Consider the following 41,466-nt stretch of genomic DNA (forward strand, 5'->3'; position numbering starts at 1 on the left):
CGAGGTGCGAGGCAACTACGTTTTTGTACCTGGCAGGCCGGACCGCTTCTCCGTGCTGCTGCCTGCAGGCCGCGTTGATGTCGTTCGATCGTCTGTTCTCGCAGCGGCAGGGTCCGACTCCGACCACATACCCGTCCAAAGCCCACCAACCGCCTCTGGCGACGAGGGCGACGGCGACGAAGTTGAATCCAACCTCGACTGGAGTGCTTCGGAGGTTCAAAACGGCGCTGCAGCTCCGGTCCTACAACAAGGCGGGCCAGTGCCAGCGCGGCCTGTCGGCTATAACGATCTCCGGCTGGGGCCACTGCCGCCCACAGGTGAACAACCTCGATGAAGGAACTCGCAATGAACATTATTTCTCCCTGGGCAAGCAAGTGCCGTGCTGGAACTCAGGCAAGACACGAACGTCTTGGTGACGTGTCAATCCTCGCTGAATGTGGGGATAGCCGAGAAGTCGAAACAGTGACGCTGGACAGCGAAGGGTGCGAAGTGCGCGCTGTCGAAACGGTGCCGGCGGCGGAACTGACGTCGGTCGACCCGTGCCGAGACTTGCTGCCGCGCCGAGCTCCCGCGACCATACTTTCCTTTAAGGCTCCGAGTCCGGAGTGAGGGACTTTCCTCTCTCTCGAAAATTGGTGTGGTGCTGCAGGAAATTCCATTGATTTCTTCATCGCCGAAACGTAAGATGTCGGCTAGAAAGCCGTCCGACAGCTTATGTCGGAATCTTTTGTAGCACTGCGGTTTGGCTCCACCATTCGGTGACCGCAGGTCCTAGCGACCAGGAGTGTCTTTTCAGCCCATCGGGGAACTTTCCTCCCCGAATGGGGCGGCGGTTCCCCTTTTCTTTAGGAGATCCGTCATGGCTCAAGCAAACACCCCCAAGTACTTCGATGCTCATCTTCGTGGCCTCGGCTATGTTCGTCGTGTTCGCGAAGTTAAGCCCAAGAAAGGTGCTCCGTTCCTTGCGTGCAGCATCAGCATCTTTCACGGTGAGGCGCAGGAAGGCAGTGCGGATTCACTCACCTGGCTCAATTGCGACGTAAAGGTCGTCGGCAAAGACGCCATCAAGGTCATGAGCGAAAAGCTTCAAGAAGCCGCGAACGACTCCAGCCGCAAGGTCCTGGCGTCCGTGACCATCGGCGATCCGTACATCGACACCTACAAGATCACGAGCGGCACCCGTGCCGGTCAAACAGGGGTGGTCCTCAAGGGCCGCTTACTGAAGATCCACATGGCGAAAGTTGATGGCGTGATGGTTTATCAGTACGTTGAACCCGAGGCTTCGGCCGATGGCGTTCGAACTGGCACGGATGACAACTGAGTCCTAGCCAACCCCGGAAACTCCACACACGTGGAGTTTTCTTCAATGTGCGCCGGTGGTGCATATTGAAGAAGACTTCGCAGGTTGTTCAGTGCGCGCCGCACTCAAAAAGGCGCATCCCGAATATCTGGTTAGGCTGCTGAACAGGCCAGATGAAAAAAGCAGTGTCCTCCACCCTCAGTCGATTCGGTGAATTGGCGTTCCTCGATCGAAATTGAGCTACCCGTCGCGGCCCTGAACCGGCCGCGGCTCTCTCTTCCGATCCCGGCTCTGTCCAGGGCAGGGCACACTTGGCCCGAGTAGGCTTGCCAGAGGCGACTTCGTCGTCTGTGGCAAGCCTATAGTCAAGCTTACTCGGGCGCCAACCCTATCCGCTATCCCAGGCCAGCAGCGGCCCGTAACGCTCGCAACCTTAGCGCATGAAGCGCTCCAACCCCCGCCCGGCACCGCCGGACGGGGGTTTTTGTTGGCCTTGCGGTTAAAGGACGTACACAATCGCCCCGTCGGGCACACCGGGCGGCAACGAAAGGACTGCCGCCCCGCCAGAAGGCGAGCTCAGAATACCGCTCCTGGCGACGCCAAAGAGAATCGGCAGGCCATCCTCGTCGTCCGGGAACATCCGGTATAGATCTACCGCGCGTCCGCCTGGAAGAAAGTAGATGTAGGCGGTGCCACCCACAACGACATTGCCCGTGCCGAACTGTGGGCTGAACCAGGTCGGAAGGTCGAGCGCCGTGGACGGGGCTGATCCAGAAAACGTTGGGTTAGATTTTGCAAACCTGGCTACTGAATTCGCGTAGATGCGCAGACTGCCTCCGGACACGACCGCCTCGTGCTGCTGCTGCATATCCAACGTAGTCTGCTCCGACGTGGAGGCCAGAGATGCAATTAGGATGAACAGCGCCAGCAGCGGAATCATCAGTATGCTCATAGCTGTGCGTCCTTTGGGACGGGGTCGCCGCCGGAGGTGGTCAAGAGATCCCGCAGCACGTGTAGCCGTGCCCGACGTTGCCCGCGTACAGGCTCTTTCCCATGACGTTGTAGAAATTCTGGTTCCTGCCTGCGCTGGTTACGCTGGTTACGATCATGCCGGCCGGGCACCAAGAGTTGTCCGTAGGGAGGTAATTATCGGCACGTCCCGCGAAGTAGTACTCGCAGCGAAATTGTCCTCCGCCAGACTTTCGCCACACTCCGGCCTGGCAGGATAGGGGTTCACCGATTCCCGTCCTGGCCACCAGGCCGTTTGCTTCGCATGCCCAGCCTTCGTTGGCGACCCCGCCGACGTACACGTATTCGTAGGCGTTGAGGCGTCCGTGAGAATAGGTTTGGCCCATCGAACGTAGTGCCCCGCCGCGGACTTCGCCTGCAGTGACCACATGATTGTCATTTAGAACGCGAAGCCAGCCATCGTTGCCTGCTGTATACCAGCCGCTACGGGTAGATCCGTCAGCGTTCTGTATTACCAGTGCGCTCTTAGTATTGATATTGCCGGAGGCCTCCACGGTCTGAGTGCGAACGGTGCGTGTGTTATTGAGGTCATTGCCATTCATGTCGATACTCGTGTTCATCCGGTTGACCTCTGGCCTCCCAGCGACCGAATTTCGATAGAGATAGTCCGTAACCTGGCCGGCGCTGTTGAAGAACAGCGCGGTGGCCAAGTTGCCGCCGGGCAATGCCAGTCCGAAGCCGGAAACCGGCACCTGCCAGCTTCCCATTGAGCCTTGAGCTATGGCGGGCTGGCGCGCGAGAACGAACCCGCCTCCCTCCAGCAATGCAGCGGTACGACGCAGGTCTTGTTCCGGAATGTCGCCGCCACCTGTCACCAGGAGTGCTTCGAGAATGTTCTGGCCACCCTGCGTTACGCGGCGTACTGCGAGCGTATAGGCCTGGCCGTAAGGATTGAGCGCGGGCAGGGCGGCGGGCAGGTTCCCAGCGTTGCGGATCGTGTCCAGTGAGATCGTGACAGGACCGCCGGCGGTAGCAGCCAGAAGAGATGCATAGTTGTTTTTGACGTATGCCGCAGCGGCGTTGCCCACCTGTTTTTGATGAAATGCCGCTTGGCGGCTTGTGAGCGTGGCCATGTAGTCGGTCTGGTTCCAGAGCCATGCTCCCAGGCCTATCGCGAAGAGAAGGAGCACCAGCATGCCCTCGACCATTGTGAAGCCCGCCTGCTTTCGCCTTGAAGCGGTCAATTGGTAGCGTCGGTTCATAATCTGTTCCCGAAGATGGCAGCGGCTTTCTGCGCTGCAATTTCTGTGTTCAGTCCGGCGAAGTCGCCTTTGCGGATCTTGGCCCGGATGGCAGTGTCCTCTTTGCCATCCAACACCAGCCAGTTGATTTGCAGGCGCTTGGCAATCCCAGTGCCTGTTTTGACTGTTTCAAGCTGTTGGTGAATCACCGCGCTGATGTTGTCAGCCAGCATGGCGTTGAACGACTCAACCGATGCGCCCGAGCCAGCGCATAGCGATTGCAGTTTGGTGAAAGTGAGCTCCGGACTGTCTGCGTGCAGTGTGGTGAGGACGGGCCATCCGTTGCCGCTTACACGGACGACCTCGATTGCGGAGGACGGGTCGCGGGTCTCCCCAAGATAGAAGATGTTCGCGCGAGAACGCAGCCCTCGCATAAGCTGCTCTTGGTAACCGCCATGCTCGCGTGCCACCTCGATTTGAATCGCGCGGCCCCTCCCGTGCATGCCATTCAACGATGTTTCAGGCGGATCAGCCAACGCGATGCCAAGCCCACCATGCCGTTCAAGCCGGTCGATGAAGATCGCATCAGCGGTGGACGTCTTTCCGTGGCGCATTCCTCCCGACACGACGACTAGGCCACTCAGCTTCGGCTGTATCAAATGGTTGAATAGCCGGTCCGCCATACCGAGCGATCTCAGCGGTCGTGTCTTCACATCCGCGCGGGCCAGGATGAATATGTCCTGCGAGTCCACGTCGAAGAGCTGCGTCACCCTGAACTTCTCCTCGCCTAGGGTGGCGGTGAACTCCGACTTCGTCAGTGTCCGCAGTGCCTGCCTGCATTGCTGACGCAGCAGATTGACGTCCGCCTGCAGGTGGCCCGGGACCTTGTCTGAGAGCGATTGACTTCCCTCCAGTTCACGAAGCTCGGCGTAGTCGGGCCCGATGATCATATCGACGAATCTCAGGTCGAGGAGGCTGGTTGCCTCCTCCAAGGTAACGGGTGTGTTGTCCATCAGCGTGCAGTCATTACAAGGTCAACATTGCCGGTGGTTGGGCAATTGGTCATGCTGACGAACTGAGCCGTCCGGGAGAGGTTGGCGCGCAGAGGGATGCAATTGCTGCTGGGGACAGCCCGGTAGGTAATCACGAACTGGGTGGCCGATCCAACGACAGTCACCTCGCCATCCCAACTGTGATACAGCGTGCCCGTCGTCGCGCCGACCATGTTGCTCGGAATCGCGCCGGCGGCTTGTAGCGCCGCAGTTGTGACATTGGCGTACCCATTCATGTCCCGGAGGAGCTTGGCCCCCTTGACGAGCTGGGCGATGTTCTGAGCTTCCGTGTTGTTCTCGGTGTCCTTATTGAGGACGTAGTAGCCTCCAAAGATGGCGCTGGCCACGATAACGGCAAGCAGCATCCACGCCAGGAAATCGGCGACGGAGGCTCCTGCTTGGCGAGCTACCGGCGTGCCGGCGTGAGGAAGCGCATAGCCAGTGACCTTCTGCGAAGCGCCGTCGGATAGCGACTCGCGATCGGCTGGTGCAGCGGTGCAGGAAGGGTCGATGTTAAGGGTCATGTGATGCTCCAATAAACGGGAGTAGTTGTGCAACGCGCCTTCGGCGCGCAGTTAGAAAACTCGATCGCCCATCGCGGCGGTCTGAAGTCCGAATAGTCCGAAGAAAATCACGGCGGCGAGTGCGGTTACGCCAATCAAGCCCAGGAAGAAGATGACCTTGCCCGACGCCTCAAGCCGCAGCGCGGCGTTCTCTGCCGAGTTGGCAGCAAACTCAGACAGCGCATAGGCGAATCCCTCGCGCGAGGCGATTGTGGTGATGTACGCGATCGATTCTTCGTCCGGGAACTTGTGACCTGCCAGGTCTAGCGCGACGCCAAGGTTTTTGCCCATACTGAGGCCATACATAGTGTCTTGCAGGCGCTGTTGCAGCCAGGGGCTCGCGTGCTTATGGATATGCACCATGGTTTGCAGCAAATCCGCACCGGCATTAAGCAGGATTGCGAGATTGGAAAAAAAAACCGCGCCCTGCATGGTCTTGTACGTGGACCATGGGGGAATGCGTTCGAACGCCAGCCTCATTGATCCGGTCCAGTTGGGCAGCGACCAACGGATCGCAAAGCCAACCGCGACAAGGCCGGCCAGGATGAAAATGCCGAAATGCCGGATGGTTTCGCTCATCCAGTAGACAAAGGCGGTGTACCCCGTCCAAGTTGTTGGATCCGAGCCTCTGGCGAAAACTGGGACCACCTTGAAGGAGACAAAAGCCAGTAGCACGGCGGCCATAGTTAGAATCACTGCCGGGTACGCGACAGCGCTAATAATTGCGGCGCGGACACGTGCCTGGCGCTTGATGTGCTTTATGGCGTCTTCGCACCCGGTGGCGATGTCCCCCGCTTTCTGGGCTGAAGCGAGCATAGAGATCTCGGTGCCCGGAAGCCAACCTTCGAGTGCCTCGGAAAACCGATCGCCGCTCATCCCGCTGGAAAGGCGCACTAGCACCTCGTGTGCGAAGACCGCGATAGTCGCCTTCGGGCGGCGACCATTGCGGCTATGCGCCTTCTGAATGTCGACAAGGGCGTCGAAGACCGGAACCTTCGATCGCGCCATGGCGTAGAGGGTTCGGTAGATCACTATGCGGCGACGCGAGCTAAGCTTTGCCATGACGAGAGCTCCGGCGGTTGAAGAGTGTCCGCTGGGCGCGGCGCGTGCGCCTGGCCTTGCGCGGCCCTATGCCTTCAGCGAGCCAGTCGTCGCTGTCTAGCGGCCGAACCATAAGCTCGCCGAGATCCGGATCCACGCGGCCTGCTTCGATCAATCGGATCAGATGCCCGCACTGGGTTACGCCACCCATCTCCTGCACCCAATATTTCTGCGCAGCGAACGTCCCGTTCTTACGGTAGACCGACATCAGTGAGGGGGTCGGGGACACCACTTCGGCGCAGACGGTACGTCCGACCAGGCCGCGGCGGCAATGCGAGCAGCCCTCGCCTCGAATCCGAACACCCGATACGTCGCAGACTCGCCTAACCCGGTCGCGAAGCCCCGGCTCAAGTTCGCCCTCCGCTTTGGCGAACGGCTTGCTGCAATGCCGACATAGGACCGGAACTAGGGCCTGGTTGATGATGCCGATGAACAGGGTTGGATCGGTGAGCAAATTGCGTGGCACGCCGGAATCTTCGAGCCTGTCAAAAGCGCTCATAGCATCCTTGACGTGCAGCGTTGCAAGGGTAGGGTGGCCGGTTAGCGCTGCGCGGATAGCAGCTCTCACCGAGGCCTTCCCACGAATCTCGCCGATCAGAATCGAGTCCGGATCTGACCTCAGCATGTGATCGATGGCATCGACCCACGCTGCTTCAACGTCTTCTTCGCTGGTGCCTGCCGGGATAATCGGTTCCTGAACTGCCACGTAGACGGCCTCGGCGCCATTGCGGACGGTGACCACCCGAATGGGCTGCTCGACGGGGTCTTCGGCCGTCGCGACGATGAGCTCCCCTTCTGCTTGCAGCAACGCTTGCTTCAGGTAGTGGTTCAGTGTGGTGGACTTGCCCGAGCCAGTGGTCCCTGTCACCAATACGATTCCGGACGTCTTGCGGCCGAATGATCGAATTTGGGCACATTGTTCGGGCAGGTAGCCGAGCTCCGCCATGGACTTCGGCGAGTCTCCGGTATCGGGATAGAGACGGATGACGAGCTTTCGACCGCGTGCCGCTGGGCCAGTCGCAATCCGGCAAACAAACAATCCCGACTGGCGGGCGTAGCGCTCCATGAGTCGAGCGTTCTGCTTTCGGGACGGCTCGTAGTTGTCGGGCTTCTCGCACATCGACGTGTAGAGCGTGGAGATTAGGTCCTCCGCCACGGCGCGGTCCAGGGTGAATCGACTCTCCGGAATGCCGTTGATTCGGTATTTCACATACGTCTTATCGACGTCGGGAAGAAAGTGAATGTCGCTCGCGCCCAGGCTCGCTGCCTCGGAGATCATTCGATTGATCTGTTCTTGCTGGGCGGTCTTGGTGTTTCCGAGGCCTTCGGCCATGGAGAGCGCAGCGCCGTCCTTCGCGGACTGCTGTAGGCGTTTGATCTCGGTGTGACTGACCGTCCGCAGTTCGAAACTTACTCGGTTGAGGCGAAGGCGCGATATGTATGACATCACACGCATATCGTCGCTGTGCTCTTCGTCCACGTACAGGACGCCGTCGTCGGCCAGCACGACGCGGTCGATTACGTACTCAGGCGCCTGCCAGTCCCCGCCGACAGCGCTGAGATTCTGAACTCGGCGTGCAGGCGCCATGGGCGGGGCGAGTGTCTCGTTCTGGCCTTCGGGCGAGTTGGGGGCATGGATGGTGGTGTCCATTTATGTTTACCTTCCAGGCTGGAATGGAACCGCGGCCCCGGGGAAGGGAGACGTCAGGCGAACAGAGCCCTCGGTAACGCTTTGGGGGGCTTCCGCCGAGAAGCCCAGGCGTAGGTCTTGACCGTTCCGCGTAAGGACCACCCTGTCTACGGAAATTGATTTCACGCGATAGCCTCCGGGGATGTCCTCGCCTGCGCGAGCTGTGGCCTGCGCGCCGCCCGCGTACACCAAAATGGCGGATAGCTTCCCTCCAATCCCTTGTACAGACCGAACCGTAGGAACGCCGGTCGCACTGCGATCTTCGACGCGAGACGTCTTTTCGTAGGCCAGTTTTGCTTCATTCATTCCGGTCAGCGCTTCATAAGTGAGCCTGCGTAGCTGGATTTCGGCGAGGTCTGCGAGGGTGCTCGCGGTTGCGGGGCCAGAGTCGGGCGAGCGCGCGACTTGCCCGACCGCGTGGGAGACAGGTCCGAGCATCAGAGCGACGAACGCCGCTAGGCCAAATACGTTCTTACTTTCCATAGATCTCTCCTTTAAGCGTGTAGGAGAGCTTTCTCTCCTTGAGGGACGTAGACTGCTCCAGCAGCCGCACGCCGCGCGTGTCAAAACCGGCGAAGACGGAGGCGGCAGGCCAATCACTGACGATTTCGAAGGTCGCAGTGCTCCAGTCCGGGGCGGGCTCGCCTACCTGCTCGTTGGGGGTGCTGTGAGTAGGCGGAGCCTTTGGCGCGACCTTGATCGGAATAAGCTGCTTCTGGAGGTGGGAGACAAGGCTATCCACCCTGTGTCCGATCTCCAGCATCTCGTCGTCGCCTCCCGCAGGCGCTTTGGACATGACGCGCACTGTCGCTTGGTCGGCGTCCGCCTGGATCGACACGGCGTATCCCGGGGGAAACACCGCTGCCGCTGCTGCTCTGAACTCCATGACCGTGGCGCCGGGCCGCCGCGCATATGCCGCCTCGTATGAACTCGGCGTGCAGTTTTGCGCGCGGAGTTCCCATGCAGCGACATCCAGTGGTGTCGATCTCGCGGCTGCTATGCAGTGCGAAATCATCGCGGGCACGGAGGGCGTAGTCGTCCATGGATGTACCAAAGCGGCAGGCCGAACGTCCTGGCCACTATCTTTCCGAACGCGCTCCAGCTCGGCCTGGCGGAGCCGTTCAAGGCGTTCTTCGCGCTCGCGTTCGTGCTGGCGCCAGACCATATAGACGATGGTGAGCGCGATGATCGCCGCCACCGAAAGGGCCAGGAGAAGCCATTCGCGGCGACTCAGCCCGAAGCGAAGCGGCTTTAGCTTGTGATCGCGCGTGGCAGCTCGGGCGAGTACCTCCAGCGTGACAGATGCATCACCGCCAAAGTCGAGCTCGGATGGGGCGTAGACGGTGACTTCCTTCCCCTTGGAAGAGAGCAGCGCGTAAAGAGCGCGCACTGCGTCCTGTGCCTGAGCCAGAGTGTCGAAAACAACGTCCGAGTCAGGCACCACGCCGCCATCCTTGAACGCGACAATGGCGAATCGCCCATCTCCGACCGCGAAGGCCGCAATAAGGGGGTCGAGCGTGGACTGCCCCTCTTTACGCAGCAGCAGGTCCGCCACGATCGAGGCGAGGCTGAACATGCCTTTCTGAACTCCCGCTTGCTTGCGCACAAAGCCGGCCTGGATGATTGTGGGCAGTCGGCGAATAGCGACGATGTCCATACCGTCTCGCTTGCCGATCTCGCGCGCCTCTTTCATGACCTTTTGGGGTTGCGAAAGTGTCTGCCAGTACAGACCGGAAACGAGGGACTTTCCGCCGGCCGAGATCACTATCACCCGGCCGGGTTCTGGTTGTTTCGGACCCATAGGCTCAGCTCGCTGTTGCTCTGTAGTCGCCAGCGCTGCCGCCAGACTCGTGAATCTCGGAGTCATCATCCAAGACGATAGGGGTGATTAGAATCACGACCACCTCGCGTCGATTGTTCGTGGAGCCCCCACCGCCCGTGAGCCAGTTTGATGGGCTGAACATCCCGCTCCTGTTCCCGCGGTCGACGTTCTGCTCGAAGCCGGAGAGAATCAGCGTCTGACCTGATCGGAGGCGTACACGTTGGGAGAAGATTCGGCTGTCCACCTCCGGGACTTCAATGGAGTTGTCGCCGCTCGTGACCGTGCGCAGGCGAGGATCTGTTGAGAGGTTCATCGTGAACTGCAGCAGCATCTGGTCGCTGTCGATCATGAACGGGAGAAGATCCATGGAGAAGCCGGTCGTGACGGTCCCCGGTGTGAGCGCCGAGGTTGAGCCAACTTGAGCCGTGGCGGTGTTGGATACTGCAGCAAGATAGCTGGTCTGCTTTGCTACCTGGACTGGGACAGGCTGATAGTTGAGGGTCGTGACCGAGGGCTGTGTCACGATCGATACGCGACCTTGGCTCGACAGCGCGCGGAGAATGGCTTTTGAGCCAGCGAACTGGCCGGCTGTGCCGGTTGCGGTGTCCAAGATTCCGATTGAGGCCGAGCCCGCGCTAGAGGCTGCGGTGAAGGCATTGGCGACAGTGATTCCGTAGTTGCCGTTCAGCGACTTGTACACAGCAGTCAAGTCGAGGCCTTGGTCATCTGTCTCTGTCCGCTGCACGACTGCCACGGTGATGTTGAAAAGGGCCTGTCGCGTGATGTTTCGGTTCTCTGTTTTGAGATAGGCCGCGATGCGGCTGAGCACGTCCGGCGTGTCCGTGACCGCCACGGTCCCAGTGCTGACGGACAAGCTCGATTGGCCCAGACCTGGAGTGAGCATGCTTTTGATCATCCGGTCCACATCCTCCGCCAAGTTCGATTCAATCGAAACCATCGTCGTCTGTGTGGAGCCGCCTGACACGGTGCTCCCGCCTGAGCCTGAGGAAGACGTGGCGCCGGCGGCACCCTGACCGCTAGTGCCGGATGATGCAAGCTGGGTGCCAGATTGCACGACAGACTGCATGTTGGTCTTGGACTGGATTGCGTATATGCGAAAGACTCGGGTGTCCAGGTAGTGGATCTGGACGGCGCCATCACGGAAAGTCCAGCTCAAGCCCAGTCGTGAGGTCACGGCATCGAGCAGCCCCGGTAGGGGCTTGCCGTCCCAACGAATGCCGGAGATCGTTGTGTCTCGTGCGGACATCGAGGGCAGCGATGAGCCTGCGCTGAGGGCGCCGACCCCGCCTGGGGGGATCGGCCCCCCGGATCCCGTCGGTGGGGTCATATCAGGCGTCCTGGCGGCGGTGCGTGCACCACCGCTCAGCGCTGTGATGGCATCAGGGGTGATCCTGACGGGCACTCCGCACAACGCCGTCACCGTTTGTCCAAACTCAAATACGCTGATCGGAGCGGCAGGGACAAATGTGATTGGGCATTGAAGGGGTGCGGGATATGCGGCCGCAGACGGCCGCGTAATTGGCGTCTTCGATACCCACGGGCGATCGATTACCTCCACTGCGCGATCTCGGGTCTTTCGCATGCTGGCTGCGCTGGCGGCGTGCTCGCCGTAGGCATCGTCCACGCGCGCCTCGGTATCCTTAATGCGCTGCAGAGCGCAGCCAGACAGGGTCGTCGCGAATGCGATCGCGATCACAATTGCTTTTCTCATCATTTCCTCTCCATCACTTCCAGTACTTTGTTGTCCCGATAGGCGAGGCCATTGAATTTCCTTTTGGCGACGTCATACGCAGCTAGCAGGTCATTGGCCGCATCCCAAAATTCGCCTCGGAGCGTGACCGGGACTTCGATGATGTAGTCGAAATCGGGGTGCCACTTGACGGGCTGCCACCCTGCCGCTTGGGCCCAGCCGTCGAGCGTCTGTTGAACGGTCTTACCCGTCTCGGCGTGCCACTCCTGGACGGGGGGTGGCGGCGGAACGGGCGGAGCGGTGCTTGTGGCCGCGGTGACATCGACGGTCGTGACGGGTGCGAGAGTGGCGCCACCTGGCGCAATGACGTCAGCTCCGGAGCGGCTGTCTCCCGTTTTTGGCTCCGCGATGGGTCCGCCTAAGGCGACTCCCATGAACGCGGCCAGACTGGAGCCGTCTGGCATCGAGGCGACGAGGGGCTGTGCGGTCGCCTGCAACGCAGGGGCGGGTGCAACGATTGGCTTGTACGACGGGTCAGGCCCGGCAGCGGCGTCAGCGGCAGTGCGACGAAATGCCAACTGCTCTCTCGTGGCAGGGACCGCGGCGCTGCCCGTCTGTCGAGCCGGCGTGGCCAGTCCCGTGTAGCTGCCTTCAGGCGGAATCCCAGCGCGCCACGCTACCGCTTCTCGCTTACCGAGTCTGAAAGCGAGGCGGGCTTCCATATGAGGCACGACAATGTATGGAGACTGCGCCTCCCAAGCGAGCAGAATTCGCCCGCCAGGTGCGTCGGCGAAAATGGCCGGGATCTCGGTTCCGGGTGCGAACTGCAGATACACCCTCTTGCCGTTGTCAAAAATCTGCACAGGAGAGATACCGCTGTCGCCGGCCTGCTTCCAGTTGAATTCATACACGGCCGGCACGGGGGCCGAGAACTCGGGCTGGGCGGCGGTGGCGATGGGCGGCATCAGCGCAGCCCATGCAATGACTATTAGATGGGTGAGGCGATTCTGCATTCAGTAGCTCCTGACTATGTTGGGGTCAAGCACGAGATCTCGCGCGACGACGATGTTTATCTTGTCCGCAGGTTCGAGCGTGAGGGTCCTCTTGATCGACTGATTCCGTTGGAGAATCTGACGGACGGTGTCGCTTAGTGCTTGACCCGCGGTGCCTGTCAGCGTCGAAGTGGCGTTGCCGCTGTTCGAGCCGCCACTTCCCACGTTTATGGTGACGTTCTGGCTCTTGTCGTAATGGCCTGCCAGCGCCGCCACTGCAGCTACGCCGAAGGCGCTTCCAAAGCGCTGCCAGAAGTGGTCGTCAACCTGTGCAGCAATGCCTGCGGCGCCCGTCCGATCGGAAATGTCCCAGCCGCCTAGAGCCACCCGGCCGCCGCTCGGGAAGTCCATCCGGTTGACAGACATGAGGATGCGGCTTTGGCCTTCAGCGATGTCCGTGCTCACCTCGCCAGTGAGCGCGGTGCCTCTCTCTATGAGGAGGTGCTCGCCACGTAGGCTGTCGTAGACGTCCGACGTCACCATGGCGCGGAACGTGCCCGGGGCATCTGTATTCAGGGACTGCTGGATCACAGCAGGGATGATCCAACCTTCGCGGATGTAGTATGGGGATGGCGCTGCGGAGGCGAACAACGGCGGCTTTATGTTGCCAGGAGTGCCGGCCTGTCGGCCGGCACTGGCCTGCGGTCCAACGACCTGGCCAACCGTGTTGGCGGGGCCACCGGCCGGCTGCGCACCAGGTATACCCCCGGCGGAAAAGCCGGAGGTGTCGATGCCGGCTGCTGTAGCGACGGTAGACACGTCACGAAGTGCTGCTTCCGCGCCGGCTGGGTCGCGATGCGATGATCGCCCGATCGTGGTTTGAGGTTCGTCGGCGTCCTGCGATTCCCAGAAACCGATCTCCACTGCGGAGAGATCCTCCTGTTGCGCGATTGTCACTGTGTTGCGGTGGTCCTCTATCCGCCTGGCATCGGCCTCGGTGCGAGTTGGCTCCGTAGTCGGAGCTTGATCAGCGATCTGCGGCGCATTAGACGGCTTGGGCGCGGCCTCTTCGTTCCGACTGAGACGGTCGCGTAGCTGGTCGGCAATCAGCCGCTGCACTGCGAATGGATTTCCTGCTTCCTTGGCGGCGCGCTCCTGCTCTTCCTTCCTAGCGCGGGCGTCGGCGGCGGATTCCGGCGCTATTCCAGCGAGCCGTCGCACGAGAACGAAGCCGAGAACGACGGCGATGAACGTGATTAGGACGATCTTGATCAGTCCTCGCGACACCGCAGTACGGCGTTGGGGCGAAGGACTGCTGGAAGGGGAGGGAGCGGCACTCATGGGTATGTCGCGCTGTTGAGATTCTTGACACCAGACACGCCGCAGCCGAAGAGCCCGCACGCTTTGCCGCGCCGGTTAAAGATGCGGACCTCATCTTTTCGAAGCTTCAGCAGTGCCCCATCGGGGAAAAGTCGCTGGACCACAAAGTAATTGCGGCGAACCGTAAAGTTGACTAGCTCTGCCGTTCCGTCCGCTCCCAGCGCGAAGATGGCGGGAATCTCCTGTACGTCGGCTGGGAGCTGTATCCAGGTGAACTTCCCATCATCGAAAACCATGGCGGGCTTGAACGGCGCGCTACCTTCCACCCGGTAATCAAAGTTCGCCTTCGAAATGTCGACGATGTCGGCCGGGCGCCCACCCTGGTGGGCACGCGACGATGAGCCAGAGCGGACGGCTGGGGCCGGAGCGTCCCATTCTGCGCTGCCCATTGGACCGTTCGGGCTGGCGGGCATCGGACCATTGCCTCCGAAGGTGTCCAGGCCGGCTACTGCGGAATCCTGATCGGGGTCCGCAGCCCAGTTGACGCGCTTGTAATACGAGCCTTTGGATGCTGAGACGAAGGTGACTTGATAGGTGCGGAGGTTCGTAATGATCGTCGCGGTGTTGAGCAGGTTGTCGCCCTTCGACATGACAAAAAGATCGCGCTTCGTTCGGGCCGGCTTGAACGTCCAACGGCTGGCGCTGGTATCCGACGCGTAATAGCCCTTGAGGATCTCGCCGGCGGCGAATTCCAGATGAACCATCGTGAAAGGCCGCATTAAGACGGGGTAGTCATAGTCGCGATCGAAGTTGAAAGTGACCAACCGCGCATCCAACGGCATCGGAACTGCAGCGTTCGGGCCCGTTCCGGCACGCTTCTGCGCCTGCGCGACCTCTGCTCGGACGTCGCTCTCCTGCGCGTGCGCCGGGACGCCCACGCAGAGCACGGCGATTACCGCTGCAAGTAGGGAAATGGCCTGACGCATTACTGTGCTCCCTGAATTCGAACGCTCGTGGGGCCGAAGTAGTCCGTGAGGGTCCACCACTCGATCTTGACGCCAAGCGGGTTGGAACGCTGCTCATCGATCGCTTGCTTATCGGTAGAAAGGAGGAATCGGATTGTCAGAAGCTTGGTTTTCGGCTCTCCGAATTCCTTGCCATTGACGCGCTCTTGCAGGGTGAGAAGCATGTAGGCCTGTTTACCGTCCACGCTGTAGGTGGTGGAGTTCTCGGTGACTTCACGCGTGAGTCCAGGCTGATCCGCTATGCGGACGCCGATCGGATCGACCTTGGCGAAGTAGTCGGTGAGCTGATCTGTCGCTGTGCCAATGGTCCAGCGAGTTGCTTTCGGGATGTCAACGTCGATTGAGTCCGACGGGTTCGGTTTGATGGTAAGTAGCCAGGTGGCCCATTGGCGCAGAAAGAACGTCTTATTGGCGGTTTCCGGCGTGAATCGCTCGGCAACACGGTCGGAAATCCAGACCGCGCCCGAGCGGGCGTCCCACTCGACGAAATAGGGGGTCTGCTGCTTGAGTGGCACCAACTGATATAGGGCAATGCCCTCGACCAGGGCGACGAGGAAGAACGCGAAGGCGACTAGCGCGGAGCGGTCGGCTTGTTGCAATGGACGCTGGAACACCGCGTAGTAGAGACGATGCGCGCGTTGGGTCAATGGGAGGATGTGCGCGTCGAACGACGGGTCCTCCGCGGTTTGGACGGGCGGCTGGGAAGTGTCTGTTGGGCGGAGATCTGGACGGCGACGGCGCATGAAGCGGCCCTTGAAGTTGAGGGGCATGGTTAGGCTCAGCGTTGGAGAGGATGCGTGGACGCGCACGCGTCGACGGCGCGGATGCAGTTACCGCTTGAAGAAAGTCCGTAGGAAGGGATAAACTCAAGCCGTAGGCTCGACCTTTGCCCGTGGCAATCGTTGGCCACACCAGCGGGCAGGGCGCCCTTGCGGAGGCCCTCCATACCAGAGTGGTCCGAGTTGGCGTTTGATAGACTCGGGCCCATCGAACAAAAATCGTATGGGGTGTCCACCATGTCCAAAGCAAAGTTCGGCTTGCTCGTTGCCGTCGCCGCGATTGCGATCGGCGTGGCTGTGTATGCGTTGCAGAAGTCGCGGGGATCCACCGCAGCAACGTCGATTGAACAGTCGAGCGTGGCGAAGCGGGAGGCCATTAAGCAGATGACACCGCTTTGTTTGGCCGGGATGGATTGCCCTGCAAATGCATCTGCCGGAGATAAGAGATGAGCGGACTGTTGGGATTCGCCGCGCTTGCGATCTTGGCGCGCGCTTTTCTGAAGGGCTTCGCTGCGGCGGGTCGCGACGACGGTGTCGGCGAGAGCTACGCTGACCGCTTCGACAAAGAATGGGAAGAGGAGTGGGCGCGGGAAGTGCGCGAGGGTTGAGGAGGTCATCGCTTGCCTCCGCTGCGCAAGATTTTTGCGGCCATGCCGCGGCCCACCATCCCTCGTCCGAAACTTTGCGCGTTTGCGCTGCCCCCCGCAACGAGCGCCTGTGCAAGGCCTGGTACTTGCCACATCATGTATGCAGCGATGAATCCTAAAAGGGCGATCGCGATCATCGCAATTTCATTGGACGCGAAGTAGAGATCCGCCTCCTTCCGGCTGTCGATCTTGTCGTAAAAGCTGACCAGTGTCGGGACAACACCCTTCGTTATGAGCACAGCGACAAACCACGCGACAAGCTGCTGCAGCGAGGCAGCGATCATGAATCGCAACCAGCCGTCGAACAAGAAGGAAACAGCGGGGATGATCGATAGGCCGACTAGCAGCGGCCCGAGGGCGAGACCGAGCTGCAGCATGACATAGGACATCTGCAAGACGACAATGAACGCGATCGACATCAGCACCATCGCGATGATTGCCAAGATTTGGCATAAAAAGATCACAAGGATGAGGGGCAAGTTCTTGAGAATCTCGAAGAACCCAATCTGATCTTTGTTGACGCATTCGGCGGGGCGTGAGTCGATGATCCAGTCCAGAGGATTCAGTGACCACCCTCCATGCATCTTGCAGTAGAGGGACTTTTCCGATTCCTTGCGCTTGCCATCGGCGATGAGCGAGATGGTGTCCATCGTCAACTTGAGAATCTCGACCGGATTTGCCGAGCCCTGAGTAATCTTGGTCGACGCTTCCTTGGTCGCGGTAACGAACATATCTCGCGGAACGCCATTCATGCTCTGCACGATCACCAAAACCACACCCATCCTCAGGATCAGATTGAAGAGGCTGACGAGGAACTTGACGGTGTCGCTGGCGAGGAAATAATCACGGAGCAGAAGCCAGAGAGCCGTACCCGAGGCTCCAACGGATAGGAGGATCAGCCCCTCCTCTTTAAAAATGTCGGCCAGGGCAAAGCCGGCCGTGTTGACGGCCGAGAACGCCTGATTGAATAGGGCTGCGACGTCCATGTCAGCCTCCGAGATGCCAGCCGAGCGCGCGAGCACCTGCATCAAGCGCGAAGAGGGCGGCGGATGTGAAAATCACTGCGACAAAGCCGGCTAGCGCGTTGGGGGACGCGCTGTCGACCTGCACGATGGCGATCGCCAACGACAGCCGCAGAGACTTCGCTGCCGCGCGTAGCGGCTTGTGCTCAAGTCGGCCACGCGCAGCAAGCTCCACCCTGTACCTGCGCCGCTCCTTGCATACGATTCGGAGCTCGCGACGGCTGCGGCAAAGGGCGAGTAGTACTCGACGGAGAGGCTTACCTGTCATGTCTAGAGGCCAAATTCGAGGCTTTTCATCTTTCCGATGGCGGAGCGCTTGTTCGCGGCTTCTTTGGTGACCGCGTCGTACCGCTGTTGCGCGCCTTCAACAGAAAGCTTGTTGAGGTCCTCTTTCGTGGCGCGGTCCTGGAGATCAAGCACGACCTGGCGCTGCATGAGACTGCGCATCTCCAGGAGTTCGCCGGCCAAGACGCTGGACTGCTGATTGAGGAGCTGCAGGCCTTGGACGTTGCCCTCAATGCCGGGAATCTGGCGGGACAACTGGCGTAGATTTGCAGCACGCGACGCGAAGGCCTCCATGGTCGCGAAGTCCTGGTCGAGCTGTTTGCGGTACACCCCGCCCTTGGTCTGAGCCAAGTGGACGAAGGCCGTACCCCAACGCTCAGGGGTCATGTTGAGAGACTTCATCTCGGCGCTCGCAGCGTCGTACATCCCTTGTAACTGCTTGCCCGCTTGGTAGAGATCGGAAACACTGGAAACGAGGTCGCGCATGGAGACTCCCTGACCGCTATACGCCTGGTCAGCCAGGCTGAGCACATTTCCGCCAAGCCGTTGTAAGTTCGCCAGGTTTTGTTGAACCATCGTGGTCTGCTGCGTGAGCTGCTGGGTTTGGTTCATCACGCTCAAAAGCTGTTGCGCGAAGTTGGCGCCGTCGAAGGTCGGAATGCCGGACGCTTTGGGGGCAATGGCGAAGCAACTCATGGCGATCGCCGTAAGGGCGCGAATGACGGTCCTGCGTTTGGGCGAGTGCATAGTCGTACCTCAGTAGTGAACACGGTTGTAGAGCGCGCCGTCGATGATGACGTCGATGGCACGCGGGCCCTTATAGGGCAGCCACACCACGCTGCTGAACACGTGCACGGTAGTGGGCGTACCGCCACCGGCGTCTCCGCCCGGGCCGCAGTTATCGCAGACCTCGTAGTGGCCGACGTATCCGCTGACGCATGCGCGTTGACCGGGCGAGCCACTCTCATTGCTGTCGGGCTCCGAAGTGGCATAGGTCCCCTGAAGCCGGAATTTCGGCCTGAATCGCTTTGTTTCGCCTGTCGGCGTCCCTTGAGCGACCACTTGACCTCGCCGCGCTGGCTCGTGGCCGGCCGGGCAAAGGTCGTATGGCTCGCGCGACTTCTTTGCGTAGTTGTTTGCGCCCGCCATTGCGCACGTAGGGAACGGTCCGGGCGGAACTGCATTCAGGACGCGCCAGAGCCGGTTGAGGTAGCCACTGCATTGGCTAGGGGGCTTTATGCCGGCAAGACATAGCAGCACTCCGCATCCCCACTCCGATCCACCTGGTTCATAGTCGGAAGTGTCGGGGAGCTGGAATGGTGCCGAGAATGCAGGCGCTTCGACAATAAGGAGCAGCGCCAGAAGCGCGCGGGCTGTCGATTTACGGATTTGATGCACGGACCACCTCTCGGAAGTATGCGTCGCGCCAGTCCTCGCGGTCGGACGCGCGATAGTGGTCAAACAGCGCTTGGGCGTCCAGTTCGCTCCGCAGGACCGCCAGTGTGCGTGTATCCAACTTCAAGGCAACCTTCCGCATGAAGCCATCCTTCTGCGTAAGAAAGTAGTCTTGCTTTGGAATGCCCTCGGCAAGTTGGTCGATTTGTTGCGGATTTAGGCCGAGCTCCGTAAACGCCTTGCGCAGAGATGGCGAAGTTTTGGCGGCCGGGTACGGCAGGATGATGCGGTTCGGGACGTTGTCCCGAATCGACGCATATATCGGCGAGTTGATGTACCGCTCCGGCGACTGGGCGTCCATCCAGACGCAGCCCAATAGCTTGCGGAGGGTATCGATCCACTCGGCCAGCTTCCTTGCAAAGATCGGCTCCTCCAGAAAACCCCATACCTCCGGCAGGCCGATGAACGTCGGGGCAATCAGTCCAGAGTTGCGGCGACTTTCAATCCGATCTTGAATGCGATAGAAGCAATAGATGAGATATGGGATGAGGACGTCCGGCTGCGCCAGGAGCTTTCCCATCTCGATGCCGAGAACAGCGGCAGCTCGTCCAGCCGCGATTTCATCGAAGATGTCCAAGCCGTTGTCGAACCAACGCGCATTCAAGGCATCGCCGACCCACTCTGCCAGAGCATGCTGGAAGGAACCGACAGGGAGCTGCACGTAGACTGCGTGCAGCCTCCAGTCCTTACGCTGGAGTTGGCGGGTTGCCAGAAGCGCCTTTTCTAGTTCTTCCCTGTCGTTGCTTGTTGCGAGGTACCCGCGACGCTCGGCGAGCGTGCAGATCCAGTCCTTGACAAACTTCAGGTGCCGGACTTCGCCAATAAGTGAGAGGGGGTTCACCGTCAGCCGATTGGTGCTAGCGTCTTCAGGATCGCAATAGACGCCGCCTTGCATCATTATTGGGATACGACTTGAGAAGGTTCGGTCGAAGATGAAAACGTCGGAGCCGAGGTACTTCCGAAAGAGGGTCCAGCCCAGGTTGACGATCGTGGTCTTCCCTAAGCCAGTTTCCCCCGACACCAGTGTGTGCCCGATATCGTGATAGAAGCCGGTCCAGAAGTATGGCGTGCCGTAATCGGTCGGCAGGCCAGCCAGGGCCGGAGACGGCCGCTTCATCGTGTTCGAAAGATGGCGATTTTCCTTTGAGCCTTGCGAGACGGTGCGAAGAGGTACAGCGCGAGCGACGACAGCGGCGCGTAGCGGTGCCCATCGTGCGATGTCGCGCCATGCGCCGGGGATTGTGGCCGTCCAACTAGAAATTGCGCCCAGTGTTTCGACCAGAGGCAAGAACTTTGCGCCGATCAGGGCGTCACCGACCTTTCCGGCCGTTGTTCTGACCTGGTCCATAGCGCTGTCCCAATCTTCAACCAGGTCGCTTTGGAACGGTGCGGATAGCGATGTGATGCTCAGCGTGTATTGGCCATAGGAGGCCTTCCCGCGGCTAACGCCCTTTTTCAGGTCCTCCGCTTCGTCCGCTGCTTCAACTCGTCCTCTGTCTTCGCGCGGTGCATAGTTCGGATCGCCTGAGTTTGCGGCAACGGCAGCAAGCGCTCGCAGATCCAGCGCGTTCGTTCTATGGTACGAACCCATCTGGTCAATCATTTTCGCGCTGGCGTTGGCGTCTTGGATCCGATAAACGTGGCTGATCGTCAGCTCACCAGGAACCTTGAGGAGGTCATCCAGTGCATGCGGGCGGATGCGGGAAGGATAAAACTGGTGCGCGGCGGGTATCGAGGTGACAACACCGATTCGCTTCCGGCCTTCAGCTTTGAAAAGGATGTAGTCCTCTGCGGGGATAACTTCGCCGTGGGACATCGACTCATCGAGGAAGTCCACCATGGCTACTGCACTCCGACGGGGCGCGGCAGGCGCGGCGCAGGATGCAAGGAATGCGCCGAGCTCATCCCCGACGAGTCGCGTGAGCGTAAGGGCAGGCAGGCTCGCCCGCATCCGAGTCAGTTGCTCCTCAAAGTCTTTGACGGCTGCCGCCAGCTCAACGGAGGTGTATGCGAAGTCTGCCTGGTCAGACCAAATTCCACGCAGCGCGTGGATCGCAGCACGAAGGGGACCTACCTTCTCGTGCGCCATCGCGTGAAAGAAGCGGCCGGCGATGCGGTCTAGACCCGCAGAAGCGCTCAGGGCGATGGCGAGATAATGCCGATTCGTGTAGTTCGACTTGGTCTTGAACGCATTACTGCGCTCGTCTTCGACGATCTGAGAGTAGGGGTCAGGCATGACCGCGGGCGCATACGGGTCGCTCCGTCGGCGGTGCGTGATAAACCAGAAAGTCAGCGGATTTCTGCTCGCGACCTGGAATGCATGCTCAGCCTGGTGCATGAGGCTCAGCAACTGCGCCGCCGATTGACTGTCGGTGTCGGGTCCCGTGTACTCGAAGCAAGCCATCAACGCGGAATCCTTGTTGACGACGATCTGTTCGTTGTAGCGGAACATCCAGGGGAGGAGTTCTGCCGTGGATGCCAAGCCTCTCACGCGCGCTGATTCGAGCTCGCCTAGTGTGCCGGCGTCGAGCGTGTAGCCATTTTTCTCAGTCAGTAGCATGGGAAATCTCTGCCAAAGCCGAACGGGCGCTTGTTGCGCTTCTGGGCGCGTGTGGCGCGGGGAACGTAGTGGTCGTGTTGCGCCTTGTATGCCTGGTACACGTCAATCTTGTCCGGGTCCTTGCGCATCACGTACCGGATGCCTAGGTACATCGGGATGCCGATGAGGGCCATCCATAGGCTGCGGCTTATGAGCACGACCATAGGCGCCAAAAGCAAGAATGCCGCCGCCGCCCGCCGATCGAGCCCAATAATGCGGCGTTTCTCGATGAGGGCCTTATCGACCTCCACCTCAAGTTCATCGATCGGATCTCGCTCGTCCATGGCTGCGTCAGACGCCGATAGAGCACATCAGGTTTCGCCCGGACACGAGCGCGACCACCGTGGCGATACCGAAGATGGATGCGATGCCGCCAGCCAGGCGGAGAGCGAAAACTTTCACCTTCGATTGGCCATCATCGAGCAACCACATCAAGATCGCGCCGACGCAGGCGACGAGCACTACAACGGAGATCAGCTCGTTGTTAACCACCGCCTGGAAGCCGGAGCAAAGCCGGCCCCCAAAAATGCTCTGTGCGAAAGCCGGGGTTGGAGCGAGGAGCGCGAGCGTCGCGTAGGCTACGAGGAGCAGCCTATCCGTACGTGTAGCGAGGCTACGACCACGGATCCATTGCTGGAGTTGGTGCAATTGATGACTAATCATAGTGTTGGTCCTGGAGTTGGATTTTGGAAAACAACAAGCGGGTTTGGTACAACCCATTTGAGTCGACGCCCAAGATTTCCCTGATCTCGCGGGGGCCTCTGGATGACCCGACGCGCTGGGCATGAACGACGAATCTGAACGTGGCTGCGATCTGTCTGCGAAGGTCCTGCAGAGGCCAGTTTTGGGTTTCTGGTGCCATTCTCAGCATCGACTCCAAGCGGGCCAGGGCCATAGCACTGGAGTCGGCGTGCAGGGATACCTGGCTACCTGGGTGGCCCGTATTCAGAGCGTCCAGGAGATCGAAAGCTTCTGCGCCGCGGACCTCGCCAAGCACAATCCGGTCCGGCCTGCATCGAAGGCTGAGCCTGACCAGGTCACGCACGCTGATCCCGAGCGCTTGGTTGGCTTCAAGGCCAACATGGTTGGGTACGGCCAGGCGCAGCTCGGCCGTGTCCTCGACCGTGATGACGCGGTCTGTGCTCGGAACAAGGTCCAAAAGAGCGTTGAGAAGTGTTGTCTTTCCGGCGGAGGTAGAGCCGCTGAGGACGATGTTGTGACGCCGCTCGATGATCCACTGGAAAAAATCTCGTAGCGCGGCGCCGCCATGACGCAGGGCGCTTTTTAAGGACGCTTGTTCTTGGTCGGCAGCGGCGGTTTCGAGTGGGTCTTGCGTGACAACGTCGAACGCACCGCTTTCGACGTAGCTGTCCAGAGAGATGCGCTTCGCGGCGAAACGACGAACGCAGAGCATCGAGCCCCGCAGAGCGATGGGCTTGCGCGCGGCAGCGATTCGAAGGCCGGGCAGGCGCGCGTCTAGGAGTGGGGAGTTTGGCTTGCCGTTCTTGCTCGCGATCAACGTAATTGCGCGGTCGACTTGCTCCTCGCTAAGGCCCGCATCTACCTTGCGCATGACACCGCGCTCTTCCACCCATATGTCGTCAGCGGCGTTCACCATCACCTCATTCACTTCGTTGGAGGTGAGGTACGGTTCAATCACGCTGAGGTGTTGCCTCAGGATGTCTTCCGCGTAAGTGGTCGACGCATCCATCAATGCTGCTCCTGCGAACGCTGCGAGGAGGCCTGGCCTGCCGCGATCAGCGAAGGGTCCGCTGTCTCAATTGCGAGGGCTGTGCCCGCTCCGGCGACAGGAGACCTGCCCGCCGGCTGGTCGGCCGGTGTTCGCGGTGAAAAGGGGACGCGAACCGGGATAAGAGTGCCGGCACGAATTGCGTTGAGCTTCGCCTGGATTTTGTTTGCATATGCGGCGCGCTTGGCGGGCGTTGAGGCGTTGTAGGCGCCCACGGCGTCCCAGGTGACGCCAAGGCGATCGAAGTTCTCAGCGAGAATCCAAGCTCCGACATAGGCTGAGACGCATGGATTGAAGAGGTCTTGCTTCGATACGCCGAAGCGTTGCAGGCGTTCCAGATGGACGCTGTTGATCTGAGCTAGGCCGTAGTCGCAGGATGCGTTTGCATTGGCGCAGTTCACTGCCTCCGCTCGGCCGGAGGATTCCTGCATGACTATTGCTTGCAGCAGTTGAACGTCAATTCGGTGATAGGCCGCTGCGGCGGCGATGCAGTCGGCATGCGCGTGCGACGGGAGCATTGCCCACAGCGCTATCGCGGCGGCGAATCGATACCGGGTTTGGAACTGCACGTCGCACCTTGGAGGAAAAAGCCCCGCCGGGCTGCGAGCCCAGCGGGTAAGCCAGCGGATCGGCAACGAGGGATGCCGACGGCTGAACTTTCGCCTCACATGCGAAATTTGGCACTTGGTGAATTAAAGAGAATCCAAACGTTACGGCGTGTCGGCGCTTGTTGTTGGCCTCAGTACGTGATATGCGCGCGCCGCTATTGGCCTGAAGACGACCCTCAAGAGGTCCCGACTGTGAAGGCAGACATAGCTGGTTTCAATAATTATTCGCGCAAATGTATCGTGAGTTGTGAGAAACGAAACTAAATGCCTCCAAGGGGAAGGGGCCTACCCAAAGGCCGGGCACTCAAATCTGTGCCCTCAAAAGGCGCAAATGCTTAAGGGGTAAGGGCCCTGCAAAGGGCTAAGGGAAGGGAAAGGGCGAAAGGAGGAACCGAAAGGCGCGGGTGTGGTGCCTCGTCGCTTGAGGTCAGACGAGCCGATCGGCATTTGTCAATATGTCGCACGCTGTTACGTTTCTGGCGGAGCAGGTTTCCGCATTGACCCTGGGGCGTGGTGGCGGCGAGGCTTGTCGCATTTTCTCTGCTGCCCACGCCCATGAACTACCTCCGGCATTCCTCCTCTCGCCCGACTTGGCCGCCCGGGGCAATGCCGCCGCCAGATAAGGCTAAAGCGGAAATGCACCGGGAGCTCAGTCGAGTGTGCAGTGGGCCGCAACGTGCCGTCGCCTTGATCTGGCTTGGCCGTTTTGACGGCTGGCAGACGGCAACCGGCGGGGAAGGCGGTGTCGAACTCTACGACATTGCTTGCCAGGAATTGAAGGGCCGCAGCGAACCGTTTAGCAGCCCTATCTCGTTTGTCGAGTGGCTGGTAGATCTGCCTTGTACGGGCTGGCGAGCGGCAACCATCGATTCAACCAGCCAGTGGGACCCGCTCGCCGAGCGCTTCACCGATTTCCAGGCTGCTTGCGGCAAGCTTGTTGTCGTATACGCCACGGATGTCGGAGCGGATACGTGGCGCAGCTATGTAAGGGGCTATCTGGCCGCTGCCTTGGTCCAGCTTGAGAACGCAGACCGTGTTGATCTTCCAGTCTGACATTGTGTTGCTCGCCTGCGCTGGGGCGGCAGCCTGCGCACTATGGTGGCTGAAAAATCCTCGGCCGTCAGCCGCAGACGTCGGGCCTCCTGACCGCAAGCCAACGCCGCGGGCAGCTCCCAGCGCGCGGCACTTGGAGGTGCTTCCCGCGCATCGACTGTTTGACGTAACCGGTACGGCGCCTCTACTGGAGCAGATCCGCCAGCGAATTGGATTCACGCCGGAGAACTTCGACGAGGACGTGCGCCCCTTGTTGGAAGCCTTTGCGGAGTTTGTCCAATTGCTCCCCGCGTCCGAATCGCATCACCACGCGCAACCTGGCGGTCTGCTGGTGCATTTACTTGAGGTCGCAGCGCATGCACTGCATTTCCGCGATGCATACAAACTGCCCATGGGCGTGGCGCCCGAGGAGCAGACGCGCCTCGCGGCTCGATACACATATGCCGTGCTCGTCGCGAGCCTGCTGCACGATATTGGAAAGCCGATAACCGACGTGTTGGTCCAGCTTCAAGACGCATCAGGACACTCCAAGCCTTGGGTGCCGCTGGGGGGAACGATGCGAGAGCAGGGAGGCGAATGGTACACGGTGGACTTTCCATCGCAGAAAGACTATCGCAAACACGAGCGGCTCGGCCTGCCTCTGTTGCGGACACTGGTCCCCGGCCAGGCGTTAGCGTGGATCGGGGAGCATCCTCCGCTCATGGATGAGCTCTTCGAGTACCTCGGAGGGGAGCAGCGTAAAGGGGTGATAGCGGAGCTCGTGGGCAGAGCGGACAAGCAGTCCGTGGCGACCAATCTAGCGAATGGCCCACGAACGCGTTTTGCGTCTGCTCGATCGGTTCCGTTGATCGAGCGCCTTATGGCGGGACTTCGGCGTGTACTGGCCGAAGGTGCGGTCTCCATGAATCGGGCTGGCGCAGTGGGCTTCTGTGATGGCGAATCGCTCTGGTGCGTTTCCGGATCCATTGCGAAGCTCGTCCGAGATCACCTGGCGCAAACCGAGCAGCGACGGCCAGGTGCGGCCGGCATTCCAGACGACAACTCGCGGCTGTTCGATATGTGGCAGGAATATGGCGCAGCGATGTCCAACGAGGCTGGTGCAGCTATTTGGACCGTACAGATCGCCATCGGTACTTGGAACCAACGCCTCACAGTTCTTAAATTCCCCCTGCCGTTGTTGTTCGAAGATGCGGCTTTGTATCCAGCAGCCTTGCCGGCTGGTGCAATTACCGTGGTTGATGCAAAGGCGAACGTAAGCAGTACAGGGCCGAAGGCGACCGCGGAGAGCGCCCCTATGCGTGAGCCAGATGCAGCGCCGGACGGACAGATCCCACCGGCCGCGCAACAATCGGAGGAGGGCTCCCGGAGTGACGAAGTGCTGGCAACTTCGATGGCGCCTGGTGCAGACCCCTGTCAAGAGGAGCATCTCGCAGTTTCCGCGAGTGAACCAATCGCGGTTGAGTTGGTGCAGGATGTTCAGCTTTCGGCTGCTGACGTCCCACTTGAGGTGGACGATGGCTACCTGGACGAGATCGACAGTGCTCTTCCAGACCTGGTGCAACCCGTTGACATTGAAGCACCCGAACTGATGAGTGCGCCAGTGGCTCCGCGCGTTAGGGCTGCGCCAGCTCCTGCGGCACTGCCGGCTATGCCCGCCCGTAAAGCAAACGTTGAGCGATTCATGGCTTGGATTCAGGCAGGGGTAAGCACGGGGTCTCTGCCTTACAACGAGGCGAATGCAGCAGTGCATTTCTGCGAGGAAGGCATGTTGCTGGTCTCCCCAAAGATCTTCAAGGACTACGCGGAAAATTTCGAGGCCAGGATTGACTTGCCAGCGCGTTCGGATGGCGGAACTGCCAAGGAACCGTGGCGTGTCCTGCAACAGCAATTTCAGAAATCCGAGTACGCGCAGAAGAGCGCCACCGGCTCGTTTCTGCATCGCTACAACGTAAGCGGACCCGGGGGAAAGCAGTTAACCGGCATCTTGGTACCAGGGCCCGAACGGTTCTTTCAACCTGTCCCATCGCCCAATCAATTGTTGAAGCCGGCTCCTGCCGGCGCGAGCTCCTGAGAATGGCACACCCATACGAAAATCTGTTCCGGCGACCATATGAAGCTGTCTCCTCAATCGCCGCGCTTGCGTCTGTCGGCGCTCTCTGGACTTTCCAAGGCCTATTCCTGGTCACTCCTGCAACAGGAGGGATGTTGAGCGCGGGGCTCCTATCGCTCGCGGCTATTAGGGCTCGACAGGCAAGGCGTCTTGTTCGCTTCCAGCGCAACCTGCGTCGTCTGCCGACATACTCGCTCGCGGCGGACGAGATCCCATGCTCGTCTACAGAGCTGTTCCTGGGGAAGGGCTTCTATTGGACGCAAGAGCATACGCAGCGCCTATACATCGCGCGCCTGCCTCAGTACAAACATCTGACTGCGAGAAATGAGCTGTATCAATGGGCCCGCCGGATGGAGCGCGAGCACCCCGGATGGCTCGCAAATCAGCTCAGACGAGACGTTTGGTGGAACCCGGCTAAACCACTACCTCCCGTCGGGGGAGACCCAGCCATTCATGGCGTTGAGCCAGATGAACGGGATATGTGGTCAAACCTTGGCGAGCGAGTTGGGCATACGCTGGTGCTGGGAACAACGCGCGTGGGAAAGACCAGGTTATGCGAGCTCCTGGTGACGCAGGACATCCGACGCGGCGACGTCGTCGTCGTCTTTGATCCAAAGGGTGACGTCGAACTGCTCCTTCGAATGTACGCGGAGGCATGTCGTGCCGGGCGAGAGAAGGACTTCCGCTTCTTCCACCTGGGGTATCCGGACGCGTCGTCGAGGTACTCACCCATTGCGACCTTCTCCCGTATTACCGAAGTGGCAACCCGGCTTGCCGGACAGTTGCCCTCAGAAGGGCAGGCGGCAGCATTCAGGGAGTTCGTGTGGCGCTACATCAACGTCATGGCGCGTGCCATGGTGGCCCTTGGAATGAAGCCTAGCTATGAAGTGATCTACCAGAATGCAGTCAACATCGATGACCTCTGCCTAAAGTACTTCGAGTACTGGCTTGACCGTGAACATATCGGCTGGCGTGATGAGATGTCGGAGCCCGACAAGCAGCTCCAGGCGCAGGCGCAGAAGACTGGTCGGGCGATGTATCCGTTGCAGATCCTCAAGCTAATTCGAGACAAGGGCTGGCACGATCAAATTGCGGACGGCCTAGCAAGCGTCTTGACGAATGATCGGTCGTACTTCGAGAAACTCGTGTCTTCGCTGTATCCGCTGCTGGAAAAGCTGACGACTGGCCCAGTGTCGAAGCTGCTATCTCCAGACTATTCGGATCCTACGGATCCGCGCACGGTGTTCGATTGGCAAAAGGTGATCGACACGGGGGGCATCGTATATGTCGGCTTGGACGCGCTGAGTGACTTCGAGGTCGCTGGCGCTGTCGGGAACTCGATGTTCGCTGATCTTACGTCGACGGCTGGGCGCCTCTACAAGTTTGGATCAGGTTACGGACAGACTGCACCAGGAAAGAAGCGAAACGTGTGCATCCACGCGGACGAGTTCAATGAGCTTGTCGGCGACGAGTTTATCCCCATGGTGAACAAGGCTGGCGGCGCCGGCTACCAGGTGACGGCATACACGCAGACGGGGTCGGACGTCGAATCCAGGATAGGCTCAAAAGCCAAGGCTGACCAAATTTTTGGAAACTTCAACACTCTGGTGATGATGCGGGTGAAAAATCTGGCCACGGCCGAAATTCTCACAGATCAATTGCCTAAGGTGCAGGTTTACACGCGTCAGTTGGACTCGGCGACCGGCGACGGAACAGATGATGGCGTAACCGATTTCACTTCGCGAACGCAGGACAAGTACTCGCCGCGGGAAGTCGCGTTGGTCGATCCGTCGGACCTGGTGCAGTTGCCGAAAGGCCAAGCCTTTGCCCTTATCGAAGGGGGGCAGTTGGTGAAGCTGCGCTTGCCATTGGCGAGCAAAGATGCAGATCCGCTCATGCCGGCCGGTTTGGTGGACGTAGTGAAGAGCATGCGGTCGACCTACCAGGCGTATACGGACGCCGCAGACGCTGGCCGAGTCGCAGGCATACAGGATTTTGAGGGCAGATCCTCGCACGGTCCTGAAGGCGCCGCCGTATCGAGTGTGACCGTGGAGGGGACAGGAAGTGGCTTCTAAAGAAAGACCCGCGGGAGAGGATGCCGTACGTGCATTCTTTTGGCCGATTCATGCTGCCCTTCACCTTGCGGTGTGGCTTGTCATCGTCATGTTCCTCTCAGTCGTGGCATCCCTTGCGGTTGCGGTAGGTCTGCAGAGCGAGCAGGCGCCGTCAAGGTACATGGGCGATCTGGTCGAGTACTACCTTGATCAAGCACCAAATAAGCAGGTTGCGAACGACGTGGCCGGGGTCTCGCGTGCGCTTGTGTTCGGTTGGCCGGGTGTGGCCACCGCCTTGTCCAGTGAGGCGAACCCTGCGGCTCCAAGCCTGTTGGGAGGGGCTCTGCAAAGATCTACGCGTGGGCAGGGGCGAGAACTCATATTGGTGACTATGCATGCCGTGGAGTTGTTGGGCGTGCGACTCATGCTGCTCTTTAGTGCGTTGCCAGCCCTCGCTCTGCTTCTTGCTGTCGCGCTAATTGATGGCCTTGTTGCACGCTACGTCCGGCGCGAATGCGGTGGCCATGAATCAGCAACGCGTCATACGCGCGCCAAGCGTCTGCTCAATCGCGGCATCGTTCCAATGGTGGCTGTCGTATGGCTAATCGTGCCCGCGCCAATGTCTCTGGCCATGTTCTTCTTTCCCGTAGCTGTCGGAGGAGCGGGTCTCGTGTGGGTCATGGCCAAGTACTTCAAGAAATATTTGTAAGACAAAAAATGCACGCCTCGTGGCGGTCAGGATGAACGAATGAAAGAGATTATGCGCGTTGCCGTGGGTCAGGTGTTTTTGTGCTTGGAGGGCCAGCCAGGTGGGCGTTTCGTGGACCTTCGCATTCGCGAGAAGAGAGAGAGCGGTCGGCCCGGCCGGACCATGGCGTTGGGGAATCAGCACCGATCGGGGCTATTCGCGATCGCGATGGGCCTGCTTGCTGTGGGCAGCTCGCTGACGCCTGAGGAAGCATTCGATCAAAGCAAAACTATCGGCGCTGTTCGAAAGCGGCCCGATCGTATTCCTCTACGCAAGCACGAATGGGAGCAGTTGGATAGGATTCTATCGGCCGATGCCGATGAAGCACGGCGGACCATCCAAGTCGCGAACGCGATGCATCGCAAGCTCCAGCGCCGAATGCACATTGTGCAGCGCTGCGTGCAACTGATGGAAGTGCTGGACGACCAGGATGCGCAGCAGATTGACCTACTGCTCACGCTTGCAGCCACTGGCCGTCCGTTGCCGTTTTCGATTCATGTGGGGCTGGCGCCAAGTCCCGAGAATGAAGAGCTTCGCGGCGGCGTTACGCATTGACGATGGGCCCGCTGCTCCGATGCCAGGCCTCTTCAAGTCGACGCATGGCATCGTAGACCTGGTTCGGTGCCAGGTGTGCATATCGCTCGGTCATCTCGATCGAGGAGTGGCCAAGGAGGTCTCGAACGACCAGCAGCGGCACGCCAGCCATAACCAACCAAGAGGCGCAAGTGTGCCGAAGGTCGTGGATCCTGAAGTCGTCGATGTTGGCTTTGGTGCAGAGGGATCGGAAGCCCTTCTGAATGGTGCTCAGGGGCTTCGTGTGGTCCCGCGGAGAGGGGAAGACCCAAGGCGACGTGGGGCAGTGCTCCGCGCGCCACGCGGCCATTTTATTGAGAGCCTCAAGCGCCGGCGCGTTCAACGGGATGATCCGATGCTTTTTGGTCTTGGTATCCTCGCTTTCAAGCGTTATGAGACCTTCCTCGGTCCTAACGCGTTGCAGGCGGAGTTTAAGCAATTCGTTTCGGCGGCACCCGGTGTGCAATGCCAACTGGATAAACGACGGAAGGTGTGGTCGCACTGCCATGGCCTCGGCTACCGAGATCATTCGCTGGGCTTCACCCCTCGTTATCCAGCGTGTCCTACCTTCTGGAACTGGCAGAGACATGCCCACCAGAGCGTTGGGCAGGTTGAGCTCGTGTAGGAAGTTGTACCAGTTGATCGCGGCGCTGAGGTCATCCAGCTCGCGGTTGATGGTCGCCGGGCTTACCCCAGCGGCTTGGCGGAGCGTGATGTAGCGTTGGACGGTCGCACGGCGCAGACTGCGAAGTGCGCGGCCCTTGAAGAAGCGGTCAAGCTGCAGCCGGCTATACCTGAATCTCTCCGTGTCCTTGCCCGAGGCCTGGTAGGCCTGCATCACGGTCTCGTATGTCGGATTCTCGTCGACGCCACTGTCGTCATCGGTGTGTCCAGTTTCACTCACGCCATCGATCGGCGGACGGGCGGACGCTGGGAGGGCGGAGGGGTATGGAGCTGTTGCGAGAGTATGGTCCATGTCAGTGGCCGGCCGTTACGCCCAGGAAGCGTTAAGGGAGGGGGTCACGTACGACCGACATTCGCAAATATCTGGCAAATGATGATAACATATTGACATGAATCGACTTTTTCGCATATTTGCGGGACCGTTTGACCGTAAGCGCTTAGAGCGCTTGCGGGACTTCGTCCTGGAATCGGGCCAGGGCGGAGCCGAAGACGTATCGATTCAAAAGTTCGGCGATCTTGTTCGGGCCTCGAAGACCACTGCGTTCGGGACGCAGGAGTCGGAGGTTCGAATCCTCTCGCCCCGACCACTCATGTGGTCGAATTCATGAAGGTGTTTCCCGACGCCTTTGGCTGAAAGCCGGTATCGCGCAAGCGCTGCCGGCTTTTTTGCATTTGCGTGTCAGACATCGTCATTGGGCCGTCATTCCGCGTCTCTAGACTCCCGCCTTTTTCGAACAGGCAGCAGAGATGACGAAGGACAGCAAGCACGGCCAGGGTGACACGCAGATCGTGGAGCAGGCGGCGGATGCCTTGCCGCTCGCACCCGACAACCGGCGGCGCAGCCTGTTGCGCGCCGGTTTGGGCGTGACGCTGTTGCCCATGGGCGGCAGTTTCCTGCTCAGCGGCTGCAATGGCGGCGGCGATGACGACGATGAGGATGACGGCGATGGCGGCACGGGCAAGCCGCAACCGGCCTTGGTGTCGAGCTTCGCGCTCGCGGTGCTGCCGGATACGCAGTTCTATTCGCGCTACGCCACCGATGCCGAAAATCAGCAGTTCATGCGCAAGTACGGCAGCGAGCCTTACCAGGCGCAGACGCGCTGGGTGGCCGAGCACGCCAAGGCGCTCAACATTCCGTTCCTGGTCCATCTGGGCGATGTGGTCGACCAGCAGGGCAAGCCCGACCAGTGGAAGGTGGCGAGCGCCGCGATGAAGGTGCTGGAAGACGGCAAGGTGCCGTATTCGATCCTGGCGGGCAACCACGACGTGATCGTCGACCGCGACTATGTGGACGAGAGCAGCCAGTCGGCCAACACGGATGCGCAGCGCGATCTGGCCAAGGAACCGTACCTGCAGCACTTCAGCGTCACGCGGGCCAAGCAACAAGCGACCTTCGGCGGCCGCGACGCCAGCGGCTTTCACGAGTACCACGTGTTCGAGGCCGAAGGGCAGAAGTTCCTGGTGTTGTCGCTGTCCTGGCGCGCGTCGAACGACGCGCTGGCCTGGGCCAACCAGGTGTTGCGCGCCAACCCCACGCTGCCCGCCATCCTGGTCAACCACCAGTTGCTGAACATCGACAAGGACGGCATCAGCCCGCTGGAAGTGCCCTACGGCAAGATGTTGTGGGACAAGCTGATTCGCGACAACGACCAGATCTTCATGACGCTCAACGGCCACTACCATGGTGCCACCCGCCTGACCAAGACCAATGCCTACGGCCACGCGGTGGAGGAGATGGTGGTGGACTACCAGATGGCCTACCAGGGCGGCAACGGCCTGATGCGTCTGTACGAATTCGATCTTGGCAACAACGAGATCCGGGTGCTGTCGTTCTCGCCGTGGGTGCCGCAGAAGCCCAAGGACACGCTCAACGCGTTCGACCAGGCGGTGTTGACCGCGCCCAATGAGCAGTTCACGATCAAGATGGACTTCGCCAGCCGCTTCTCCGGCTTCAACAAGACATTCAAGGCCGCGGCGCCCACGCGTACCTCGCTGGTCGAGCAGGCCACGGCCTTGATCCTGGCCAACTACACGGATCCCGCGACCATCGAGCAAAAGCCGGCTGCCGACAGCAATGACTATCCGCTGGTGGCGGGGACGCTGGCGCACTGGCGCTTCTTCGGCGGCAAGGCCGGGCAGCCCGTCAAGGTGGGAGAGACCGTCGCGGATGCGGCCGGCCTGAACCCGGTCCGCCGCGCGGCGCTCAACATCGACGGCGTGGCGGGCGCGCAGGAAGGCGACCTGCTGTGGTCGGACGATCGCCACTTCTTGTCCGCCGCGCCTGGTTCGGTGCGCTTCCTGAACACGGACAAGAACACGGCGCGCATGAGCTACTTCACCACCGATACCGCAGCGGCAATCAACACCGCCACGGTGCCCAACGGCTACACGGTCGAGGCCTTCCTCAAGATCGACAAGGACTGGAGCGCGCAGAAGCACGCCTGGATGAATGTGATGACGCGCGACGGCAAGCGCGGCGACCTGGCCGGGTTCACGGGCGGCGACCCGGAGTCCCCGCCTCTGATCTTCGCCGTGTCCAGCCTACGTGAGATCCAGTGGGAAGTCGTGCCGGCCGTGGCGGGCGAGCGCGGCGGCAAGACCAACTGGTCGGGCGAGATCATCGCGGACAAATGGTTCCATGTCGCGGTGGTCAACGACGCCGACACGCACGAGACCATCCTCTATATCGAGGGCGCGCCGGTATTGCGCAACGTCAGCAACGCGCCTGGCCTGGCGACGCTGGCCGCCGACATGCCCTGGGTCATCGGCGCGGGTTCGTGGGACGGCGAGCGCGCCGATGGCTTCTTCGGCAGCATCGGCGAGATCCGCATCGTGGACACGGCGCTCAAGCCCGCGCAGTGGCTGACCGCGCGCCGCGCCAGCTAGGCCAGCATGCGGGACGCGCGTGGCGCGTCCCGCCCGGGTTGGGCGCAGCGCAGCCGACCGCTACCAAACGCCGATCTCGATACCGTGCCGCGGCTCGATCGTGTGGCGGGAGACCACGATGTTCTCGTCGGGCACGGTTACGCTGAGCTTGCGCGTGCGCATCCATTCGAAGAGCCGCTCCTTGTGTTCCGACAGCACGCCGGATAGCCCGTTGTCGCCGGCGACGTCGCGCAATTCGTCAGGATCGCGCGTCATGTCAAACAGCTGCGCGGCGTGTCCTTCCCAATAGATGTACTTCCAGTTCTCGGTGCGCACCATGTAGCCTCGGCAACGCCGCGGATCCTGGGCCAGTTCAACGCGCGCTTCGCGATAGGCATAGTCAATCTCGCTGATGGCGGCATCCCGCCAGCCTGGGTTGCGGCTGCGGGTATGGCTCAGCAGGGAATCGCCTTCGAGCAAATGGTTGGGTCGTTCGAGCCCCAGCGCATCCATGACGGTCGGCAAGACGTCTATGGATTCCACCAGCGCGTCTGAAGCGCTGCCCCGGCTTGCCGACGCATCGTCGTGTGGATCGACCACGATCATCGGGATGCGCACCGAAGGTTCATGGAACAGGTCCTTGTCGCCCAGCCAATGATCGCCCAGATAATCGCCATGGTCTGACGTGAAGACGATGAGCGTGTTCTGGTCCTGACCGGTTTCGCGCAAAGTGGCCATCAAGCGGCCGAGATGATGATCGATTTGCGAGATCAGTCCCATGTAGGGAATCTTGACTCGTGCCGCGACTTCGTCGCGTGCGAAGTTCACCGACTCGCGGTGCTTCAGATAGGCGGCGTAGACGGGATGAGGGTTGATCAACTCAGCTTCGGATTTGACGGTCGGGATGCAATCCTCCACGCCGTACAGATCGTGGTACGGCGCCGGCGCCAGGTAAGGCCAGTGCGGCTTGATATAGGAAAGGTGCAGGAGCCAGGGCTGGCCGTCCTGCCTGCGGACAAAGTCGATCGCCACGTCCGTGGTGTAGGCGGTCTCGGAGTGTTCCTCCCGGACCCGTGCTGGCAAATGCACGTTGCGCATTTGCCAGCCGCTGACGCGCCTGCCCGCTGCATCGCTTGCGGACATCACGAATTCGTCCCACGGGTTCGGTCCGCCGTAGCCCGCCTTTCTGAGAAAACGCATGTAGGGATGATCGCCGCCGGGGTCCGCGTGCCCTTCGTAGCGATCCACGACTTCGAAACCGCCCTCAAGTATCGCGGAGCCGTCCGCCGCTGGAATGCCCAGACGCCTTATCGCCTCCATGTCGGCCGCGAAATGGGTTTTTCCCGCCAGCGCCACGCGCACGCCGTGCGGGCGCAGATAATCTCCGATGGTTTGTTCGCGGACGGACAATGGCACGAAGTTCCAGATGGCGCCATGGCTGAACATGGACCGCCCGGTGTAGAACGACATGCGCGACGGGCCGCAGGTAGGCGCCGCGCAGTATGCACGGGTGAACTTCACCCCCTGGGCCGCCAGGGCGTCGATGTTCGGCGTTTTTATGGTGGGGTGTCCATAACAGCCAAGATAGTCGGCGCGCAGTTGGTCGCACATGATGAAAAGAACATTCTTGATCTTGTTCATCGGCTTGCCGTGTTTGCCATCCATGCTGTTACTCCGCCTTGATTCCGGCGCTGCGAACCAGATTTCCCCAGCGCTGGGACTCGGCGGCGATAAGGTCTGCGAACTGCGCGGGATTGCCGGCGACGGGGTCTACGCCCAATGCCAGGAACCGGTCCGCAACGTCTGGCGACTTCACGGCCTTGGCAAGTTCGGCATTGAGGCGCGCGATTATTTTCGCCGGCGTGCCAGAGCGCACGACGAAGCCATCCCAGCCGCTGACGTCGAACTCCGGGTATCCCGATTCGATCATCGTGGGTACGTCCGGCAGGGCGGCAATCCGCTTGGCGCCGGTCACGGCGAGCGCGCGGACGCGGCCTGTCTGAATATGCGGAACGATGACGCTGCTGGTCACGAACATGAATTGCAGGCGCCCCTGCAACAGATCGCCCACCGCCTGCGGGAATTGGTTATAGGGCACGTGGGTTGCCAGCACGCCCGCTTGTTGCTTGAACAGTTCACCCGAAAGATGGGCCGGCGTACCGCTGCCGCCCGAGCCAAAATTGAATTCATTGGGCTTGGCCTTCAGCAGCGCGACCAATTCGGCGACCGTGCGGGCTGGAATGCTGGGGTGGACGGTGAGCACATTGCAATAGCTGGTGAACTGGCCGACCGCATTCAGGTCGCGCGACAGGTCCACGGTCAGGGCTGGATAGAGCGCGGGCGCGACCGAGATGGGCTGCAGCATGGTCATGAGGGTGTAGCCGTCGGATGGCTGGCGCAGCAGTTCGCCCAGGCCTACCGTGCCGGTCGCGCCGGGCCGGTTTTCGACATATACGGATTGCCCGATGTTCGTTGTCATTTTCGCGGCGACGATGCGCGTGACCACGTCGGGCGGAGTGCCTACCGAATACGGGACGATGGTTCGTATCGGTTTGGTGGGAACCCATGAATCCTGCGCGTCAGCGGCCTTGGGCAAGAGGGCTGACGCGGCGAAAGCAAATGTCGATTGCAGGGCGGAACGACGGCTCATGTTCATGATGGGTCCCTCGGGACAGTGGCTAATCCAGGTCGCTGGAATCTCGTGAATCGAACGAAGCGACATTGCGCTTGATCTTCTTCAGCACACTCATCAGGACGGTCATCTCGCTCGGAGATATGCCCGTGAGGAACCGCGCGTAGTAGTCCAGCACCGCGGGCAGCGATTCGACGAAAAGCTGGCGTCCCTGCTCGGACAGGAACACATGCGTTTGCCGCTTGTCGGTCTCATGTCCGATGCGCTCGATCAGTTCATCGCGTTCCATGGCGTCGAGGATGCGGCTCAGGTTGGAGCGCTCGATCACGCTGAGGTCCGCCAGCTCCGACACGCTGTGTCCGTCGCGGTCGGCCAGGATGCTCAGGACTCGCCACATCAGGGGAGAGCAGTGATGGGCGGACAGCACGCGAGCGATGTTCCGGATATGGAAGCGGTCGATGGCCAGGAAGTAGTGCATGGGCCAATCCGTGACGTGGAATAGATCCTCCGCGTCTTTGATCGGCGCCGTCGACTTCTTGGGAACAGCTTTCAGGAGCGGCTTTATGTTCGTCATTTATGTATGAATAATCGGTGAAAAATCACGTAATTAATTTAGGGCTAGGAATTTGCCGTGTCAAGGCACGGAGATCTCAGTAGTTTCACTAACCGCCGATGCGTGGAGCGGTGGGATCCGGCTGCGCTACGTCGGAAGCACAGCTGCATCATGCCGAGGTTCGCCGGACGGTGGAGGACGCTGGCTCGACGCCAGCCATCCTGACTTACCTTTCTGGAGATGCCGCCGCCGCGTCGGCGGCCTCCGTTCGCAGGCAGTCGATCAGATCCCGCATTCGCGGCGACAAATCCAGGCTGTGGTGCCGCACGATGCCCAGGGGGCCGAACACGGGCGGCAGTTCGATGTCCAGGATCGCGATTCCGCCGCTGCCTGCGGGATGGCGGGCGACGCAGCGGGGCAGCAGCGACAGCAGGTCGCTATTGGCCATCAGCATGATGTTGTTCAGGGCCGAGGCCGACTCGATGCGCGAGGGCGGGTACAGGCCGTGGCGCTGCAGCAGCATGTCCAGGCCGATGCGTGCCGGGCTGCCGCGCGGCGGCATGATCCACGGGTAGGCGGCCAGTTGGGCCCAGGAGACCTGGGATACCTCTGCCAGCGGATGCGCGCTGCGTGCGCACAAGCACATGGGTTCTTCGTACAGCACTTGCGTCAGGGTATCGGGCGTGCGGACGGCTGCGCCCATGCGCGCCACCAACAGGTCCAGCTTGCGGGTGTGCAGGTCCGGCATCAAGGCTTCCAGCGAGCCCTCGCGCACCAGCACATTGACGTTGGCCGCCTGCTGCTCGAAACGCAGCAGCGCGCGCGGCACCAGGTAGGCCGCGGCCGCCGAGTTGACGCCGAGATGGATGGTTTCCACGTCGAGGTCGGGCGCGCCGGACCATTCGCCGCTCATGCGTTCCAGGTCGCCCAGCACCCAGCGCGCGTGACGGATCAGGGAGTCGCCGTGGGGAGTGGGGAAGGTGCCTTTCGGTGTCCGGTCGAACAGCCGCGCGCCGAGCATGTCTTCCAGTTCGGCAATCATGCGCGACACCGCGGGCTGGGTGGTGGCCATGCGCTGCGCCACCGCGCCGACGTTGTGGACTTCGTCCAGCAGCAGCATGAGTTGCAGGTGGCGCAGGCGCAGCCGGCCGCGCAGGTACCAGCCGGGTTGCAGGGACGGAACGGGGTCTGGAGGGCTCATCAGCGCATATCAAGTTTGATATGTGAAGGCCAAAATATATCATTGGACTGGAATGTCTCGCTGTTTGATGATCCTTCCTAGCGAGCTGCCCGTGAATGAGGCGAGCCGCGGGATGGAGACAATCATGCTGAAACGTATATGCGGCGCCTTGGCCGCATGCAGTCTGGCCGTTCCCCTGGCGGTCTGTGCGGCCTATCCGGACCGGCCCGTCACATTGGTCGTGCCGTCGGTGCCGGGCGGCGCCGCCGACGTGGTCGGACGCCTGGTCGCGGCGGAAATGTCCAAGCAATGGAGCGTTCCGGTCATCGTGGAAAACCGCGCGGGCGGAGCCGGCGTCATCGGCTCCCAGGCCGTGGCCCGCGCCAAGCCTGACGGCTACACCTTGCTGCTGGGGCCGGACGCTTCGTTCACGGCCGTGCCGTACCTGATGCAGGATGTGCCGTATCACGCGGAGGATTTCGCGCCAGTCGCCACGCTGGCCACTCTGCAATACGTGTTGGTGGCATCGCCCACGGCGCCATTCAAATCCTTGCGCGAACTGCTGGACCAGGCGCGCGCCCGGCCGGACGCCATCACTTACGCCAGTGGCGGCCCGGGATCCACTCATCATCTGGCGATGGCGCTGTTTGAGCACGCGGCCGGCATCTCGCTCAAGCACGTGCCCTACAAGGCCGCGCCCCAGGGTTTTGTCGGCGTGATGGGCAGCCAGGTCGACCTGATGTTCATCGTCGCCAGCACGGCGGTGCCGCAGATCAAGGCTGGCAAGGTACAGGGACTGGCCAACGCGGGCGCCGCGCCCATCGCTGGCGCGCCCGACCTGCCGATGGTGAAGGACGAAGTAAAGGATTTCACGTTCTACAGCTGGTTCGGCCTGTTCGCGCCGGCCAAGACGCCGCCGCCGGTGCAAGCCGATTTGCAGCGTGCCGTGGCCGCTGTCCTGAAGAGTCCCGAGGTCCGGGACAAGATGCAGGCCCAGGGCATGATCGTGGGCGACCAGGACGGGTTGAGCTTGAGTGAACGCATCGCCCATGACACGCGTGTTCTCGCGCCCGTGCTTTCCGACATCAAGACCGCCATCAGCAAGCAGCAATGAAACGCCCCAACATCCTCCTCATCACGACCGACCAGCATCGCGGCGACTGCCTGGGCTTTGCCGGGCGCCGGGTCAAGACGCCGCACATCGATCATCTGGCGCGTAGCGGCACGCATTTTTCGTCCTGCATCACGCCCAACGTCGTCTGCCAGCCTTCGCGCGCCTCCATGCTGACAGGCTTGCTGCCCCTGACGCATGGCGTCTGCGACAACGGCATAGACCTGGACTTGCGCACCGGCGAGGCGGGCTTTGCCGGCAGCCTCGCCGCCGCGGGTTATGACACGGGCTTCATCGGCAAGGCGCATTTTTCCACGCACCATACCTTCCAGGCCACCGGAAGGCCGGAATGCCAGTACAGCGAGGCCGGCATGGGACCAGGCTGGGCGGGCCCATACATGGGCTTCGAGCATGTCGAGCTGGTGGTGGAGGGCCACAACTACTGGCTGCCCACGCCCTTGCCGGGCGGCCTGAACCATTCGCGCTGGCACTACGGCGACGGCTTGGGTGAGCTGCGCAACCAGCTGTACCAGACCGATCTGGGGCCCGCCAGCGGCGCGCCGCAGACCTTCAATTCCGCATTGCCGGCAGCCTGGCACAACTCTGCCTGGATCGGCGATCGCACCATCGACTACCTGCGGGAACACCGCGACCAGCCATTCTGCCTGTGGGCCTCGTTTCCCGATCCCCATCATCCCTTCGACTGTCCGGAACCCTGGTCGCGCCTGCATCATCCCGACGAGGTCGACCTGCCGCGCCATCGCGTCACCGACTACGAGCGCCGGCCTTGGTGGCACAGGGCCAGCATGGAGAGCAAGCCCATGGGCAACGCCGAGGTGCAGGCGGTGCGCCAGAATTTCTCGCGCATGCCAACCCAATCCGACGAGGCGCTGCGCCGGATCATCGCCAACTACTACGGCATGATCTCGCTGGTGGATCATCAGGTGGGCCGCATCATGAAGGCCCTGAGCGATTATGGGCTGGACCAGGACACCATCGTGATCTTCACTTCCGACCATGGCGAATGGCTGGGCGATCACGGGTTGATGCTCAAGGGCCCCATGCCCTACGAAGGCCTGCTGCGCGTGGCCATGGTGGCCAGCGGCCCTGGCATCGTGGCTGGGAAAAAGGTGGAAGACCCGGTCTCCACGCTGGACCTCGCTGCGACCTTTTACGACTATGGCGGCGCATCGGCCCTGGGGCCGCAGCATGGCCGCAGCCTGCGCCCCTTGCTCGAGGGCGAGGATGCCTCGCGCGAGTTCGCCTTGAGCGAGTGGGACGTGGCGGCATCGCGCTGCGGCGTGGAACTGAAGCTGCGCACGGTGCGCACACGCGACTGGAAGCTGACGATGGAACGGGGTAGCGGCGCAGGCGAGATGTACTGCCTGACCGAAGACCCGGACGAGATGGACAATCTGTTCGACGATCCCGGTTATGCCGCGAAGCGGCGGGAACTGGCAGCCATGCTCGACACCCGGCCCGCCGACCAGTTGCCGGCGCGCGTACCGGCGTCCGGCATCGCCTGAACGCGCGCTGAGGACCGGACGGTTGCGCCTGTTCCGTAGCCGGCAGGGCTACGGACATGAAAAAGGCCCGCCAGCGCGAAGCTGGCGGGCCTTCAATACTGCAGCGCGATAGGACTTACAGTGCGCCGGTCAGTTCAGGCACGACCTGGAACAGATCACCCACCAGGCCATAATCGGCCACGCCGAAGATCGGCGCTTCCGGATCCTTGTTGATGGCGACGATGACCTTCGAGTCCTTCATGCCGGCCAGATGCTGGATGGCACCCGAGATACCAACCGCCACATACAGCTGCGGCGCGACGATCTTGCCGGTCTGACCGACTTGCCAGTCGTTAGGCGCATAGCCCGCGTCGACCGCGGCGCGCGAGGCGCCGAGTGCGGCGCCCAGCTTGTCGGCCAGCGGATCCAGGATCTTGAAGTTCTCGGCGCTACCCAGGCCGCGGCCA

At 61.0% G+C, this 41,466-nt stretch carries 38 protein-coding genes and 1 tRNA gene (1 of these 39 running past the window's edge); 13 read left to right on the forward strand and 26 right to left on the reverse strand.

Annotation, left to right across the window (positions count from 1 at the left end; translation table 11 throughout):
• Together IPU70_RS28150 and IPU70_RS28155 are read left to right on the forward strand one after the other, a co-directional pair.
• Window positions 1-334: the 3' portion of a hypothetical protein gene (locus tag IPU70_RS28150; RefSeq protein ID WP_124260339.1), read on the forward strand. The gene continues 284 nt to the left of window position 1, outside the view; the window shows 334 of its 618 coding nt (coding positions 285-618); its start codon lies beyond the left edge, outside the window; its stop codon occupies window positions 332-334.
• A 525-nt stretch (window positions 335-859) separates the two neighbouring features.
• Window positions 860-1,321 carry a DUF3577 domain-containing protein gene (locus tag IPU70_RS28155; RefSeq protein ID WP_006226465.1) on the forward strand — a complete coding sequence of 154 codons (462 nt, stop codon included), beginning with the start codon at window positions 860-862 and terminating at the stop codon, window positions 1,319-1,321.
• A 478-nt stretch (window positions 1,322-1,799) separates the two neighbouring features.
• Here the strand turns inward: IPU70_RS28155 and pilM are convergent, their stop codons facing one another.
• Genes pilM through IPU70_RS28220 form a run of 13 tightly spaced genes read right to left on the reverse strand, consistent with a single transcriptional unit; the run spans window position 1,800 to window position 15,556 of the window.
• The gene (gene pilM / locus IPU70_RS28160; RefSeq protein ID WP_006226464.1) at window positions 1,800-2,252 is read right to left on the reverse strand and encodes a type IV pilus biogenesis protein PilM; all 453 of its coding nucleotides are present in this window, start codon (window positions 2,250-2,252) and stop codon (window positions 1,800-1,802) included.
• A 40-nt stretch (window positions 2,253-2,292) separates the two neighbouring features.
• Window positions 2,293-3,531 (reverse strand): shufflon system plasmid conjugative transfer pilus tip adhesin PilV, encoded by a 1,239-nt coding sequence (pilV, locus tag IPU70_RS28165; RefSeq protein WP_006226463.1) that lies wholly within the window; start codon window positions 3,529-3,531, stop codon window positions 2,293-2,295.
• Entirely contained in the window at window positions 3,528-4,523 is a 996-nt protein-coding gene (locus IPU70_RS28170) for an ATPase, T2SS/T4P/T4SS family (RefSeq protein ID WP_006225788.1), read from the reverse strand. Before IPU70_RS28170 ends, pilV begins: the two co-directional genes overlap by 4 nt.
• Window positions 4,523-5,086 (reverse strand): type 4 pilus major pilin, encoded by a 564-nt coding sequence (locus IPU70_RS28175; protein WP_006225789.1) that lies wholly within the window; start codon window positions 5,084-5,086, stop codon window positions 4,523-4,525. The genes IPU70_RS28170 and IPU70_RS28175 overlap by 1 nt, the downstream gene beginning before the upstream one ends.
• A gap of 51 nt (window positions 5,087-5,137) precedes the next feature.
• Window positions 5,138-6,187 (reverse strand): type II secretion system F family protein, encoded by a 1,050-nt coding sequence (locus tag IPU70_RS28180; RefSeq protein ID WP_006225790.1) that lies wholly within the window; start codon window positions 6,185-6,187, stop codon window positions 5,138-5,140.
• A complete protein-coding gene (locus IPU70_RS28185; RefSeq protein ID WP_054485455.1) occupies window positions 6,174-7,877 on the reverse strand; it encodes a GspE/PulE family protein in 1,704 nt (567 codons plus the stop codon). The genes IPU70_RS28180 and IPU70_RS28185 overlap by 14 nt, the downstream gene beginning before the upstream one ends.
• 6 nt (window positions 7,878-7,883) lie before the next feature.
• Window positions 7,884-8,399, reverse strand: a complete 516-nt coding sequence (gene pilP, locus IPU70_RS28190; RefSeq protein WP_006225792.1) for a type IV pilus biogenesis protein PilP — start codon at window positions 8,397-8,399, stop codon at window positions 7,884-7,886.
• The gene (pilO2, locus tag IPU70_RS28195) at window positions 8,389-9,717 is read right to left on the reverse strand and encodes a type 4b pilus protein PilO2 (RefSeq protein ID WP_006225793.1); all 1,329 of its coding nucleotides are present in this window, start codon (window positions 9,715-9,717) and stop codon (window positions 8,389-8,391) included. Before pilO2 ends, pilP begins: the two co-directional genes overlap by 11 nt.
• 4 nt (window positions 9,718-9,721) lie before the next feature.
• Window positions 9,722-11,473, reverse strand: a complete 1,752-nt coding sequence (locus tag IPU70_RS28200; protein ID WP_052017902.1) for a PilN family type IVB pilus formation outer membrane protein — start codon at window positions 11,471-11,473, stop codon at window positions 9,722-9,724.
• Entirely contained in the window at window positions 11,470-12,462 is a 993-nt protein-coding gene (locus IPU70_RS28205) for a TcpQ domain-containing protein (RefSeq protein ID WP_006225795.1), read from the reverse strand. Before IPU70_RS28205 ends, IPU70_RS28200 begins: the two co-directional genes overlap by 4 nt.
• Entirely contained in the window at window positions 12,463-13,782 is a 1,320-nt protein-coding gene (locus tag IPU70_RS28210; RefSeq protein ID WP_081247809.1) for a TrbI/VirB10 family protein, read from the reverse strand.
• Window positions 13,779-14,747 (reverse strand): TrbG/VirB9 family P-type conjugative transfer protein, encoded by a 969-nt coding sequence (locus IPU70_RS28215; RefSeq protein ID WP_006225797.1) that lies wholly within the window; start codon window positions 14,745-14,747, stop codon window positions 13,779-13,781. The genes IPU70_RS28210 and IPU70_RS28215 overlap by 4 nt, the downstream gene beginning before the upstream one ends.
• Window positions 14,747-15,556, reverse strand: coding sequence for a VirB8/TrbF family protein (locus IPU70_RS28220; RefSeq protein WP_054488777.1), 810 nt, complete (start codon window positions 15,554-15,556; stop codon window positions 14,747-14,749). Before IPU70_RS28220 ends, IPU70_RS28215 begins: the two co-directional genes overlap by 1 nt.
• A 246-nt stretch (window positions 15,557-15,802) precedes the next feature.
• On the opposite strand from IPU70_RS28220, the gene IPU70_RS28225 reads away from it, so the two are divergent.
• Complete coding sequence (locus IPU70_RS28225) at window positions 15,803-16,015, forward strand: hypothetical protein (protein ID WP_052017976.1); 213 nt, start codon at window positions 15,803-15,805, stop codon at window positions 16,013-16,015.
• Window positions 16,012-16,173, forward strand: coding sequence for a hypothetical protein (locus IPU70_RS28230; protein ID WP_155523078.1), 162 nt, complete (start codon window positions 16,012-16,014; stop codon window positions 16,171-16,173). The genes IPU70_RS28225 and IPU70_RS28230 overlap by 4 nt, the downstream gene beginning before the upstream one ends.
• Before the next feature lie 5 nt (window positions 16,174-16,178).
• On the opposite strand, the gene IPU70_RS28235 is transcribed toward IPU70_RS28230, so the two are convergent.
• From IPU70_RS28235 to IPU70_RS28265, 7 genes are all read right to left on the reverse strand, one after another.
• Complete coding sequence (locus IPU70_RS28235; RefSeq protein ID WP_058207508.1) at window positions 16,179-17,198, reverse strand: type IV secretion system protein; 1,020 nt, start codon at window positions 17,196-17,198, stop codon at window positions 16,179-16,181.
• 306 nt (window positions 17,199-17,504) lie between these two features.
• Window positions 17,505-18,266, reverse strand: a complete 762-nt coding sequence (locus IPU70_RS28240) for a hypothetical protein (protein ID WP_006222324.1) — start codon at window positions 18,264-18,266, stop codon at window positions 17,505-17,507.
• Window positions 18,267-18,900: 634 nt separating this feature from the next.
• On the reverse strand, window positions 18,901-21,534 hold the full coding sequence (locus IPU70_RS28245) for a VirB4 family type IV secretion system protein (RefSeq protein ID WP_006222323.1): 2,634 nt from the start codon (window positions 21,532-21,534) through the stop codon (window positions 18,901-18,903).
• On the reverse strand, window positions 21,525-21,857 hold the full coding sequence (locus IPU70_RS28250) for a VirB3 family type IV secretion system protein (RefSeq protein WP_006222322.1): 333 nt from the start codon (window positions 21,855-21,857) through the stop codon (window positions 21,525-21,527). The genes IPU70_RS28245 and IPU70_RS28250 overlap by 10 nt, the downstream gene beginning before the upstream one ends.
• 7 nt (window positions 21,858-21,864) lie before the next feature.
• Window positions 21,865-22,236 carry a hypothetical protein gene (locus IPU70_RS28255; protein WP_006222321.1) on the reverse strand — a complete coding sequence of 124 codons (372 nt, stop codon included), beginning with the start codon at window positions 22,234-22,236 and terminating at the stop codon, window positions 21,865-21,867.
• Window positions 22,229-23,284 (reverse strand): CpaF family protein, encoded by a 1,056-nt coding sequence (locus IPU70_RS28260; protein ID WP_006222320.1) that lies wholly within the window; start codon window positions 23,282-23,284, stop codon window positions 22,229-22,231. The genes IPU70_RS28255 and IPU70_RS28260 overlap by 8 nt, the downstream gene beginning before the upstream one ends.
• Window positions 23,284-23,892 carry a lytic transglycosylase domain-containing protein gene (locus IPU70_RS28265; RefSeq protein ID WP_006222319.1) on the reverse strand — a complete coding sequence of 203 codons (609 nt, stop codon included), beginning with the start codon at window positions 23,890-23,892 and terminating at the stop codon, window positions 23,284-23,286. Before IPU70_RS28265 ends, IPU70_RS28260 begins: the two co-directional genes overlap by 1 nt.
• Before the next feature lie 594 nt (window positions 23,893-24,486).
• Between IPU70_RS28265 and IPU70_RS28270 the strand changes: the two genes are divergently transcribed.
• From IPU70_RS28270 to IPU70_RS28290, 5 genes are read left to right on the forward strand one after another with little or no spacing between them, the layout of a single operon-like run.
• Window positions 24,487-24,984 carry a hypothetical protein gene (locus IPU70_RS28270; protein ID WP_035212235.1) on the forward strand — a complete coding sequence of 166 codons (498 nt, stop codon included), beginning with the start codon at window positions 24,487-24,489 and terminating at the stop codon, window positions 24,982-24,984.
• Entirely contained in the window at window positions 24,965-27,055 is a 2,091-nt protein-coding gene (mobH, locus tag IPU70_RS28275) for a MobH family relaxase (RefSeq protein WP_052017799.1), read from the forward strand. Before IPU70_RS28270 ends, mobH begins: the two co-directional genes overlap by 20 nt.
• A gap of 2 nt (window positions 27,056-27,057) precedes the next feature.
• Window positions 27,058-29,169: a type IV conjugative transfer system coupling protein TraD gene (gene traD / locus IPU70_RS28280; RefSeq protein ID WP_054485458.1), complete on the forward strand. Its 2,112-nt coding sequence runs from the start codon at window positions 27,058-27,060 to the stop codon at window positions 29,167-29,169.
• Window positions 29,159-29,857 (forward strand): DUF4400 domain-containing protein, encoded by a 699-nt coding sequence (locus tag IPU70_RS33010; RefSeq protein WP_006227466.1) that lies wholly within the window; start codon window positions 29,159-29,161, stop codon window positions 29,855-29,857. The genes traD and IPU70_RS33010 overlap by 11 nt, the downstream gene beginning before the upstream one ends.
• 39 nt (window positions 29,858-29,896) lie before the next feature.
• Window positions 29,897-30,451: a hypothetical protein gene (locus IPU70_RS28290; protein ID WP_006227465.1), complete on the forward strand. Its 555-nt coding sequence runs from the start codon at window positions 29,897-29,899 to the stop codon at window positions 30,449-30,451.
• Here IPU70_RS28290 and IPU70_RS28295 read toward each other — a convergent pair.
• Window positions 30,441-31,445: a site-specific integrase gene (locus IPU70_RS28295; protein WP_081247811.1), complete on the reverse strand. Its 1,005-nt coding sequence runs from the start codon at window positions 31,443-31,445 to the stop codon at window positions 30,441-30,443. The two genes, IPU70_RS28290 and IPU70_RS28295, sit on opposite strands and share 11 nt — an antisense overlap.
• Before the next feature lie 181 nt (window positions 31,446-31,626).
• On the opposite strand from IPU70_RS28295, the gene IPU70_RS28300 reads away from it, so the two are divergent.
• Window positions 31,627-31,740 (forward strand) — tRNA-Pro (locus tag IPU70_RS28300).
• Between the two features lie 160 nt (window positions 31,741-31,900).
• A complete protein-coding gene (locus IPU70_RS28305; RefSeq protein ID WP_207472501.1) occupies window positions 31,901-34,039 on the forward strand; it encodes a LamG-like jellyroll fold domain-containing protein in 2,139 nt (712 codons plus the stop codon).
• Window positions 34,040-34,099: 60 nt separating this feature from the next.
• On the opposite strand, the gene IPU70_RS28310 is transcribed toward IPU70_RS28305, so the two are convergent.
• The 4 genes from IPU70_RS28310 to IPU70_RS28325 form a co-directional block, all read right to left on the reverse strand.
• On the reverse strand, window positions 34,100-35,659 hold the full coding sequence (locus IPU70_RS28310) for a sulfatase-like hydrolase/transferase (protein ID WP_371819119.1): 1,560 nt from the start codon (window positions 35,657-35,659) through the stop codon (window positions 34,100-34,102).
• A 28-nt stretch (window positions 35,660-35,687) separates the two neighbouring features.
• On the reverse strand, window positions 35,688-36,740 hold the full coding sequence (locus tag IPU70_RS28315; protein ID WP_207472503.1) for a tripartite tricarboxylate transporter substrate binding protein: 1,053 nt from the start codon (window positions 36,738-36,740) through the stop codon (window positions 35,688-35,690).
• Window positions 36,697-37,128 carry a MarR family winged helix-turn-helix transcriptional regulator gene (locus tag IPU70_RS28320; protein WP_049797877.1) on the reverse strand — a complete coding sequence of 144 codons (432 nt, stop codon included), beginning with the start codon at window positions 37,126-37,128 and terminating at the stop codon, window positions 36,697-36,699. The genes IPU70_RS28315 and IPU70_RS28320 overlap by 44 nt, the downstream gene beginning before the upstream one ends.
• 301 nt (window positions 37,129-37,429) lie before the next feature.
• Window positions 37,430-38,404: a LysR family transcriptional regulator gene (locus IPU70_RS28325; RefSeq protein ID WP_207472504.1), complete on the reverse strand. Its 975-nt coding sequence runs from the start codon at window positions 38,402-38,404 to the stop codon at window positions 37,430-37,432.
• A 124-nt stretch (window positions 38,405-38,528) separates the two neighbouring features.
• Here IPU70_RS28325 and IPU70_RS28330 point away from each other — a divergent pair, with 124 nt between their 5' ends.
• Window positions 38,529-39,497, forward strand: coding sequence for a tripartite tricarboxylate transporter substrate binding protein (locus IPU70_RS28330; protein WP_207472505.1), 969 nt, complete (start codon window positions 38,529-38,531; stop codon window positions 39,495-39,497).
• The gene (locus tag IPU70_RS28335) at window positions 39,494-41,020 is read left to right on the forward strand and encodes a sulfatase-like hydrolase/transferase (RefSeq protein WP_207472506.1); all 1,527 of its coding nucleotides are present in this window, start codon (window positions 39,494-39,496) and stop codon (window positions 41,018-41,020) included. Before IPU70_RS28330 ends, IPU70_RS28335 begins: the two co-directional genes overlap by 4 nt.
• 115 nt (window positions 41,021-41,135) lie before the next feature.
• Here IPU70_RS28335 and IPU70_RS28340 read toward each other — a convergent pair.
• The coding region (locus tag IPU70_RS28340; protein WP_207472507.1) for an electron transfer flavoprotein subunit alpha/FixB family protein at window positions 41,136-41,466 on the reverse strand (331 nt) is incomplete at its 5' end.

The organism is Achromobacter sp. SD115, from assembly GCF_017355315.1.
GTDB lineage: Bacteria > Pseudomonadota > Gammaproteobacteria > Burkholderiales > Burkholderiaceae_B > Achromobacter > Achromobacter xylosoxidans_B.

Coding starts and splice junctions, on each gene's coding strand:
- IPU70_RS28255 (WP_006222321.1), bottom strand. CDS start 22,236: ATGATTAGTCATCAATTGCACCAACTCCAGCAATGGATCCGTGGTCGT.
- IPU70_RS28270 (WP_035212235.1), top strand. CDS start 24,487: ATGAACTACCTCCGGCATTCCTCCTCTCGCCCGACTTGGCCGCCCGGG.
- IPU70_RS28200 (WP_052017902.1), bottom strand. CDS start 11,473: ATGATGAGAAAAGCAATTGTGATCGCGATCGCATTCGCGACGACCCTG.
- IPU70_RS28220 (WP_054488777.1), bottom strand. CDS start 15,556: ATGCCCCTCAACTTCAAGGGCCGCTTCATGCGCCGTCGCCGTCCAGAT.
- pilO2 (WP_006225793.1), bottom strand. CDS start 9,717: ATGGGTCCGAAACAACCAGAACCCGGCCGGGTGATAGTGATCTCGGCC.
- pilM (WP_006226464.1), bottom strand. CDS start 2,252: ATGAGCATACTGATGATTCCGCTGCTGGCGCTGTTCATCCTAATTGCA.
- IPU70_RS28305 (WP_207472501.1), top strand. CDS start 31,901: ATGACGAAGGACAGCAAGCACGGCCAGGGTGACACGCAGATCGTGGAG.
- IPU70_RS28230 (WP_155523078.1), top strand. CDS start 16,012: ATGAGCGGACTGTTGGGATTCGCCGCGCTTGCGATCTTGGCGCGCGCT.
- IPU70_RS28245 (WP_006222323.1), bottom strand. CDS start 21,534: ATGCTACTGACTGAGAAAAATGGCTACACGCTCGACGCCGGCACACTA.
- IPU70_RS28210 (WP_081247809.1), bottom strand. CDS start 13,782: ATGAGTGCCGCTCCCTCCCCTTCCAGCAGTCCTTCGCCCCAACGCCGT.
- IPU70_RS28290 (WP_006227465.1), top strand. CDS start 29,897: ATGAAAGAGATTATGCGCGTTGCCGTGGGTCAGGTGTTTTTGTGCTTG.
- pilP (WP_006225792.1), bottom strand. CDS start 8,399: ATGGAAAGTAAGAACGTATTTGGCCTAGCGGCGTTCGTCGCTCTGATG.
- IPU70_RS28155 (WP_006226465.1), top strand. CDS start 860: ATGGCTCAAGCAAACACCCCCAAGTACTTCGATGCTCATCTTCGTGGC.
- IPU70_RS28240 (WP_006222324.1), bottom strand. CDS start 18,266: ATGCACTCGCCCAAACGCAGGACCGTCATTCGCGCCCTTACGGCGATC.
- IPU70_RS28205 (WP_006225795.1), bottom strand. CDS start 12,462: ATGCAGAATCGCCTCACCCATCTAATAGTCATTGCATGGGCTGCGCTG.
- IPU70_RS28185 (WP_054485455.1), bottom strand. CDS start 7,877: ATGGACACCACCATCCATGCCCCCAACTCGCCCGAAGGCCAGAACGAG.
- IPU70_RS28175 (WP_006225789.1), bottom strand. CDS start 5,086: ATGACCCTTAACATCGACCCTTCCTGCACCGCTGCACCAGCCGATCGC.
- IPU70_RS28295 (WP_081247811.1), bottom strand. CDS start 31,445: ATGGACCATACTCTCGCAACAGCTCCATACCCCTCCGCCCTCCCAGCG.
- IPU70_RS28335 (WP_207472506.1), top strand. CDS start 39,494: ATGAAACGCCCCAACATCCTCCTCATCACGACCGACCAGCATCGCGGC.
- IPU70_RS28310 (WP_371819119.1), bottom strand. CDS start 35,659: ATGAACAAGATCAAGAATGTTCTTTTCATCATGTGCGACCAACTGCGC.
- IPU70_RS28330 (WP_207472505.1), top strand. CDS start 38,529: ATGCTGAAACGTATATGCGGCGCCTTGGCCGCATGCAGTCTGGCCGTT.
- IPU70_RS28235 (WP_058207508.1), bottom strand. CDS start 17,198: ATGGACGTCGCAGCCCTATTCAATCAGGCGTTCTCGGCCGTCAACACG.
- IPU70_RS28215 (WP_006225797.1), bottom strand. CDS start 14,747: ATGCGTCAGGCCATTTCCCTACTTGCAGCGGTAATCGCCGTGCTCTGC.
- IPU70_RS28225 (WP_052017976.1), top strand. CDS start 15,803: ATGTCCAAAGCAAAGTTCGGCTTGCTCGTTGCCGTCGCCGCGATTGCG.
- IPU70_RS28170 (WP_006225788.1), bottom strand. CDS start 4,523: ATGGACAACACACCCGTTACCTTGGAGGAGGCAACCAGCCTCCTCGAC.
- IPU70_RS28260 (WP_006222320.1), bottom strand. CDS start 23,284: ATGGATGCGTCGACCACTTACGCGGAAGACATCCTGAGGCAACACCTC.
- IPU70_RS28315 (WP_207472503.1), bottom strand. CDS start 36,740: ATGTCGCTTCGTTCGATTCACGAGATTCCAGCGACCTGGATTAGCCAC.
- IPU70_RS28250 (WP_006222322.1), bottom strand. CDS start 21,857: ATGGACGAGCGAGATCCGATCGATGAACTTGAGGTGGAGGTCGATAAG.
- IPU70_RS28325 (WP_207472504.1), bottom strand. CDS start 38,404: ATGAGCCCTCCAGACCCCGTTCCGTCCCTGCAACCCGGCTGGTACCTG.
- IPU70_RS28180 (WP_006225790.1), bottom strand. CDS start 6,187: ATGGCAAAGCTTAGCTCGCGTCGCCGCATAGTGATCTACCGAACCCTC.
- IPU70_RS28320 (WP_049797877.1), bottom strand. CDS start 37,128: ATGCACTACTTCCTGGCCATCGACCGCTTCCATATCCGGAACATCGCT.
- pilV (WP_006226463.1), bottom strand. CDS start 3,531: ATGAACCGACGCTACCAATTGACCGCTTCAAGGCGAAAGCAGGCGGGC.
- traD (WP_054485458.1), top strand. CDS start 27,058: ATGGCACACCCATACGAAAATCTGTTCCGGCGACCATATGAAGCTGTC.